Annotated in this window: 55 protein-coding genes, 1 tRNA gene and 1 pseudogene (1 of these 57 running past the window's edge); 26 read left to right on the plus strand and 31 right to left on the minus strand. The window is 68.5% G+C overall.

The features are described 5' to 3' along the window. Positions 1–266: 266 nt before the first annotated feature. On the plus strand, positions 267–656 hold the full coding sequence (locus AB0M24_RS16070) for a MerR family transcriptional regulator (RefSeq protein ID WP_355570187.1): 390 nt from the start codon (positions 267–269) through the stop codon (positions 654–656). Positions 657–666: 10 nt separating this feature from the next. Then, positions 667–1,380 carry an MOSC domain-containing protein gene (locus AB0M24_RS16075; RefSeq protein ID WP_363767149.1) on the plus strand — a complete coding sequence of 238 codons (714 nt, stop codon included), beginning with the start codon at positions 667–669 and terminating at the stop codon, positions 1,378–1,380. On the opposite strand, the gene AB0M24_RS16080 is transcribed toward AB0M24_RS16075, so the two are convergent. Further along, complete coding sequence (locus AB0M24_RS16080) at positions 1,377–1,775, minus strand: protein-tyrosine phosphatase family protein (protein WP_363768253.1); 399 nt, start codon at positions 1,773–1,775, stop codon at positions 1,377–1,379. The two genes, AB0M24_RS16075 and AB0M24_RS16080, sit on opposite strands and share 4 nt — an antisense overlap. A gap of 132 nt (positions 1,776–1,907) precedes the next feature. Here AB0M24_RS16080 and AB0M24_RS16085 point away from each other — a divergent pair, with 132 nt between their 5' ends. From AB0M24_RS16085 to AB0M24_RS16095, 3 genes are read left to right on the plus strand one after another with little or no spacing between them, the layout of a single operon-like run. Further along, on the plus strand, positions 1,908–2,117 hold the full coding sequence (locus AB0M24_RS16085; RefSeq protein WP_363767152.1) for a hypothetical protein: 210 nt from the start codon (positions 1,908–1,910) through the stop codon (positions 2,115–2,117). A 6-nt stretch (positions 2,118–2,123) separates the two neighbouring features. Next, positions 2,124–4,667 carry a histidine kinase gene (locus tag AB0M24_RS16090; protein WP_363767155.1) on the plus strand — a complete coding sequence of 848 codons (2,544 nt, stop codon included), beginning with the start codon at positions 2,124–2,126 and terminating at the stop codon, positions 4,665–4,667. After that, positions 4,664–5,317, plus strand: coding sequence for a response regulator transcription factor (locus tag AB0M24_RS16095; RefSeq protein WP_363767158.1), 654 nt, complete (start codon positions 4,664–4,666; stop codon positions 5,315–5,317). Before AB0M24_RS16090 ends, AB0M24_RS16095 begins: the two co-directional genes overlap by 4 nt. Here the strand turns inward: AB0M24_RS16095 and AB0M24_RS16100 are convergent. Next, positions 5,314–5,703 (minus strand): DUF1304 domain-containing protein, encoded by a 390-nt coding sequence (locus AB0M24_RS16100; RefSeq protein WP_363767161.1) that lies wholly within the window; start codon positions 5,701–5,703, stop codon positions 5,314–5,316. The genes AB0M24_RS16095 and AB0M24_RS16100 overlap by 4 nt on opposite strands. Beyond that, entirely contained in the window at positions 5,700–6,089 is a 390-nt protein-coding gene (locus tag AB0M24_RS16105; protein WP_363767164.1) for a cupin domain-containing protein, read from the minus strand. The genes AB0M24_RS16100 and AB0M24_RS16105 overlap by 4 nt, the downstream gene beginning before the upstream one ends. 89 nt (positions 6,090–6,178) lie before the next feature. Between AB0M24_RS16105 and AB0M24_RS16110 the strand changes: the two genes are divergently transcribed. Then, positions 6,179–7,165 carry a helix-turn-helix transcriptional regulator gene (locus tag AB0M24_RS16110; RefSeq protein WP_363767167.1) on the plus strand — a complete coding sequence of 329 codons (987 nt, stop codon included), beginning with the start codon at positions 6,179–6,181 and terminating at the stop codon, positions 7,163–7,165. A 53-nt stretch (positions 7,166–7,218) separates the two neighbouring features. Then, positions 7,219–8,547, plus strand: coding sequence for an FAD-dependent oxidoreductase (locus tag AB0M24_RS16115; RefSeq protein ID WP_363767170.1), 1,329 nt, complete (start codon positions 7,219–7,221; stop codon positions 8,545–8,547). Here the strand turns inward: AB0M24_RS16115 and AB0M24_RS16120 are convergent. The 5 genes from AB0M24_RS16120 to AB0M24_RS16140 all read right to left on the minus strand — a co-directional run bounded on the left by AB0M24_RS16120 (position 8,513) and on the right by AB0M24_RS16140 (position 11,810). After that, on the minus strand, positions 8,513–8,983 hold the full coding sequence (locus tag AB0M24_RS16120) for a hypothetical protein (RefSeq protein WP_363767173.1): 471 nt from the start codon (positions 8,981–8,983) through the stop codon (positions 8,513–8,515). The two genes, AB0M24_RS16115 and AB0M24_RS16120, sit on opposite strands and share 35 nt — an antisense overlap. A 2-nt stretch (positions 8,984–8,985) precedes the next feature. Beyond that, positions 8,986–10,197, minus strand: coding sequence for a carboxyl transferase domain-containing protein (locus AB0M24_RS16125; RefSeq protein ID WP_363767176.1), 1,212 nt, complete (start codon positions 10,195–10,197; stop codon positions 8,986–8,988). A gap of 1 nt (position 10,198) precedes the next feature. Continuing rightward, complete coding sequence (locus AB0M24_RS16130) at positions 10,199–10,753, minus strand: sigma-70 family RNA polymerase sigma factor (RefSeq protein WP_363767179.1); 555 nt, start codon at positions 10,751–10,753, stop codon at positions 10,199–10,201. 161 nt (positions 10,754–10,914) lie between these two features. Continuing rightward, complete coding sequence (locus AB0M24_RS16135; protein ID WP_363767182.1) at positions 10,915–11,283, minus strand: response regulator; 369 nt, start codon at positions 11,281–11,283, stop codon at positions 10,915–10,917. Between the two features lie 113 nt (positions 11,284–11,396). Further along, positions 11,397–11,810, minus strand: coding sequence for a VOC family protein (locus AB0M24_RS16140; protein WP_363767185.1), 414 nt, complete (start codon positions 11,808–11,810; stop codon positions 11,397–11,399). A gap of 105 nt (positions 11,811–11,915) precedes the next feature. On the opposite strand from AB0M24_RS16140, the gene AB0M24_RS16145 reads away from it, so the two are divergent. Beyond that, positions 11,916–12,884 carry a WYL domain-containing protein gene (locus AB0M24_RS16145; RefSeq protein ID WP_363767188.1) on the plus strand — a complete coding sequence of 323 codons (969 nt, stop codon included), beginning with the start codon at positions 11,916–11,918 and terminating at the stop codon, positions 12,882–12,884. Here AB0M24_RS16145 and AB0M24_RS16150 read toward each other — a convergent pair. Further along, a complete protein-coding gene (locus AB0M24_RS16150; protein WP_363767191.1) occupies positions 12,838–13,488 on the minus strand; it encodes a Clp protease N-terminal domain-containing protein in 651 nt (216 codons plus the stop codon). The two genes, AB0M24_RS16145 and AB0M24_RS16150, sit on opposite strands and share 47 nt — an antisense overlap. A 66-nt stretch (positions 13,489–13,554) precedes the next feature. On the opposite strand from AB0M24_RS16150, the gene AB0M24_RS16155 reads away from it, so the two are divergent. The 3 genes from AB0M24_RS16155 (at position 13,555) to AB0M24_RS16165 (ending at position 17,444) form a co-directional block, all read left to right on the plus strand. Next, the gene (locus AB0M24_RS16155) at positions 13,555–15,252 is read left to right on the plus strand and encodes a serine/threonine-protein kinase (protein ID WP_363767199.1); all 1,698 of its coding nucleotides are present in this window, start codon (positions 13,555–13,557) and stop codon (positions 15,250–15,252) included. 16 nt (positions 15,253–15,268) lie between these two features. Beyond that, entirely contained in the window at positions 15,269–15,994 is a 726-nt protein-coding gene (locus AB0M24_RS16160; RefSeq protein ID WP_363767201.1) for an SDR family oxidoreductase, read from the plus strand. 118 nt (positions 15,995–16,112) lie between these two features. Next, positions 16,113–17,444, plus strand: a complete 1,332-nt coding sequence (locus tag AB0M24_RS16165) for a glycosyl hydrolase family 18 protein (RefSeq protein ID WP_363767204.1) — start codon at positions 16,113–16,115, stop codon at positions 17,442–17,444. Here AB0M24_RS16165 and AB0M24_RS16170 read toward each other — a convergent pair. Beyond that, the gene (locus tag AB0M24_RS16170; RefSeq protein WP_363767207.1) at positions 17,340–17,747 is read right to left on the minus strand and encodes an SMR family transporter; all 408 of its coding nucleotides are present in this window, start codon (positions 17,745–17,747) and stop codon (positions 17,340–17,342) included. The two genes, AB0M24_RS16165 and AB0M24_RS16170, sit on opposite strands and share 105 nt — an antisense overlap. Then, on the minus strand, positions 17,748–18,062 hold the full coding sequence (locus tag AB0M24_RS16175; RefSeq protein WP_363767210.1) for a multidrug efflux SMR transporter: 315 nt from the start codon (positions 18,060–18,062) through the stop codon (positions 17,748–17,750). Between the two features lie 42 nt (positions 18,063–18,104). Between AB0M24_RS16175 and AB0M24_RS16180 the strand changes: the two genes are divergently transcribed. Next, a complete protein-coding gene (locus tag AB0M24_RS16180; protein WP_363767213.1) occupies positions 18,105–18,995 on the plus strand; it encodes a 5'-nucleotidase in 891 nt (296 codons plus the stop codon). Here AB0M24_RS16180 and AB0M24_RS16185 read toward each other — a convergent pair. From AB0M24_RS16185 to AB0M24_RS16215, 7 genes and pseudogenes are all read right to left on the minus strand, one after another. Continuing rightward, positions 18,964–19,434, minus strand: a complete 471-nt coding sequence (locus AB0M24_RS16185; RefSeq protein WP_363767216.1) for a hypothetical protein — start codon at positions 19,432–19,434, stop codon at positions 18,964–18,966. The two genes, AB0M24_RS16180 and AB0M24_RS16185, sit on opposite strands and share 32 nt — an antisense overlap. A gap of 2 nt (positions 19,435–19,436) precedes the next feature. Continuing rightward, positions 19,437–20,147 (minus strand): DUF2625 family protein, encoded by a 711-nt coding sequence (locus AB0M24_RS16190; protein WP_363768256.1) that lies wholly within the window; start codon positions 20,145–20,147, stop codon positions 19,437–19,439. Beyond that, complete coding sequence (locus tag AB0M24_RS16195) at positions 20,147–20,872, minus strand: hypothetical protein (protein ID WP_363767219.1); 726 nt, start codon at positions 20,870–20,872, stop codon at positions 20,147–20,149. The genes AB0M24_RS16190 and AB0M24_RS16195 overlap by 1 nt, the downstream gene beginning before the upstream one ends. Before the next feature lie 61 nt (positions 20,873–20,933). After that, positions 20,934–26,402: a carboxyl transferase domain-containing protein gene (locus AB0M24_RS16200; RefSeq protein ID WP_363767222.1), complete on the minus strand. Its 5,469-nt coding sequence runs from the start codon at positions 26,400–26,402 to the stop codon at positions 20,934–20,936. Positions 26,403–26,584: 182 nt separating this feature from the next. Further along, positions 26,585–27,733 (minus strand): annotated as a pseudogene (locus tag AB0M24_RS16205) (MFS transporter); the annotation flags it as partial. A 37-nt stretch (positions 27,734–27,770) separates the two neighbouring features. Continuing rightward, positions 27,771–28,262: a Gmad2 immunoglobulin-like domain-containing protein gene (locus AB0M24_RS16210; RefSeq protein ID WP_363767225.1), complete on the minus strand. Its 492-nt coding sequence runs from the start codon at positions 28,260–28,262 to the stop codon at positions 27,771–27,773. 81 nt (positions 28,263–28,343) lie between these two features. After that, positions 28,344–28,423: transfer RNA gene (locus tag AB0M24_RS16215), tRNA-Tyr, on the minus strand. 131 nt (positions 28,424–28,554) lie between these two features. Between AB0M24_RS16215 and AB0M24_RS16220 the strand changes: the two genes are divergently transcribed. Both AB0M24_RS16220 and AB0M24_RS16225 read left to right on the plus strand, forming a co-directional pair. After that, positions 28,555–31,119, plus strand: a complete 2,565-nt coding sequence (locus AB0M24_RS16220) for an AAA family ATPase (protein WP_363767228.1) — start codon at positions 28,555–28,557, stop codon at positions 31,117–31,119. A gap of 51 nt (positions 31,120–31,170) precedes the next feature. Continuing rightward, complete coding sequence (locus AB0M24_RS16225) at positions 31,171–31,446, plus strand: hypothetical protein (RefSeq protein WP_363767231.1); 276 nt, start codon at positions 31,171–31,173, stop codon at positions 31,444–31,446. Here the strand turns inward: AB0M24_RS16225 and AB0M24_RS16230 are convergent. The 5 genes from AB0M24_RS16230 to lnt form a co-directional block, all read right to left on the minus strand. After that, a complete protein-coding gene (locus AB0M24_RS16230) occupies positions 31,439–31,915 on the minus strand; it encodes a TspO/MBR family protein (RefSeq protein WP_363767234.1) in 477 nt (158 codons plus the stop codon). The genes AB0M24_RS16225 and AB0M24_RS16230 overlap by 8 nt on opposite strands. Beyond that, positions 31,912–32,208 carry a hypothetical protein gene (locus AB0M24_RS16235; protein WP_363767236.1) on the minus strand — a complete coding sequence of 99 codons (297 nt, stop codon included), beginning with the start codon at positions 32,206–32,208 and terminating at the stop codon, positions 31,912–31,914. Before AB0M24_RS16235 ends, AB0M24_RS16230 begins: the two co-directional genes overlap by 4 nt. A gap of 10 nt (positions 32,209–32,218) precedes the next feature. After that, the gene (locus AB0M24_RS16240; protein WP_363767239.1) at positions 32,219–33,007 is read right to left on the minus strand and encodes a MerR family transcriptional regulator; all 789 of its coding nucleotides are present in this window, start codon (positions 33,005–33,007) and stop codon (positions 32,219–32,221) included. A 241-nt stretch (positions 33,008–33,248) separates the two neighbouring features. Further along, positions 33,249–34,013: a polyprenol monophosphomannose synthase gene (locus tag AB0M24_RS16245; protein ID WP_363767242.1), complete on the minus strand. Its 765-nt coding sequence runs from the start codon at positions 34,011–34,013 to the stop codon at positions 33,249–33,251. Then, positions 33,997–35,544: an apolipoprotein N-acyltransferase gene (gene lnt, locus AB0M24_RS16250; protein ID WP_363767245.1), complete on the minus strand. Its 1,548-nt coding sequence runs from the start codon at positions 35,542–35,544 to the stop codon at positions 33,997–33,999. Before lnt ends, AB0M24_RS16245 begins: the two co-directional genes overlap by 17 nt. 115 nt (positions 35,545–35,659) lie before the next feature. Between lnt and AB0M24_RS16255 the strand changes: the two genes are divergently transcribed. The 3 genes from AB0M24_RS16255 to AB0M24_RS16265 all read left to right on the plus strand — a co-directional run bounded on the left by AB0M24_RS16255 (position 35,660) and on the right by AB0M24_RS16265 (position 38,918). Next, entirely contained in the window at positions 35,660–36,868 is a 1,209-nt protein-coding gene (locus AB0M24_RS16255; RefSeq protein ID WP_363767248.1) for a transposase, read from the plus strand. 67 nt (positions 36,869–36,935) lie between these two features. After that, positions 36,936–38,285, plus strand: coding sequence for an AMP-binding protein (locus tag AB0M24_RS16260; RefSeq protein WP_363767251.1), 1,350 nt, complete (start codon positions 36,936–36,938; stop codon positions 38,283–38,285). A 27-nt stretch (positions 38,286–38,312) separates the two neighbouring features. Continuing rightward, on the plus strand, positions 38,313–38,918 hold the full coding sequence (locus tag AB0M24_RS16265) for a TetR/AcrR family transcriptional regulator (RefSeq protein ID WP_363767254.1): 606 nt from the start codon (positions 38,313–38,315) through the stop codon (positions 38,916–38,918). Here AB0M24_RS16265 and AB0M24_RS16270 read toward each other — a convergent pair. After that, on the minus strand, positions 38,822–40,084 hold the full coding sequence (locus AB0M24_RS16270) for a hypothetical protein (RefSeq protein WP_363767257.1): 1,263 nt from the start codon (positions 40,082–40,084) through the stop codon (positions 38,822–38,824). The two genes, AB0M24_RS16265 and AB0M24_RS16270, sit on opposite strands and share 97 nt — an antisense overlap. A 134-nt stretch (positions 40,085–40,218) precedes the next feature. Between AB0M24_RS16270 and AB0M24_RS16275 the strand changes: the two genes are divergently transcribed. Together AB0M24_RS16275 and AB0M24_RS16280 are read left to right on the plus strand one after the other, a co-directional pair. Continuing rightward, positions 40,219–40,413, plus strand: coding sequence for a PspC domain-containing protein (locus AB0M24_RS16275; RefSeq protein WP_045313734.1), 195 nt, complete (start codon positions 40,219–40,221; stop codon positions 40,411–40,413). Positions 40,414–40,425: 12 nt separating this feature from the next. Next, a complete protein-coding gene (locus tag AB0M24_RS16280; protein ID WP_363767261.1) occupies positions 40,426–40,680 on the plus strand; it encodes a Smr/MutS family protein in 255 nt (84 codons plus the stop codon). A gap of 1 nt (position 40,681) precedes the next feature. Here the strand turns inward: AB0M24_RS16280 and AB0M24_RS16285 are convergent, their stop codons facing one another. The 6 genes from AB0M24_RS16285 to AB0M24_RS16310 form a co-directional block, all read right to left on the minus strand. After that, the gene (locus AB0M24_RS16285) at positions 40,682–40,837 is read right to left on the minus strand and encodes a DUF397 domain-containing protein (RefSeq protein WP_363767263.1); all 156 of its coding nucleotides are present in this window, start codon (positions 40,835–40,837) and stop codon (positions 40,682–40,684) included. A 13-nt stretch (positions 40,838–40,850) separates the two neighbouring features. Further along, a complete protein-coding gene (locus AB0M24_RS16290; RefSeq protein ID WP_363767266.1) occupies positions 40,851–41,669 on the minus strand; it encodes a helix-turn-helix transcriptional regulator in 819 nt (272 codons plus the stop codon). A gap of 91 nt (positions 41,670–41,760) precedes the next feature. Then, positions 41,761–42,963, minus strand: a complete 1,203-nt coding sequence (locus tag AB0M24_RS16295) for a VWA-like domain-containing protein (protein ID WP_363767269.1) — start codon at positions 42,961–42,963, stop codon at positions 41,761–41,763. Then, entirely contained in the window at positions 42,963–44,132 is a 1,170-nt protein-coding gene (locus AB0M24_RS16300) for a MoxR family ATPase (RefSeq protein ID WP_363767272.1), read from the minus strand. Before AB0M24_RS16300 ends, AB0M24_RS16295 begins: the two co-directional genes overlap by 1 nt. Before the next feature lie 14 nt (positions 44,133–44,146). Next, positions 44,147–45,259: a hypothetical protein gene (locus AB0M24_RS16305; protein WP_363767275.1), complete on the minus strand. Its 1,113-nt coding sequence runs from the start codon at positions 45,257–45,259 to the stop codon at positions 44,147–44,149. A gap of 86 nt (positions 45,260–45,345) precedes the next feature. Then, positions 45,346–46,134 carry a hypothetical protein gene (locus AB0M24_RS16310; protein WP_363767278.1) on the minus strand — a complete coding sequence of 263 codons (789 nt, stop codon included), beginning with the start codon at positions 46,132–46,134 and terminating at the stop codon, positions 45,346–45,348. A gap of 258 nt (positions 46,135–46,392) precedes the next feature. Here AB0M24_RS16310 and AB0M24_RS16315 point away from each other — a divergent pair, with 258 nt between their 5' ends. The 5 genes from AB0M24_RS16315 to AB0M24_RS16335 all read left to right on the plus strand — a co-directional run bounded on the left by AB0M24_RS16315 (position 46,393) and on the right by AB0M24_RS16335 (position 52,802). Next, complete coding sequence (locus AB0M24_RS16315) at positions 46,393–48,447, plus strand: hypothetical protein (RefSeq protein ID WP_363767281.1); 2,055 nt, start codon at positions 46,393–46,395, stop codon at positions 48,445–48,447. Positions 48,448–48,522: 75 nt separating this feature from the next. Beyond that, the gene (locus AB0M24_RS16320) at positions 48,523–49,077 is read left to right on the plus strand and encodes an EF-hand domain-containing protein (protein WP_363767284.1); all 555 of its coding nucleotides are present in this window, start codon (positions 48,523–48,525) and stop codon (positions 49,075–49,077) included. A gap of 1 nt (position 49,078) precedes the next feature. Then, positions 49,079–49,795 (plus strand): GNAT family N-acetyltransferase, encoded by a 717-nt coding sequence (locus AB0M24_RS16325; protein ID WP_363767287.1) that lies wholly within the window; start codon positions 49,079–49,081, stop codon positions 49,793–49,795. 52 nt (positions 49,796–49,847) lie between these two features. Continuing rightward, entirely contained in the window at positions 49,848–52,226 is a 2,379-nt protein-coding gene (locus AB0M24_RS16330; RefSeq protein WP_363767290.1) for an excinuclease ABC subunit UvrA, read from the plus strand. 18 nt (positions 52,227–52,244) lie between these two features. Then, entirely contained in the window at positions 52,245–52,802 is a 558-nt protein-coding gene (locus AB0M24_RS16335; protein ID WP_363767293.1) for an EF-hand domain-containing protein, read from the plus strand. On the opposite strand, the gene AB0M24_RS16340 is transcribed toward AB0M24_RS16335, so the two are convergent. Next, complete coding sequence (locus AB0M24_RS16340) at positions 52,745–53,344, minus strand: DUF1062 domain-containing protein (RefSeq protein ID WP_363767296.1); 600 nt, start codon at positions 53,342–53,344, stop codon at positions 52,745–52,747. The two genes, AB0M24_RS16335 and AB0M24_RS16340, sit on opposite strands and share 58 nt — an antisense overlap. 384 nt (positions 53,345–53,728) lie before the next feature. Between AB0M24_RS16340 and AB0M24_RS16345 the strand changes: the two genes are divergently transcribed. Both AB0M24_RS16345 and AB0M24_RS16350 read left to right on the plus strand, forming a co-directional pair. Continuing rightward, positions 53,729–54,064 carry an SET domain-containing protein-lysine N-methyltransferase gene (locus tag AB0M24_RS16345; RefSeq protein WP_363767299.1) on the plus strand — a complete coding sequence of 112 codons (336 nt, stop codon included), beginning with the start codon at positions 53,729–53,731 and terminating at the stop codon, positions 54,062–54,064. Continuing rightward, a protein-coding gene (locus AB0M24_RS16350) for an amino acid adenylation domain-containing protein (RefSeq protein ID WP_363767302.1) crosses the window boundary here: on the plus strand, positions 54,061–56,180 show its 5' portion. The gene runs 1,819 nt beyond the window's last position; only the first 2,120 of its 3,939 coding nucleotides appear in the window; it begins with the start codon at positions 54,061–54,063; its stop codon lies off the right edge, out of view. Before AB0M24_RS16345 ends, AB0M24_RS16350 begins: the two co-directional genes overlap by 4 nt.

The following is a 56,180-nucleotide window of genomic DNA, read 5'->3' on the forward strand; positions in this document are numbered from 1 at the left end:
TCCCAAGGGGAAGCACGCAACAGGAACTCTGACTACGCAAGCCGGGAACGGCACGGACTCGCAACAGGAACACGCCCAACGCAACCCGACCACCCGCAAGGCCGCGACTCGCAAGGCGACAGCCGCACGCAACAGGGGAACGGCACGGACAACCAACCGCCAGCCGCCAACGGCACAGGGGGACGACCCACCCAACCGGAGCGCCCGCCGGAACGGCGGCCCCAAGCAGGAACGCCACCCCAACCAGCCGATCTATGCTCGACCCCATGCAGTTGAGCATCGGACAGGTAGCCGAACGCACCGGCCTGAGCGTCCACGCCCTCCGCTTCTACGAAAAGGAAGGCATCCTCGCCCACCAGGTCCACAGAGGACCAGGAGGCCGCCGCGTCTACACCCAGCAGGACGTCGACTGGCTCCGAATGTGCATCATGCTGCGAATGTCCGGAATGCCCGTCCCCGAAATCCGCCGCTACACAGAGCTGGTCCGGCAGGGCGACGGCAACGAGCTGCAACGCCTGGACATCCTCAAGGAACACCAGGAGCGGGTCCGCCAGCAGATGGTCCAACTCCAGGAGTGCATGGACCTGATCACCTACAAGGTCGGCAAGTACGAGGACTACGTAAATTCGATCGCAGCCAAGGCAGTCGGCCAATAACCTCGGCCTCATGCCCGCACCACCCGCGCCCGTACCACCCTCGCCCGCACCACTCTCGCCCGTAGTGCTCTCGCTGAACATCGCCCGGAAGACGGTTCCGGTGGACTACGCCCAGCGGGGCCTCACCGCCATCGACAAGCGGCCTGTCGGCGGACCGCTCAAGGTCAGCCCTCCCGGCCCGAAGGGCGAGGGCGGCAGCGGGATCCAGGGCGACGTGATCGGCGACTGGAACAACCACGGCGGCGACTACCAGGCGGTGTACGGGTACGCCCGCGAGGACCTCGACTGGTGGCAGGGCGAGCTCGGCGTCGACCTGCACGAGGGACAGTTCGGCGAGAACCTGACCACGCGGGGCGTCGACCAGACACAGGCCCGCATCGGCGAACGCTGGCGGGTCGGCACCGCGCTGCTGCAGGTCACGGGGCCGCGCATTCCGTGCCGGACGTTCGCCGGGTTCCTCGGGCAGCGCGGCTGGGTCAAGCGGTTCACGCAAGCCGCGCGGCCAGGGGCGTACTTCAAGGTGGTGGAGGCCGGAGTGATCGCGGGCGGCGACGAGATCACCGTCGTGCACCGGCCGGACCACGACGTCACGGTCGGGATGTGCTTCCGCGCTCTGCTCACGGAGCCCGACCTGCTCCCCCACCTGCTCACGGCGGGCGACGACCTTCCGCCCGAGGAGCGCGACACCGTGCTCCGGCGCGGTGCGATCCAGCTGGACGCCTAGACCGGGAAGCGCCTGACCCACCGCTTCTGCCACGGCGTCTCGACCGCGCGCCGGTGGTAGTTGGCGCGCGTCCACTCCACGGCTTCGTCAGCGGGCACGCCGGCCAGCACGGCCAGACACGAGATCACCGTGCCCGTGCGTCCGACGCCGCCGCTGCACGCCACCTCGACACGTTCTCCGGACAGCGCGCGGGCGTGCAAGGCGCGAATCACCTTGATCGCGGCGTCGTGATCACGCGGAAGACGGAAGTCCGGCCAGTCGATCCAGTCGTGCGGCCATGGCACGTCGACAGGTCGCGGCTGCAGGTACACGCCGTACTGGGGATGCGGCTCCACGATCTTGCCATCGCGCAGGCCACGCCCCGTGACCACGGCTCCGTCGGGCAGCTCGACGATCTTCACGAACAGTTCCCCCAAACAGTCGCATTGCTCGAACAGCATGAAATTCTGTCACGTCTACTTCGCCGGTTTCCGCCGTTGGTACTACGCTCGCCAATTGGTTTTGCCGAGGAAGTGAGGCGGTGACGGGTGCGACGACGCGCCAGGGATGACGGGCGGTTCACCGGGCTGACCATCCTCGCGGCGGCAACCGGGTTCGTGCTCTTCCTACCGCCTCTGCTCACCGTCGCGAACGGCGGGGGCACCATCGCGGGCGTGCCGACGGTCGCGGTCTATCTCTTCGGCGCGTGGCTCGTGGTCATCGCACTGGTGGTCCTCCTCGTCCGACGGTCGGACTGATCTCCGATGCTCCAGACCTGGCTGATCATCGGCGTGTCCGTCGCCTACCTCGGCGTTCTGTTCGCGATCGCGTTCTACGGCGATCGCCGCGCCGACGCCGGCCGCAGCATCGTGGGCCGCGGCACCATCTACGCGCTCTCGCTCGCGGTCTACGCGACGTCGTGGACGTACTACGGCAGCGTCGGCCGCGCGGCCTCCACGGGCGTCGGCTTCCTGTCGATCTACCTCGGCCCGACGATCATGCTCGCGCTCGGCTGGCTGGTGCTGCGCCGGATCATCCACATCAGCCACCGCCACCGCATCACGAGCCTCGCGGACTTCGTGTCCGCCCGCTACGGCAAGAGCGTCCGGCTCGGCGGACTGATCGCGGCGATCGCCGTCGTCGGTGTCGTGCCGTACATCGCCTTGCAGCTCAAGGCGGTCTCCAACACGTTCGAGATCATCCGCCGCGCTCCGGCGATCACGCCGTCGTCCGCGCTCGGCCAGGTACCGGTGCTCGAGGACACCGCGCTGTACGTGGCGTTGCTGCTCGCGGGCTTCACGATCCTGTTCGGCACCAGGCATCTCGACGCCACCGAACGCCACGAGGGCATGGTCACCGCCATCGCGTTCGAGTCGGTCGTGAAGCTCGTGGCGTTCGTCGCGGCCGGCATCACCGTGACCTGGGGCCTCTACAACGGTTTCGGCGACCTGTTCACCCAGGCCCAGAACGCGGGCCACAGCGCGTTGTTCACGCTCGGCGACTCGACCGGCACCTGGGTGTGGCTGAACGTGTTGTCGCTCTTCGCGATCGTCATGCTGCCGCGCCAGTGGCAGGTCGGCGTCGTGGAGAACGTCGACGAACGCCACGTCAAGCAGGCGATGTGGATGACACCGCTGTACATGCTGCTCATCAGCGTGTTCGTGCTGCCGATCGCGGCGGCGGGCCTGCTGCGGTTCGGTTCCAAAGCCGAGGCGGACACGTTCGTGCTCACCGTGCCGATGGCCGCGGGACTGGACGTGCTGGCACTGCTGGTGTTCGTCGGCGGACTGAGCGCGGCCACGGGCATGATCATCGTCGAGACCGTCGCACTCTCCACGATGGTGTCGAACTCGATCGTCGTCCCGATGCTGCTGCGCCGCGGCTACGAAGGCCGCCTGGCCAAGCTGATCCTGCTGACCCGCCGCCTGTCGATCGTGGCGATCATGCTGCTGGGCTACGCGTACTTCCGGCTCGCGGGCGAAAGCGCCGCCCTGGTGTCGATGGGACTGGTGTCGTTCGCGGCCGTCGCGCAGTTCGCGCCCGCGATCATCGGTGGCCTGTTCTGGAAGGGCGGCACCCGCGACGGCGTCATGACCGGTCTCGCCGGCGGCTTCGCGGTGTGGACGTACACGTTGCTGCTGCCCAACTTCGCCGGCATCGGCTGGGTTCCGCGCGGGTTCCTCGACCACGGCCCGTTCGGCATCGAGGCGCTGCGCCCGGAACACCTCCTCGGCATCACCGGCATGGACAACATCAGCCACGGCATGTTCTGGAGCATGCTCGTCAACGTCGGCTGCTACGTCACGGTGTCACTCCTCGGCCGCCCGCAAGCCCGCGAACAAGCCCAGGCCGTCCTCTTCGTCGACGCCCTCGACGACCCGACACGGCCGCGTTTGTGGCGCAACCGCGTCTCGGTGCAGGCATTGCACGAGGTGCTGGTCCGCTCGATGGGCCAACGGGCAGCCGAAAAAGCACTCGAAGGCGTCGACCTGGAGTCCACAAAGGACGCCGACCCGGATCTGGTGCACCACGTGGAAACCGTGCTCGCCGGCGCGGTCGGCGCGGCGTCCGCCCGGATGATGCTCACCTCGGTCGCGGGTGAGGAGCAGCTCGGCGTCGAAGAGGTCATGGAGATGCTCGACGAAGCCTCCCAGGTGGCCGCGCTGGAGGAACGCCACCGCCTCGCCCGCGAGCTGCACGACTCGGTGTCGCAAGCCTTGTTCTCGATGACTCTGCACACCCGAGCCGTCGAACTGGCGCTGCAGAAGCAGGGCGGCGACCCGGACGGCCCGGTCGCGCGCGGCATCACCGAACTCCGCAGCCTCACCCAGGACGCGCTCGCCGAGATGCGCGCCTCGCTCTTCCAGCTGCGCCCCGACGCGTTGCGCGAAGACGGCCTCGCGGAAGCGATCCGCAAGCAGTCCGCCGCCATCGCCTCCCGCGAAGGAGTCGTCATCGCCGTCGAAGCCCCCGGCTACCGGCTCTCCTTGGACGACCGCGCGGAGGAGGAGATGTTCCGCGTCGTGCAGGAGGCCGTGCACAACGCCATCAAGCACGCCGGCCCCAGCCGCATCGACATCACGCTCTTCGAAAACGACGGAGTGATCATCGAAGTAGCCGATGACGGAACAGGATTCGACCCCGCTACGGTCTCCAGCAACGGCATGGGCCTGGTGAGCATGCGGGAGCGGATGAAGCGGATCGGCGGCGACCTCGTCATCCACAGCACCCCGGCCGGCTCGACCACGGTTCGCGCTGCCTTGCCTTCACGGACGGCGCCCTCAGGAACGGCAGGAGACCAGCGATGAGCACGATCCGGGTGTTCCTCGTCGACGACCACGCGGTCGTGCGGCGCGGCATGCGGGCGTTCTTCGAGATGCTCGACGACATCGAGGTCGTCGGCGAGGCGGGCGACGGCCAGGCCGCCCTCGACGAGCTCGCGGTCCGCGCCGCCTCGGACGACCTGCCCGACGTCGTGCTGATGGACCTCCTGATGCCCCGCCTCGACGGCATCGGGGCCACCAAGGCGATCAAGCAGCTCTACCCGCAGGTCGAGGTCGTCGCGCTGACCTCGTTCTCCGAGGCCGAACGCGTCCACGTCGCCCTCGAAGCCGGAGCCGCCGGCTACCTCCTCAAAGACGCCGAGGCCGACCAGGTCGGTGCCGCCGTGCGCGCGGCGATGCGCGGCCAGGTGCACCTCGACCCCGCTGTCGCCCGCACCCTCACCCGTTCTTTGGTGGCACCTCAACGGACCGCGACCGCGCTCACTCCTCGCGAGCGCGAGATCCTGGTGCTGGTGGCACACGGCAAGTCGAACCGGGACATCGCCGACGCGCTGGTGATCTCCGAGCGGACGGCGCGGACGCACGTGTCGAACGTGTTGAACAAGCTCGGGCTGGCGTCGCGGACGCAAGCGGCGTTGTGGGCGGTACGAGAAGGCCTCGTCACCGGTCCCTAGAGGAACAGCAGCACGACCAGCGGCGGGAAACCTTCCGCCGCAACGCCTCCCCACGCCTGGTTGCGCGGCCGGCTCATCGAGAGCTGGTCCGCGACGGCCAGCACGACGCTGCCCAGCACCATGAACGACGACACGTAGATCACCAGCGTGCGCCCGACCAGTTCCCGGCCCGAATGCACGGCGATGAGCCCCGCGATCAGCCCACACGCCAGGAACAGGTTGTAGAACCCCACCCCGAACGCCCACAACCGGATCGCTCGCACGTCCTCCGCGGGCTGCCGGAACACCGAGTAGTGGACTCGGTGGATCAAGAACGCCTCCCACACCCACACGACGACGTGGATCAATGCCGCGACCACAGCGGCGATCTGCGAAACGAGACTCATAGCGTCACCCCGTGGCGTTCCAGGGCTTCCATGCCGTTCGCCGACAGGTCGCGGAAGAACGCGCTCATCACGTCACCCACCGCGAACGCCAGGAACTGCACGGACGGCGTGTGCACGGTGAACGTGTGCGACACGCTGGGCGGGATGACGACGGCGTCGCCCGGCGAGAGGTCGTGCAGCTCGCCGTCGAGGAACACGGCCATGCGTCCGTGCAGCACGTAGTACACCTTGGGCCACGGAGTGCGGTGCGGCGGCGCGGCCTCGCCTCGGGGCGCGTCCACCTCGAACAGCTCGTACGAACCGTCGGTGTGCTTGCCCGAGACCCGGACGGTGATCGTTGCGTCAGGCGCGGTCAGTTCCTCGCCCTCGCCGGGGGAAGTCATCATGACCAGAAGCGTCGCCACGCGACACCAACAGCTGTATCCCGGAAAACTGGGATGCCCGGACAGCCCGCCGCGAGCGCATACTGCCAACCATGTGGGAGGGTCGGGCGCAGGGCGTGCGACGCGACATCACGGCACTCGCCGGTGCCGGCCTGGACGTCGCGGAACTGCACGCGGCCGCCATCGCCCTGGTCGACCGCGTGGTCCCCTGCGAGCTCACCTGCTGGGCGTCGATGGACCCGGACTCCGGCGCGATCAGCTCGATGACCAGCGGCGTCAACCGCATCCCGCAGCAGTACGAGCCGGTGCTCGCGAGCTGCGAATACACCCCGGGCGAGCCCCACACGTTCGCAGCGCTCGCCCAACGCGGCGACACCGTGGCCAAGCTGGAGGACAAGCGGTCGACCCGGCTCAACGAGGTCTGGCGCCCGCTCGGTCTCAGCCACGAGCTCAGAGCGATGTTCCGCGCAGACGACACCTGCTGGGGCGGCGCGGGCATCGTGCGCACGAACGACTTCAGCGACCGCGAACTCGACTTCATGGCGTCGGTCGCACCCTCCATCGGCGCGGCCACCAGGGTCGCGGCCAGGACGGCGGCCCGGCGAACCGGCGCACCCGCCATCGTCGTCGTCACCAAAGACGGCACGATCCGCTCCTCGACCGCCTCAGCAGCACAGTGGCGCGAGGAACTGGAGGAGGTCGCGCCAGGACGCTTCGCCGTGATGCTCCGAGCCGCCGCGTCCGGGGCGCGCGCCGGCACGTTCAAGGCGAGAGTCCGGGACGCGCACGGCGGCTGGATCCTCCTCGAAGCCAGCGAGCTCGTGAGCGATCAGGACTTCGAGGCGGCGGTGACGATCAGCCGAGCGTCCGGGCAGGAACTCGCCGGGTTGCTGTTGAAGGCGTACGGCGTGACCGCGCGCGAACAGGACATCTGCCACGAGGTGCTCGCCGGACAGTCCACAGCGGAGATCGCGGCACGGCTCGACATCTCGCCCTACACCGTGCAGGACCATCTCAAATCGCTTTTCGCGAAGTTCGGCGTGCGAAGTCGAGCGGAGCTGGTCGCCAAGCTGTCTTGACTGGTCAGATAAGGACCTTCGGGGGATCGTTTCGGGATCACTGCTCTGCCAGCATGACCGCCATGTACTCCGACCGCGCCCTGGTCATCGGCGCCGGCTTCGCGGGACTGCTGGCGGCCAGGGTGTTGTCCGAGTCGTACGGCGACGTCGTGCTCGTGGAACGCGACCAGCTCGCTGCGGACACCGAACACCGTTCAGGCATCCCGCAGGCCCACCACCCGCACGCGCTGCTGGCGCGCGGAGCCGAGGTGCTGGAAGCGCTCTTCCCCAAGCTCGGCACGGAACTGAAGGCAGCGGGCGCGATCCAGGCCGACCTCGGCAGCGACTTCATGAGCCGCGCTCCGGCCGGATGGGCACCACGCGATCCCATCGGCCTGAGCGTGCGCTCGATGACCCGCGTGACCATCGAGCGAATCATCCGCCGCCGCGTGCTGAAGCTGCCCAACGTGTCCCTGGTGGACGGCGTCACCATCGACGGCCTCCTGCACGACCGCGGCACGGTCACCGGCGTCCAGGGCACCCGTCAGGGCACGCCCTTCACCGACTACGCGGACCTCGTCGTCGACGCGTCCGGCCGCAACAGCAAGCTCGTCTCGTGGCTCGCGGAGCTCGGCGTGCACTGCCCCGCCCCGATGATCGTGAACGGCCACCTCGCCTACACCTCACGCCTCTACGAGGTGAACCACGACCTGAAGCTCGACTGGAAGACCGCCTACGAGATCACGCACGCACCTGAGACGAAACGCGGCGGCGCGGTGTCCTCAGTGGACGGCGGCCTGTGGTTCGTCACGCTCTTCGGCGCGGGCGGCGACATGGCCCCGACCGACGAGGACGGCTTCCTCTCCTACGCCACCACGCTGCGGTGCCAGGACATCGCCGAGATCATCAAGACCGCCACCCCGGCCTCGAAGATCTACCGCGTCGGCAACCTGCGCAGCCGCTGGAACCGCTTCCACAAGATCCCCAACTGGCCACGCGGCCTGCTCGCACTCGGCGACTCGGTGGTCTCGCTCAACCCCGTCTACGGCCACGGCATGACGCTCGCCGCCCTGAACTGCGCCGCCCTGCGCGAGCTCCTCGCCGAACACGACCTCGCCAAGGAACCGCTGATCTTCCAGCGCGCGGTCGCGAAGACCGCCCAGATCCCGTGGATGTCCGCGACCACCACCGACCTGGGCTGGAGCGAGAAGAAACTCCCTCTCAGCACGCGGTTCATGCAGTGGTACGCCCGCCGCCTGTTCCAGGTCGTCCCCGGCAACCGGCACGTCTACCGCGCCTTCATCCGCGTCTCGCAGATGGTCGACCACCCGGTGTCGCTCTTCCGACCGGCTGTCCTGTGGAAGGTGCTCAGCGGACGGCGCCCTCGGGCCACAGAACAGTGACCGGCACGCCCCGCGACCGCGCATACGCCACGACGTCGGCCGTCCCACCGGGCCCGCGACCGGGCTGACCGTCCCACACCGCCAGCAACGAGTCCGACTCGTCGACCATCCGCTTGCCCGCCTCCATGTAGGCGTGCGGATCCGGCGTCACGAACGGCAGCTGCACCACCTTGCCCGCCCGCGCCAGCAACCGGTCGTAGACGGGCCGGTACACCTCCGGCAACGACGCGCGGTAGTCGATGGCCGGCAGCACGGCGACCAAAGATCCGCCCGCGTCCAGCACGGCCTGCGCGAACACCGCGTCCGCGCCGTCGGCCAGGCACGACACGCCCACCAGCTGATCGCTCCGGACCACCGCGGCGCGGATCATCCGGTCGACCTCCGCCTCCAGCTCGGTGGAGAGGCCGCGGTGTCCCGTGATGGCAAGGTGCGTCATCCCTACAAGATAAGCGGCTGAAGCGGGATCAGGCCGGTGGATCTGCGCACTCGTCCCGATGCCAGGACCTCGACGATTCGCCGCCGCGTGGAACACGGAGAGATCACTTCGTCGGCCCGTTTCCGTGACGAACCGCCGGCCATGTCGGCGTCGGGCCACGCGAGCACGGCGGAGGCGCCCAGCGAGCGGGAGTTCATCACGAAGTACGGGGCGCAGATCCTTCTCGGCACCACCGTCACCCGCGGCACAGAGGTGGAGACCAAGGCGTGCAACAGCTTCGAGGTGCGACCGGACACCTCCGCGGCTTCCGCGACCACGACCAGCGGCACCCGGAGCGCGTCGCACATCCGCACGAACCGGGCGGCTTTCGCGGCAGCCGCACCGTCGAGATGCCCGCTGTCGGTGAGGACGCCGACGGTGTGGCCGCCCATCCGGCCCAGAGCGGTCAGGAGGTGGGGTGCGATGCTGGCTCGGAGTTCCACGGCGGAGGAGGTGGGGGCGGAGGGGTTGTGGGCGGAGGGGTTGGCGACGGCTGGGGCGGCGGCGGGAGTGCTGGCGGCGGGAGTGCCGGCGGCTGAAGTGGCGGCGGCGGGAGTGGCGGCGGCGGGAGTGGCGGCGGCTTGGGCGCTGGCGGCGGTGGGGGTGGCGAGGGCGACTGGGGTGGCGGGGGTCGGGTCGAACATCGCTAGTGCCAAGGCTCGACCACCGGTGGGCAGGGGCGCGTCCGGCACTGCCGAGTAGTGGCCGTGATCGTCGAGCAGCGACGTGACCTGCCGAGCCTTCTCCACGGCCAGCGCGTCGGACGAGCACACGACGTCTCCCCCGAACCCGTCCGGTCCGGCGATCACGACGTCGGAGAACGCGGGCCCGTAGCCGCCGTCGGAACACGAGGGTCCCAGCGCCACACAGATCTGGGGCACCCGGCCGGACGCTCGCACCATCGCGGCGAACACGTGGCCGGCGCCGTCCAAACCGGTGGGCCGCGCGTGCCAGAGGCCCACGACCGGAACGCCTTCACACGCCGCTGTGTCGACGGCCCAGACGATGCGCGAGCACCCGTCGGCGTCGAGAGATCCGCTGAAGGTCGCGTGTGCGATCACCGGGCGGCCGGACACTCGTCCTCGGGCGATCACCACGCCCGCGCTGTCCACATCGGACAAGAGCCGGACAGTCCCGCTGTCGCACAACGCGCCCAGGCTCGCGACCGGGTCCATCTCACGCTGCCAGGCAGAGGTGGGAGCGCAGTGACTGCAGAGCGGAGTGGACGCGGGACTTGACCGTGCCGACCGGGATGCCGAGCACCGCGGAGACCTCGTCGGGGCTGCGGCCGTGCAGGTACATGTGCACGACGACCTCGCGCCGGTTCGGCGTCAGCTTGGCCATCGCGTCGGCCAGCGTGATCGAGTCGACTACCCGCGAGATCTCGCACCGGGCGGTCGGCAGGTGGGCCAGAGCTGCGTCACCGGCCTCCTGCGGGCGGCGGTTGCGGTGGCGGACCCGGTCGACGACGAGGTTGCGCGCGACGGTGACCAGCCACGGCCTGGCTGCCTCGGGCCGGTTCGCCAGCCGCGGCGTGCGCCAGGCGCGGAGGAACGTCTCCTGCAGGATGTCCTCGGCGAGGCCCGCGTCGCCGTTGGTGAGCGTGCGCAGGTACTTGTGCACCGAACGGCCGTGCATGCGGTACATCTCCGCCAGCGCCCGGCTGTCCATTGTGTCGGCGAATGCCCCGGCAGTGTTGCTCAGAGCGCTGATGGTGGCCATGGTGCTCATGTCGCTCGCCTCGCAGTCCGGGCGTCGGGGTCGTGGCACTGGGAACTTTGTGCACTGATAACTGTGCTCCGTGCCACACCCCGCCGGATCGGTCTGCCGACCCGACCTGCCCGCGTAGTTGCGGAACCCCCGACCGGGACCGAAGTCCGGCCACGTCTACGTCATCCGTCCTGCGCCGCGTCCACATCCCGGGCCGCCAGCAGAGCGCTCACCAACAGGTCCGAGTAGCCGTCCTTGGCGAGGAACGTGTACGCGCCGGCCGCGATCGCGCTGTCCGCGCACGCGTTGTTCAGGCTCATCGCCACGACCGGAATCCCGTGCTGCTCGGCGAAGACCTTGAGCAGCGACAGGCCGTCCCGCTCGGTCGGCATCAGCACGTCGACGATGGCGACGCCCGGCTCGGTCTCCACGGCGATCCGCACGGCCGACTCGGTGCTGCCCGCCTCGCCGACGACCTCGAACTCCGGGTGTGCCACCAGAAATGTCCGCATGGCGCTGCGCACCCGCGCGTCGTCGTCGACGATCAGCACGCGAATGGGCCCTCGCCCGCCGGGAACCATCAACGGGCCCTCCCACCAACTACGGCATCCGCAAGAAGTAGACGCCTGCGCGATGCCGTAGTTGGAGTGGCGAATGACTGCTCCTAGCCGAGACGTTTGTCGCGGTTCTGGCCAACCACCGACAGGTAGTGAGTGTTCGTCATGACTCCGAGGATGTTCCCGAACGGATCCACCACGGACGCGGTCACGAACCCCTCGCCGCGCTCCCGGATCTCGTCGTGCACCTTCGCTCCGAGCTCCAGCAACCTGGCCACCGTCGCCTCCAGGTCGTCGACGGCCCAGAACAGGATCGAGCCGCCCGGACCCTCGGAAGGCGTGACCTCGAACTGACGCTGCACCAGCCCGAGCTCGGCCTGGTAGTCCCCGATCCGGAACTCCGCGTACCCCAGCGTGCCGTCGGGCGCGTTCCGCGAGAAGTACGCCTCCACCCCGAGGAACTCGGTGTACCAGGCGCGCGCCTCCGCGACGTCGTCGGCGTAGTAGGTCACGGTCGCCATGCCTCGCAACATCTTGATCTTCCTCCAAATAAATTTCGGTGTCGCGATTTAGGTTCGGCCGTAAAGTGCTCATCTAGTGAGCACTTTTAACAGGAACCTGGAGCCATGCGCGCAGACCGACTCGTCGCCACGCTCCTGCTGATGCAGGCCAGGGGTCGCATCACCGCCTCTGAGCTGGCAAAAGAGCTCGAAGTGTCCCCCGCCACCGCCCGCCGCGACCTCGAAGCGCTGTCCACCGCGGGCGTCCCCGTCTACCCCCAACCGGGCCGCGGCGGCGGCTGGTCGCTGATCGGCGGCGCCCGCACCGACCTCAGCGGGCTGACCTCAGCCGAGGCCCAGGCGCTGTTCCTGATCGCCGGCCCCGCCGCGTCCGTCGCCCCGCAGGTGAAGTCGGCACTCAGAAAACTCGTGCGCGCCCTGCCCCAGACGTTCCGCGCCGAAGCGGAGGCCGCCGCCGACGCGGTCGTGATCGACACCGCGGCCTGGGGCGACGACACGAAGGACCGCCCGATCCTGGTCGAGCTGCTGCAGAAAGCAGTCGTCCAGCAGATCAAGGTCCGCCTGACCTACCAGAAACGAGGAGAGGCGGCGAAAGGCCGCACCGTCGACCCGTGGGGCCTCGTCGACAAGGACGGCATCTGGTACTTCATCGCCGGCACCGCGGACGGCCAACGCACGTTCCGGCTCGACCGGATCCACGGCGTCACGCTGACCGGCAAACCGTCGGCCAAACCACCGGACTTCGTGCTCGCGAAGGCGTGGGACTCGGTCGTCACGGAGGTCGAGCAACTCCGCTCCGAAACCGCCGCGATCATGTTGGTGCCCAACAGGTTCCTGAAGGTCTTCCAGCACATCCACGGCCGCCACTGCACGGTTCTCGACCAGCTCGACGACGAAGCACGCGTCGAACTGACCGCCCCCACACCCCTCGACATCGCCCGCAACGTCGCCGGGTGGGGCAGCCTGCTCACGGTCGAGTCACCCCCGCAAGTACAGGACCACCTCGCCCGCATCGGCGCCGAGCTGGTCAGCCGATACCAGCCTGCTTCTCCAGCCGGTCCAGCCGAGACATGATCATCTGCAGCACGGCGGCCGCGTCCGGTGTGGCCTGCTGCTGCTTCTTGAGGTGCACGATCCCGGCGAGAGCGGTCTGCACTGCCCGACGCGTGCCCTTGAGATCCGCGCCGCGCTCACGCAGCACAGCACCCGCGCTGCCGTCCGGCTCGGCGATGAGACCGAGCAGCAGGTGCTCGCATCCCACGTAGTTGTGCCCGAGCGCCATCGCCTCCACCACCGCGAGCTCCAAAGCGTTGACCGCGTCAGGAGCGAACCCGGAGCCCTCCGCCGACGAGGACGGGAACTGCAGCGTGCGCGGGTCGATGTCGATCGCCCGCAACACGTCCATCGCCAGGTTCGCACCTTCGTCGACGAGCGCCTGCGCCAACGAAGCCGTGGTGACCACCGGCGCCTCCGAAGCCATCCGCAGCACCGTGCGCATCCGTTCGGTGAGCTGAGAGCCGCGTTCACCGTCGAGATCGGCGACTGTGAGCCCGCGCACGGACGTGATCCGCTTGACCGACACCTCCAGCGCCCGCTGACAGATCGCGGAGACCGGAATGTTCAGCTCCTTCACCGTTTCCGCCAGTTCATCGGGCAGGTACACGTTGATTTTCGGCATAACCCCATATCTACCCCCATGTGGGGTTACAGTCAATCCCGAACGCGGCAACCGTCACACTTAAGGGTGATCGAAGGGGACGGGAGCGCGGGCGTGGAGGAGAAGAGCAGGCTCATCGGGAGCCGCTACCGGTTGAAGGAGAAGGTCGGCCAGGGCGCGATGGGCGTCGTGTGGCAGGCCTATGACGAGCAGCTTCACCGGGTGGTGGCGGCGAAGGAACTGCTCGCTCTCGACGGCGTCGACGACGCCAAGATCGACCGGGCCAAGGCCAGAGCCATGCGCGAGGCCCGCCTGGCCGCGCGCCTCGAACACCCCAACGCCATCCGCGTCTACGACGTCGTGGAGCACGACGGTCAGCCCTGGCTGATCATGGAGTACCTCCCCTCCCGCAGCCTCGCCGTCGTGATCACCGAGCAGGGCACGCTGCCGCCGCGCGAGGTCGCCCGCATCGGCTGCTACACCGCCGCCGCACTGGCCGCCGCCCACCGGCACGGCATCCAGCACCGCGACGTGAAGCCCGGCAACGTGCTGATCGGCGACCAGGAAGTCAAGATCACCGACTTCGGCATCTCCAAGGCGATCGACGACGGCACGGCGACCGTGACCGGCACCGTCGGCACGCCCGCGTTCTTCTCCCCCGAGGTCGCGCGCGGCGAGGACGCCGGACTCGCCTCCGACGTGTTCTCGCTCGGCGCCACGCTCTACAACGCCGTCGAGGGCGGTCCGCCGTTCGGCACCGCGGACAACCACATCGCGATGCTGCACCGCGTGGCGAGCGGGTCGATCATGCCGCCCGCGAACGCCGGTCCGCTGCTCGCGCCCGTGCTGTTCCGGTTGCTGGCCAACGAACCCGACCGCCGTCCGTCCATGCAGGAGGCCGTGCACCTGCTCGCCGCGGTGGTCAACGACTCGCCGCAGGTGTCGGAGGCGACCGCGGTCATTCCGGCCACTGTGGAGCTTCCCGTCGAGGCGCTGCCCGAGGAGAAAGCGAAGCAGGAATCGGGTGCGGCTGCTGCCGGGCTGGTCGCGGGAGCGGCTGCCGCCGAAGCCGTCGAACTGACGGCGCCACCCGCGCAGCCAGAGCCGGAACCCGAACCCGAGCCGGAACCGCAGCCGGAACCCGAACCCGTTGTGGCGCAACCAGAACCGACGCCGGTCCTCACTCCGCCCGTTCCCCCGCAGCCGGAACCGGAGAAAGAGCGGCGCAAGTTCCCGCTGGTCCCGATCGCGATCGTGATCCTCGTGCTGGCCGTGGGTGTCGGCTCGTTCCTGTTGTGGCCCAAGGGCCGCAACAACGCCTCGAACAACCCGCCCTCGTCGAGCACGTCGACCCCGGCGGCCACCAGCCAGTCTCAGACGCAACAGCAGACCCAGCAGCAGACGACGACGGAAAACCCGCCGCAGACCAACTCCCAGACAAGCCCGCAGACCCCTCCGAACCAGACGCAACAGCCGCCCGCGGGACCGAAGAACGCGCAGGAGGCGATCACCGCCTACTACGCGTTGATCCCCGGCGACCTGCAGACCGGCTGGTCACTGCTCACCGACCAGTTCAAGACCGGTCGCGGCCTGACCTACGAGGGCTACCAGCGGTTCTGGCGCGACTACACCTCGGTGCAGCTGTCCAACTTCGTGCCGCAGGGCGACAACGCCGTCACCGTGACGCTGCAGTACATGCAGGGCTCGAACGTCGCCATGACCGAGACGCCCACGTTCACGTTCGTTCAGCAGAACGGAAAATGGCTGATCAACAGCCAGGGTTAGGGGTGATGATGGCGGCATGACCCGACGCGCGCTCGTCACCGGAGCTTCCCGCGGCATCGGTGCCGCCATCGCCCACGCCCTCGCCGACACCGGCCACCAGGTCGCCGTCCACTACCGCAGCGGTGCGGACGAGGCCGCGAAAGTCGCGGAAAGCCTTGCCGGCACCGGACATGTGACCGTCCAGGGCGACCTCGGCGCGAACGAGGCCGAGCAGGTCGTCGCGGAGACCGTCGAGAAGCTCGGCGGTCTCGAGGTCCTGGTCAACAACGCCGGCATCTACTTCCTGCACCCGATCGCCACGACCAGCTTCGCGGACTGGCAGGAAGCCTGGCGCCGCACCCTCGAGGTCAACCTGATCGGCCCGGCCGACCTGACCTGGCACGCGGTTCGGCACATGACCCTGGGCGCCCGGATCATCAACATCGGCTCGCGCGGCGCCTACCGCGGCGAGCCCGACGCGCCCGCGTACGGTGCCGCGAAAGCCGGGCTGCACGCGATGACCCAGTCTCTCGCGCAATCCCTCGCACCCCAGGGCATCTCGGTCGCGGGTGTCGCACCGGGCTTCGTCGCCACGGACATGGTCGCGGACCTGGTGACCGACGCGATCCGCGCGCAGAGCCCGTTCGGTCGCGTCGCCGAACCCGAGGAGGTCGCCTCGGCGGTCGCGTGGCTCGCGTCCGAGAAAGCCACGTGGGCCAGCGGCACGATCATCGACGTCAACGGCGCCTCCTATCTCCGTTGAATTCCCTGACCAGCGACCGGAACTGGTTCCGGTCGCTAGTTGATCTTCCACACAACCGGTCTAGACCACTAACGTCCCGGGTGGGCGCAAGACCGAAAGTGGAAGGCAACCCCCTGCAATGCGTTCACTCCGATCCCGCCTCGGCGCCGCCGGCCTCGCGCTGGCCGCCGCCGCGGCGACCATGACGGTCATCGCGCCAGCCGCGCAGGCCGCGTATCCCGCCGGGTTCAAGAGCGTCGGCTACATGCCGTCGTGGTCCGGCAGCGTCAGCGCGATCCAGTACAGCAAGCTGACGCACATCAACTACTCCTTCGTCCTGCCGAACTCCAACGGCACGCTCCAGGGCACGCCCGACCCCGGCAAGCTCCAGCAGCTGGTGAGCCTCGGCCACCAGAACGGCGTCAAGGTCTCGATCGCGGTCGGTGGCTGGAACAACGGCAACGACGACAACTTCGAGATCCTCGCGGCCAGCGCGAACGGCCGCACGACGTTCGTCAACGCGTTGATCAACCTCGTCAACCAGTACAACCTCGACGGTGTCGACATCGACTGGGAGTACCCGGATCCGGGTGCCGAGGGCGACAACTACACCGCTCTGATGCGGCAGCTCGGCGACGCGCTGCACAGCAGGGGCAAGATCCTCACCGCGGCTGTGGTCTCCGAAGGCGGCACGGCGAACGGCGTGCAGCCGGCGGTGTTCGGCATCGTCGACTGGCTGAACATCATGGCGTACGACGGTGGCAGCCCGCACGCGAACTACGACTGGTCGATCAACTCGGTCAACTTCTGGAAGGGCCGCGGGCTTCCCGCCTCCAAGGCCGTTCTGGGTGTGCCGTTCTACAGCCGGCCGACCTACATCGCGTACAAGGACCTGGTCGCGCAGGACCCGGCCAACGCCAACCGCGACTGCTACAACGGCAACTGCTTCAACGGCATCCCCACGATCAAGCGCAAGACGACGTGGGCGGTGGCGAACGCGGGCGGCATCATGAACTGGGAGCTGTCCCAGGACACGACCGGCAGCACCAGCCTGCTCAACGCGATCTGGGAGGCCGCGTCCGGCGGCACCCCTCCGACGCCGGGCGGCACGATCACCGGTTTCGGCGGTAAGTGCGTCGACGTGGCGGGTGCGAACTCGGCCAACGGCACCGCGGTGCAGCTGTGGACCTGCAACGGCACCGGCGCCCAGCAGTGGTCCCGCAACGGCAACACCGTCCGCGCCCTGGGCAAGTGCCTCGACGCGTCCGGTACCGCCAACGGCGCTGTCACCCAGCTCTGGGACTGCAGCGGAGCGGGCAACCAGCAGTGGACGTCCGAGGCGAACGGCCAGCTGCGCAACGTGGCGTCAGGAAGATGTCTCGACGCCACTGGCCCCAGTTCCGCCGACGGCACCAGGCTTCAGCTCTGGGACTGCGCCGGAACCGCCAACCAGCAGTGGCGCTTCAACTGATTTTCCTTCTGACTTGTGGAACTTCAGGCCGATCACGCAGGCGATGATCCCGGTGAGGAACACGATCTTCCACACGGAGACGGTTTCCTCACCGGCGATCATCGCCCACGCGACTGTCAGGGCCGCGCCGATGCCGACCCACACGGCGTACGCGGTGCCGACGGGGATCCGTTTCATACCAACGGAAAGCCCGACCATGCTCAGGGTCGCGGTGATCGCGAAGATGACGTAGTCGCCGTTCGACAGCGCCGTCGCCCACACGGCTTCGAGCACGGCGCTGACCAGCAGAACCGCCCAGTACATCTAGCTCACCGCCTTCAGGCCCGCGACGCAGCCGATCAAGGCCGCGAGGATCAGCGCCTTGGCGACGCCGAGCTTCTCCTCCTTGCGCAGCACCGCGACCAGCACCGTCAGCACGGCTCCGACGCCGACCCACACCGCGTACGCCGTGCCGACCGGGATTCCACTCATGGCGTAGGCGAGGCCGACGACGCTCGCGGTCATCGAGATCGCGAACACCGTTGTCGGCCAGGGTCTGCGGAAACCTTGTGATGCGGAGAGCGCCGTGGCCCAGACGGCCTCCAGCACTCCCGACACGACCAGCACCAACCAGTACATTGGTACGACCGTACCAGAAAAGACCTCCGTACCATCTGTGACATGGCACCCAGCCTGGAGAACGTGCTGGTCGTAGGCGTCGCGTCGAGCGCGCTGTTCGACCTGTCCGCGTCCGACGCCGTGTTCTCGTCCGAGGGCGAGGAGGCTTACCGCGCGTTTCAGTCGTTGCACCTCGACGAGCCGTTCGCGCCCGGCGTCGCGTTCCCGTTCATCCGCCGGCTGCTGGGGCTGAACTCGCTGGGACCGCTGGTCGAGGTGATCGTGCTGTCCCGCAACTCCCCCGACACCGGGCTGCGAATCCTGCGGTCGGCGGCTCATCACTCGCTGCCGATCACGCGAGCGATCTTCACCGAGGGACGCGCGCCGCACGAGTACATGCCCGCGCTGAACATGTCGTTGTTCCTGTCAGCGCACGAAAACGACGTGCGCAAGGCCACGGCCGCCGGACTGCCCGCCGGGCAGGTGATGCAGTCGTCCTTTCAGGACGACGACGATCCGGCGTTGCGGATCGCGTTCGACTTCGACGGGGTGCTGGCGGACGACGCGGCCGAGCGGATCTACCAGTCCGGTGGCCTCGACCAGTTCCAGCGGCACGAGGCTTTGAACGTGGTGACGCCTCTGGATCCCGGGCCGTTGCGGAACTTCCTCGCGGGGATCAACAGGATTCAGCGGGTGGCGGAGGATCAGGTGCGGGTATCGGTGGTGACGGCTCGAAGCGCTCCTGCCCACGAGCGCGCGATCAACAGCATCAAGGCCTGGGGGCTGACGGTGAACGACGCGTTCTTCCTGGGCGGGTTGAAGAAAGCGCCGATCCTCGACGTGTTGAAGCCGCACATCTTCTTCGACGACCAGCGGGGGCACCTGATCCAGACCGTGCCGTGCGTGCACATCCCGTTCGGCGTCACGAACGCAGAAGGTCGATCTCCGCGGTGAGCTCAGACCTCAGGTCGTCGTGCTCAGGCCCGAGCACGGTCTTCGGGTCGGACCAGCGTTCCTGCGGGTAGAGCCACACCGGGCGGCTGACGATCTCCGGCGGTTCCCAGTCGTAGCGCGGCCAGACGTGGGCGTGCAGGTAGGGGTCGGTGTTGCCGAGGATCTCCAGGTTGACCCGCCGGAACCCCTCGTCGCGGCGGGCGCAGACGCGTTCGACCGCCTCGCCGAGGAGTTCCAGGTCTGCCAGGAATTCCAGGCGGCGGCGTTTGGGCAGGTTGGTGAGGCGCTCGACGTTCGGTGTGTCGACCAGCAGGACGCAGTAGCCCGGTAGGAACTGCACGTCACCGATGGCCGCGAAGCCCGCGTTGAGGCGCCGCAGCACGGTGGGGTTCAGGCCGCGCAACGACGACCCGATCCGGTCCTGTTTCCAGTCGTCCACCCTCACACCTTCCCGAGCGGTCCTGGATCGGGCAAACCGAACTGGCCCGCGAAGTCCGCTTGGAAGGCGAGCTGCTCCCGCATCGAGACGGCGCTGCGCGTGGTGCCTGCGACGTCCTCCGCGCCCTCCTTGGAGAACAGCGGCGGGAACATGGTGATCACGTCGCGCAGGCCGAGTTGTGCCACCTCGTCCCGCCAGGTCGGCCAGAACACGGTGGAGTAGTACTCCTCCAGGCCGCCCTCCAGCATCCACATGAGCCACGCGCTGTGCCCGCCGTCGAAGGTCTCCCACTCCAGCGAGTCCGGCGCGAAGTAGACGACCTGGCCCGGCTCACCCGGCCGCCCGTACGACGCGCAGTCCATGCCGTTCAAGGCGAACGCACCGCCGAGCACGTCATGAGCGAGGACCAATCCCGCCTGTGGCGCCCACGACGGGTCGGGATCCGCGGGGAACCCGTTCACCTCGGCCAGGCTCGGCAGGTCGGCACCCGATCCGCCGTAGACGCGCAGCCAGCCGTGGTGCAGCAACAGCCCACCGCTGTTCAGCGTCACGGCGCCCAGCAACGACCGCGCTGTCACCTGCAACTGCAGCAGCGTCGCGCGGCAGGCCTCCGAGTCCGGCGGCAGTGCGGCGTGATCCCCCTCGGCCAGCGCCTCCACCACCACGGGCCAGCCCGGCTCGTCGACGTCGACGAGTTCGGTGAGGTCGCGCATCACCGGCGCCACCACCGCTTGGGCCGCTGTTGGGGCGCCCTCACCGGATCCAGTTCCAACGCGTCCAGCTCGGCGATCGAGTCGGCGTGGGTGGCGACGTTGAGGGCGAGTGTGCCCAGCTGAGGGGCCTCGTCACCGAGCGGCACCTCAGCGAGCAGGACCTCCATCAGCCGCTCCCCCGATGCCGACGGAAGCGGCTCGTCCACGGCCAGGTGCAGCATCAGGTGCTCCGCTCCGGTGTCGCGCCATCGCGCCTGCGACACCCAGACCGCCCGGATCGCCGGGAACTCGGGAAGACGGCGCCCCAGGGCCTCTCGCAGGGCCAGAGCCACCGGGTGGGTGGTCGGGCGCAGCAGGAGCTCCTGTCCCGCGCCCCGCAGGCCTCGCTGACGCAACGTGTGGAGCAGCAGCGGGGTGGGCACGCGCGCCCAGCCGTGATCCGAGTGCAGGGCCAGGCCACCGACGCCCGTCTGCTGCGTGATGTCCACCAGGCGCAGGGCGTCGCAGTGCACGGATCCGGCCGCGTCCGGCAGCTTGTCGGCGCAGCACGCTTCGCTGACGAAGCCGGGCAGGACAGGCTCGTCGTCCGAGCCCTTGAGGAACACCACGGACCCGTTGGCGTGCACGGGAACGAACACCCCGTGGTCGACCAGCGCTCCGAGCAGCTGCTCGGATTCGGACTCGGCTGCTTGGCGGTCGAGTATGTCGGCCAGCGCGTCGTTCACGGTTCCCCCAGGAAGAAGCCCGGCCGCCCCAACGCGGGGCGACCGGGCTCAACCCTAGAGGTTACGAACGGGCGAGGCCGTTCTCGATCGCCGCGATGATCGCCGGCCGCAGCTCGGCAGCCGAGATGATCGCGTCCACCGACCCGACCTCGACCGCGCGCTGCACGCTGTGGACGCGGTCGAACTCCGCGGCCATCTCGTTCAGCTTCTCGGTCCGCACGGCCTGACGCGTCGAGGCGAGCTCGGCGGTGAGCGCCGCGCGTTCGGCACCAAGAGCCTCGGACACCGAGGTCTCCAGCTTCTTCACGCGCGGGTCGTTGGCCGTGCGGCCGTCGACCTCGCGGGCGAACACCACGGCCGCGGCGGGGGCGCCGCCGATGACCGAGGCGAAGGAGCCTTCGACGGCCAGCACGGTCATGGACGGGTTCAGGGCCTTCGAGAAGACCACGAACGCGCCGCCGTGGTAGCGCGAGATCACGGTGAACACGATCGGGCCGGAGAAGTTGACGATCGCGCGGCCGATCTCCGCGCCGTACTCCAGCTGGAGCTCGCGCATCGACTCGGGCGAGCCGTCGAAGCCCGACAGGTTCGCCAGGACGACGAGTGGCCGGTTGCCCGAGGCCGCGTTGATCGCGCGGGCCGCCTTCTTCGACGACTTCGGGAACAGCGTGCCGGCGGTGTAGGTGTCCGGGCCGTCGGTGGGCGGGAAGCCGGTGCGGGAGACGCCGCGCGACTCGATGCCCAGCAACGTCACCGGGATGCCGCCGAGGTGCACGTCCTGGACGACCGCGGTGTCGGCGTCGGCCATGCCCGCCCAGCGCTCCAGGACGTCGTGGTCCTGGTCGGACAGCGCGCGCATCACCGTGCGGATGTCGAACGGCTTCTTGCGGTCCGGGTTCGACTCGATCGAGAAGATCTCGCCGACCGTCATGAACGGGCTGTCGCCGACGACGTGCGGGTACGACGAGACATCGCGAGACGACGGGTCCGAAGTGGACACCCGACGCGGGCCGGGCTCACCGGGCGCGATGTAGCTGTGCTCGTAGTGAGCCAGCAAAACATCAAAAGCAGACCGCAGGTTGGGTGCCCAGTACTGCGCCTGGCCGTTCGGGCCCATGACGCGGTCGTAGCCACCGATGCCGTAGTTGTCCTCGGCGGAGACACCGCCGGAGAAGTCCAGCGCCTGCTTGCCGGTCAGCACCATCGCCGAGTCCGGCGTCATGACCAGGATGCCCTTGCAGTGCATCAGCATCGTGGCTTCGGCGTTCCAGTACGGCTGGGCGCCGACGTTGATGCCGTTGACCACGATGTTGATCTCGCCACCGGCCTGGGTGAACTCGACGACCCGCTTCAGCGCCGCCGCGACCCAGTCCATGTTCTCGACACCGGAGCTCATCGAGATCTTCGCGCCGGACGAGAGCGAGAACCATTCCAGCGGAACGGAAAGCTCCGATGCGAGGTCCAGAGCGTGGATCACTCGAGAGCACTCGGGCTCGGCCAGAGCACCGAGAGACTTCGTCGGGTCGCCCAGCAGCACGACGCGCTTCATGCCCTCGGGGTACGCCGGGGTGGGCGTCGTCACGACACCGACGACGATGCCCGCCTTGTTGCCACCACGCGGACGGTCGACCGGCACCAGCGCGCCGTCGACCAGGTCGTGCTCCACGAAGGACCCGCCGTCGCCGACGAGCATGTCGACCAGCTCGTACGGGTAGATCGTGCCCCGCGACTGGGCGCGCAGGACGTTCTGGCGGTAGTCGTCGAGCGGCTGGATCGGCTCGGTCGGCGGCTGCACGAACGAGAACGAGACGCCGGCGCCCGCGTCGTTCGCGATGCGCACACCGATGTCGGTGAGCTCACCGGAGACGGGGTCCTTGCGCCGCGCCAGGAACAGGACCTCTTCCAGGTCCAGGCCGGTGGTCGTGGGCAGCACACGGGAACCGACCGCGTCGAGGTCCTTCGACCCCAGCTCGGTGGGCGGCCACGCGTACAGCACGACCCGGTTGGTGGCCAGGCGCGTCCGGCCACCGGCCTGCGCACGTGCCCGGCGAATACCGTCCAGACAGGTCGCCAGCACGTCCTCGGCGGCAGGCAGGGCGACGATCCTGCCGTCGTCGTCGCGCAACGGCGTCAGGTCGCGAACCTGGCCGAGAGCGACCAAACGCTCGTCGGACTTGTTCGCCTTGGCGACCGCGCGGAACAGGTAGACGTCTTCGTCCACAGAGGGCAGACGCGTGAGGTCGAACTCCCGCAACCGCTCCAGCTGCATGCGTTCGGCGATGCGCGGGTGCAGCCCGCGCACCAGCCTCTCCTCGGCGAACCCGTTGGACGACGGGCGGAACGTGAAGTGGTGGTGCATCGACTCGCCGCGACGGCCCGCCACCGTGGTGGTGATGCGGGTGATCGTCGGCGGCAGCTGGTGCGCGGCCAGGGCGGCGCCCAGACCGGCGGCCATCTCGTCCTGGTCGGACGGGCCGTCGACCCAGTTGACGTAGAGGTCCGCGACGACCGCGTTTCCGTTGGCGTACGAGACGATCTCGCCGACGGCGCCCGGCAGCGAAGGGAACTCCACCGCGGTCGACACGAGACGCGTCTTCTCCGGCGCGTTCTCCGCGACGAAGAACGCACCCTTGACGCGCGGGTTCTCCAGCGCCTTCTTGGTGTAGTAGCGGCGGGCCAGCACCTCCAGCAACGGGGTGTTGTCCGCGCCGGGCTTGCCGATCCGCTGTCCGAGCAGACGCACCAGCGGTTCCGCGGACGCCACCATCGCCGCGATCCGCTCCTCGCGGTCAGCGGCCTGGGGCTGCGCGTCCAGGTGGATCAGGTGCTTGCGGACCTCGCTGTGCACGCGGGCGCGGTTGCGGCGCACCAACGGCTGCGCGAACCACGTGAACACGACGCTGCGAGCCAGGTCGGCGACCGCCGGGTAGCGGACCTGCGTCGCGGCGACGATGTGCTCCAGCACCAGGCCGACCTGTACCTGCTCGGACTCGACCGGCGGCGCCTCCTGCACCCACTGGCGCAGCAGGGTCGTCGCGACGGCCGCGTCGAACACGCCGCGGCGCAGCGCCACGAAGATCCGGAAGACGGCCTGCTCCAGCTCCGGCGTCCGGTCGAGCTCGGTGATGCCGTAGTGGCCGATCACGTTCTGCAGACGGGCCCGGAAGCCCTCCGGCAGCGCCGCGCGGTCCGCGTCCAGCGTCTTCAGATAGGTGTGGAAGTGCTCGCGCGGAGAGTGGATGTGGTTCTCCGGCTTGGTTTCCTCACCGGCCGGACGGTTGCGCGACAGGTCGCACAGGTCGGCGAAGATCGCGAGCAAGCGAGCCTCGGCGACGAGGGGCCGCTCCAGCAGGTCGTGCCGCGCACCCATGTAGTTCGACAGCACGCGCTCGGTGTCGGCGGCCGTGGTGTCGAAGCCCAGCAACAGGTTCCGCAGGTCGTCGAGACCCCGCGTGACGAGCTCCTCGGGCAGCACGTCGGTGCGCGGCGCGGGCAGTTCGAGCTCCACAGTGGACTCGGACTTCTGCTCCTCGACGGCGCCGTCGGCGTCCTCGATCTCCTCCAGCTTCAGCAACGCGCCACCGGCGGGCACCTGGGTGCCGACGACGACGTTGAGCTCCTTCAGCCGAGCGCGGAACGGCGCGCGCAGCACCGTCTCCATCTTCATCGCCTCGAGCACCAGCACCGGAGCGCCGGCCTCGACCTCGGCGCCGACCTCCAGCGGAGTCGCGACGACCAGCGCGGGCATCGGCGAGCGCAGGACACCGCCCTCGTCACGGGTGACGCGGTGGGTGACGCCGTCGACCTCGACCTGGTGGACCGGGCCGGACGTGCCGGTGACGACGCGGAACCGCGTGCCGTTGACCGTGATCGTGCCGACGTGGTGGTCGAACCGCTCGACGTCGACGTCACCGGTCAGCACCACGTCGGAGTCGGCAGCCGACACACCGACGCGGTACTTCGCGGAACCGACGCGGGCCACGTTGACGATGTACGGCTGGCCGCGCAGCACGAACTCCAGCTTGACCGCGCCCTCGTGGTTCGTGCGCGGCTGGCCACCACGGGAGGACGCCAGCAGCTCGGTGCGGTTGATCTGCTCCTCGTCCTCGTACACCTCGATACCGGCGGCGGCGAGGGCGATCGCGGAGTGGCGGTGCGAGATCAGGCCACCGTCGGCGCGGACGCGGTCGATCCACGACGTGTCGGCCGAGCCGTCGATGACAGCGGGCTCGTCCAGCAGATCGAGGACGAAGCTCTTGTTCGTCGTGCCGCCCTCGATGATCACGGTCGTCTCGGCCATGGCACGGCGCAGCTTGCCGAGCGCCTCGTCGCGGTCGCGGCCGTACGCGATGATCTTCGCGATCATCGAGTCGAAGTCGGACGGGATCTGCGAGCCCTCGGCCACACCGGTGTCGACGCGGATACCGGGACCGGCGGGCAACTCCAGCCGAACGATCGTGCCGGGGCACGGCGCGAAGTCGCGGTCAGGGTCCTCGGCGTTCAGGCGGGCCTCGACGGCGTGGCCCTGCTCGACCGGCTTCGCGCCTTCCAGCTTGCCGCCACCCGCGACGTGCAGCTGTGCCTTGACCAGGTCGAAGCCCGTGGTGATCTCGGTGATCGGGTGCTCGACCTGCAGGCGGGTGTTGACCTCCAGGAACGCGAAGAGCTTCTCACCGGGGTGGTAGAGGAACTCGACGGTGCACGCGCCGCGGTAGCCGACGGCGTTCGCGAGCCGCTCGGCCGACGCCTTGAGGTCGTCGACCTGCGACGGCTCCAGCACGCAGGACGCCGACTCCTCGATGATCTTCTGGTTGCGCCGCTGCACCGAGCAGTCGCGGACGCCGAGCGCCCACGCCGTGCCCTGGCCGTCGGCGATGACCTGCACCTCGACGTGCCGGGCGCCGGTGACCAGGCGCTCCAGGAACATCACGCCGGAGCCGAACGCGCGCGCGGCCTCCTGGCTGGTGCGGTCGAAGTTCTCTTCCATCTCCTCGGGAGAGGTGATCTTGCGGATGCCGCGGCCACCACCACCGGCGGTCGCCTTCAGCATCAACGGGTAGGTGACCTCCTCGGCCACCTTCAACGCGTGCTCGAGGTTCTCGACGGCACCGCGCGACCACGGCGCGACGGGAACGCCGACCTCCTCGGCGATCAGCTTCGAGCCGATCTTGTCACCGAGCTTGCGCATGGCCTCGGCGGACGGGCCGACGAACGTGACGCCGACCTTCTCGCACAGCTCGGCGAACTCGGGGATCTCGGCGACGAAGCCCCAGCCGACCCACGCGGCGTCGGCCTTCGTGTCGACGAGGGCCTGCTCCAGCACCTTCAGGTTGAGGTACGGACGGTCAGCCGCCAGGCCGAGGTTGTAGGCGAGGTCGGCTTCCCTCACGAAGGGCGCCGACTTGTCCACATCGGTGTACAGGGCGACGGTCTCGATCCGTTCCCCTGACTCGGCGGCGAGCTCACGGACGGCGTGGATCAGCCGCATTGCGGCTTCCCCGCGGTTGACGATCGCTACACGACTGAACAACGACTTGACTCCTCGCGGACGCACAAACCTCAGCGGCAGTCGCCGCTCAATCGATGTACACACTCTCGTCTACTACCCGGTAGGAAAACCGCTAGATCGAAGCGAGTTGAGCAGCGTGCTTTGTATGAAACCAACAAGCAACCAGGTCCTCGGCACAGGATCACTTGAGCCCGTGGCCCAACTCACGGCTTCACCCGCGACCACCCGAACAACGCGGCGAACACGAGCGGTAGCGCTGTGATGACCAAAGCGGCCCGCACCGACAGCGCGTCGGCCAGAACTCCCCCGGCCAGCGCCCCCGTGGGCTGCCCGATTCCGAAGGTCACCATGCGTCCGGCCAGGTTGACCCTCCCCTGTAGCCGGTCGGGCGTCGCGAGCTGACGCACGGTGAGCCCGTTGACGATCACGATCGTCGAGGTCAGGCCCCACAGCGCGGTGCAGGCCACGGCGAGCCACCACAGGTCCACTCCGGCCAGCAGCGCGAGCACACCGACCCCTGCGGACAGTCCTGATGTCGTCACTCGACGGGGCGGGCACGCTTCGCTGATCTTGGGCATCAGGACGGTCGCGGCGAACGACCCGGCGGCCAGCGCGCTGAACAGCACTCCGACCTGTTCCGGGGCGGCGAAGACGCGGAAGGCGTAGACGACGATCAGACCGGACACCGCGCCGCCCGCGATCGCCTGACCGACCCCCAAGGCGGTGAAGAGCCGGACTGTGGGTTCCCTCCAGAGGAACTCCAGTCCCTCCCGGATGTCCGCTTTGAGGGAGATTCGCGGTTCCGGGGCCTGGTTCAGCGGCCTCAGGATCATTCGGACGAGCACGGCGGAAACAGCGAAACTGAGCGCGTCGAGAGCCATCGTCCCGGCCGGGCCGATGGCCGCGATGAGGACTCCGGCCGCGGACGGGGCCGCGATGTGCACGGCGGTGGAGGCGCTCCAGATCGCGCTGTTCGCCTTGATGAGGTTCTCGCAGCCGACGAGCGCGGGCACGGCGCCGAAGTTGGCCGCGTCGAACCACACGTTCACGCTCGCCACTCCCCCGGCGACGAGCAGCAGGTGCAGTGGCTTGAGTGCGTCGGCGGCCGCCGCCACGGGCACGCTCGCGAGGAGCCCGGCGCTGACGAGGTCCGTGACGACCATGACCGTGCGCCGGTGCATGCGATCCACGAGCGCGCCCGCGAGCAGCCCGAACACGAGGTACGGCGCGGCGGTCAGTGCCGCGAGTGCTGCCGTGTGCACGGCGCTGCCGGTGAGCGAGTACATGAGGACGGGCAGCGCGACGCCCGACACCGCGGACCCGGCGGTCGAGATCACCCTGGCGAGCCAGAGCTTCCCGAACTCGCGGTCGGCCCAGAGCGTCTGTTGATCAGGATTGCGGAACTCGGATCACATCCCCGGGGTGGATCACGTTGGGGTTCGTGATGATGTGCGGGTTCGCGCGGACCAACCGGGTGTAGAGGTTGCCGTTGCCGTAGAACTGCTGGGCGATCCCCCAGAGCGTGTCGCCGGCCTTGACCGTGTACTCCTGGTAGACGCGGTAGCCGGGCACGATCCGCGGCCCGTACACCACCGGCACGATGATCTTGTCGAGCTCGGCGCCGTCCTTGGGCGACACCCAGAACACCTCGACGTAGAGCCGGTCGAGCGCGAACGACGCACCGGACACGTCGACGCTCACCTGGAACTGGCCGTGGCCACCCGTGCCGTCGCCGGCCATGAACCCGCCGGTGACCTCGTCGTGCCCTTCGTGGATGCGGTAGTTGAACTGCGCCTCGAACGCTCGGCCCGCGGTGCCGCCGATCAGGACGTGGCTGCCGACGAGGCCGAGCGAGCGCGGTTGCTGAACATCGATGGACATGTAGTCCCCCTTCCACCCCTGTATGTCGTGGGGCGGAACGGGGGCGTTGCCCCGGGTCACCCCGGTGGCGCAACGTCCAAGTGGTGGAGGACGGAGTCGAACCGCCTTTGCCGGAGCTCCCGTTTTACAGACGGGCGGGGCTCCACAGCCCCATCTCCACCATTGTGCAAATGCATTTTCTACCGCTCTGAGCTGCGGTGATGTGACTATCTTGAGGGTTCTGACGGGTTTGGCTCAACCGATTATTCGAAACGTGTTCCGGGGTGCGGGCGATATCCGGGACGTGAAGGTGGTGGGGCGGAGTCGCGAGCTCGCGATGGCGCGGTCGTGGCTGGCGGCGGAGAGCGGCGGGCTGGTGCTGTGCGGCGGTGAGCCCGGCATCGGCAAGACGAGGCTCGCCCAGGAGCTGGCCGGGCATGCGCTCGCGCTGGGTCGTGAGGTCGTGTGGGGGCACTGCGTCGAAACGTCTGGCGCGCCGGCGTTCTGGCCGTGGCGGCAGGTCCTGAAGGCGGTCGGCGCTGACCCCGACGTGGTGCTGGCACACGACGCCGAGGTGCCGCAGGACAGATTCCGGGTGTTCGACGCGGTCGCTTCCGCGCTGGACCGTCCCGGCCTGGTGATCGTGCTCGAGGACGTGCACTGGGCCGACCAGGCGTCGTTGCTCGTGCTCTCCCACCTCGCCACCCAGTTGCGGCCGGTGCTGATCTTCGCGACGTTCCGCGACCCGTGCCCGGCGGTCGCTGATCTCATGCGCTCGGCGGTGCTGCGCATCGACCTGCACGGCCTGTCCCACGACGAGGTCGCCGAGCTGGTCGGCCTTGAGCGTGCTGCCGCGGTCATGTCGTTGACCAGCGGAAACCCCTTGTTCGTCACGGAGATCGCACGTGCGGTGGACGACGGGACTTGGCGCCCGGACCAGCCGCCGCGCAGCGTCCGGGACATCGTGACCGGGCGTCTCGCGCGGCTGTCGTCCGATGCGCGGGAGCTGGTGCGCACAGCCGCGTTGATCGGTCGCGACTTCGACGTTGACCTCGCCGCCAGCGCTTCCGGGCTGCCGATCTCCGCGTTGGACGAGGCCACGCCGTTGATCGACGCGACCGGGCACCGGTTCACGCACGCGCTGACCCGCGATGCCGTCGAGGCCTCGCTCACCACCGCCGAACGCCGGGCGATCCACCGCCGGATCGCGTCGGCGATGACCGACAGCACGCGCTATGCCGACGTTGCCCGGCACTGGAGTGCTTGCGGGGAAGCAGAACTGGCGCGTGCGTGGACGATCCGCGCGGCCGAGGACGCGGTGCGGCGGCTGGCCTACGAGGAAGGCGTGCGGCTCTACCGGGCTGCGGCGTCCATTCAGGACAGCTGCGAGGTGCAGGTTGCCTTGGGCCGCGCGGCTTACTTCTCGGGTGATCTCGCGGGATGTGTCGAAGCCGCTCAGCGCGCCGCCGAGCTGGCCTCGACGCCGGAACAGCTCGCCGAGGCCGCGCTGGTGCTCGAAGCCGCACCGGGCGCCGGGGTGAACGCGGTCGCGACCCCGTTGTGCGACAACGCACTCCGGCAGCCGGTCAGTCCCGCGACCCGCGCGCGGCTGCTCGCCCAGCGCAGCCATCTCGCGTTCTACCGCGGCGAACAGCACCGCCTCGACTCGGTGAGCAGCGAAGCCCTGGTGCTGGCGCGGCAGAGCGGCGACGACCGCGCGCTCGCCGAAGCCCTGCACGCCCGGCAGGAGGCGTGCCCCGGCCCGTCCGGTCGTGCGGAACGGCTCGGGCTCGCCACCGAGATGATCGACCTCGCGCACCGCACGAGGAGTCCCCGCGGTGCCATGTGGGGCTCGATGTGGCGGATCCACGCGTTGATCGAGAGCGGCTCACTCGCTGCCGCACAGGAAGAACTGCCCGCTTTGAAGCTCGCTTGCGACCGGGTCGGCGGCGCGGTTCCGTTGTGGCACCTGGAGATCGTGACGGCCTGCCTGGCTCAGGCGCAGGGACGGTTCGATGAGGCGCGTTCGGTCGGCCGGCACGCCTACGACCGCATGCGGGTGATCGAACGCGAACCGGCTTCCGGCGCGTACTTCGCGTTGCAGTGCGGTCTGGCGTGTCATCTGAGCCCGACCGAGGACGGTTTGGAGCTGGCCCGCCACTTCCACGACCCGCCGCCGCGGTTCCGGCTGATGTCGAAGCTGACGCGGGCGTTCCTGTTGCTGCGCGCGGGTTTCCGCGACGAGGCACTGGAGTGGTACCGCCGCAGCGGCCCGATCGCCGACTGGGACCTGCCCGCGTTCTTCGTGGTGCCGGGCCTGGTCGACGCCGTGCTCGTCACATCAGGGCTGGGCCTGCTCGACGACCTCGCCGAGATCCTGCCGCGCCTGGAGGCGTTCCGCGGCGAGCACGCGGCCGGCAACGGCGTCGCGTACATGGGGCCTGCGTCGCTGGCCTTGGGCCGCGGGCGCCTGGCTTTGGGTGAGTACGAGGACGCTGTCGTGGACCTGACCGCCGCCAAGGACGAGGCGTCTCAGGCGGGCGCGGCTGCGTTCGCGGCCGAGGCTCGCTGGCATCTCGCGGCCGCGTTGCGCGCGTTGGGCCGTGACGCCGACACCGTGCAACGCGCCGCCGACCGCGCCATCCGCACGTTGGGCATGACCGCGTTCACCGTGGCCGAGCTGAGCAGCCGCGAGCACGAGGTGGCCCGGCTGGTCACCGACGGCCTGACCAACCGCCAGATCGCCACGCGGCTGGTGATCTCCGAACGCACCGCGCAGAACCACGTCCAGCACATCCTGACCAAGCTCGGCTTCAGCACCCGCACCCAGATCGCGGCGTGGATGAGTACCCGTCCGAGTACTCCGGCGGATGGCTGACCAGCTCGTTCTTCCTAGGTTTGGAGCCACACCGCACCGAGGAGGAACACCATGTGGCTCACCATCGCGACCCCGCCCACCCAGTCCCTGGACAAGCTCGACCAGATGATGGGCGCACTCGTCCCGGACGGCCTGCGCGCCCGCTACGCCTGCCAGGCCGACGGCAAGTTCCAGATCATCGCCGTGTGGGAGACGAAGGACCACGCCGACCGCTTCTTCCGCGAGACCCTCGGCCCCGTGCTGGCTCGTGTGCTGGGCCCGGAACCGGCCGGCGCCCCCGCGGTCACCGGCTACGAGGTGCTGCGGGAGTTCGTGCCCGTCAGTTGAGGACGGCGATCGACACGTTGAGGGCCGCCGCGAAGCTCACCCACGCCAGGTAGGGCGCGAGGAGCAGCGCGGCGGCCCTGCTGCGCCACCAGAACACGACCACCACCGCGACGATCGCGAGCCACAGCAGCACGATCTCGGCGAACGCGACCCCGTACCAGCCGAGCCCGAAGAACAACGGCGTCCACGCCGCGTTCAGCACCAGCTGCACCCCGAACACGGTCAGCTCGGCCCGCGACGCGCCGTTCCGCCACGCCAGCCACCCGGACGCCGCGATCATCGCGTACAGCACCGTCCACACAAGACCGAACAGCCACGCGGGAGGTGCCCAGCCCGGACGGCGCAGCGCGAGGTACTCGTCGCCGGCCGAGATCGAGAACAGCGATCCGACCACGGCGGTCACGACGACAGCCACGATGAACACGAACAGCACCCGGACGGGGTGGTGCCGCAGCGGCAACGTCGTCATGAGGAACTCCCGAATGGCAGAGCGCGGATGATGGCGAGCACCGTCGCGCGACTCGGGGCCGCGCGTTCGGCGTCGTCGAGCAGGGAGATCTCGTCCGCCAGCACTGCCTGACGGATCTGGTCGGCGACGCCGGGAAGCTCCCACCGCAACGCCTCGACCAGCCTGCCCCTCAAGGCACGCCCCGCCGGGTCGTCGGACGGCAGCACCTTCCAGTGCGCGCGCAGGACGCGCTCGGCCACCTCCTCGCCCCCGACCGCCCACAGCAGGCGGATCATCCGGTCGGCGAGGCCCATGCCCCGAAGTCTAGATTCGATTCAAAATCGTTTCAACCGCAGCGGCGAGCGTGCCCACGCGCTGGACGTCTCCTGAAAGCGGCACGTCCTCCCAACCTGGGCCCGCCACCAGCACGTGAGTCCCGGCCAGCTCCGCCAACGGCACCTGATCCGCGTGCACCCGATCGTGTGCCCACACGAACACCACCTCCGGCGCCAGCCGCTTCACGGCACTGACCAGCGCGGTGGCAGGCACCCGAGCGCCGAGGTTCCGCGACGCTTGGCCCCGCTCGGCAAGGGCAGCAGCGAGCACGTCCAACGGCAGACTGTGCTGCTCCTCCGGCGCACACGCCAGCAGCACCGACGGCACCCCGGCCGCCGCCCCCGACACCCTCATCGCGTCGGAGATGCTGAGGCTCGCGACGTGCTCGACCTCGACCCCGGAGGCCGTCGCCGACACCCGTTCACCCAGCTCGACCAGGAACGGCATCAGCACCGCGTCCCACGTGTGCACGACGCCGTGGCGAGCGATCAGCCCCACGGCCACCCGGCGCATTCGTGCCGCGTCGAGCTCGTCGGCCGCAGCCCAGAAGTCGGGGTCACCGGACGACGTCAGCGAGGCGGCGGCCGACGCGGGCGCGACACCCGACGCGGTGAGCTCGACCATGCGCTTGAGGCGCACGACGTCGTCATCGTTGTACCGCCGGTGCTTGCCCTCGTGGCGCGTGCTGGGCCCTAGGCCGTAGCGGCGGTCCCAGGTGCGCAGGGTTGTCGGCGAGATGCCGAGCATCCGCGCGACCGCTCCGGCACTCCACTCCACCGCTCACCTCCGCTGCAACGATTTTGAATCGTAATGCGACGGCGCGGGTAACGTGCGGATCGACCCGAACGAGCTTCAGATATGACAGAGCGGGAGGACGGCAGCCCTCACCCCGGTGACGGCTCCGTGTATGAAGAACCCGAAGGAATCGACTACGCCGAGTCCGACGTCGTTGCCTGCGACGAGACCTGAGCCGAACACCTCGGACCGTCCTGATCAGACGGTCCGAGGTGGATGAACCCTACTTCTTGCCGGTGAACAGCGCCTTCACCTGGTTGCCGCGCCTGCGCAGCCCCCACTTCGTCACCCGGATCAGCGCCTCGCGGACGATGTTGCCGCTCATCTTCGACTCGCCGAACTCGCGCTCCAGGAACGTGATCGGCACCTCGCGCACCCGGAAACCGAGCTCCAGCGTCCGCCACAGCAGGTCGATCTGGAAGCAGTAGCCGGCGGAGGCGACCGAGACGAGGTTCAGCTTGCGCAGGGTGTCCGCGCGGAACGCCCGGTAGCCGCCCGTCATGTCCCTGATCGACGCGCCCAGGGCGAGTCGCGAGTAGAGCGAGCCGCCGAGCGAGAGGAACTTGCGCTTCGCCGGCCAGTTCACGACCTCGCCGCCGGGCACCCAGCGCGAGCCGAGCACGAGGTCCGCGGAAGGCAGCGCGTCCAGCAGGCGGTGCAGCTGCTCCGGCGCGTGCGAGCCGTCGGCGTCCATCTCGCAGATGACGCCGTAGTCGCGGTCGAGCGCCCACTGGAAGCCCGCGACGTACGCGGCGCCCAGGCCGGCCTTCTCGGTGCGGTGCATCACGTGGACGCGGTCGTCGGCGGCGGCCATCTCGTCGGCCAGCTGGCCGGTGCCATCGGGGCTGCCGTCGTCGACCACCAGCACGTGCACGTCGGGCAGTGCCGTGTGCAGTCTCTTGACGATCTTTCCGATGTTGTCCCGCTCGTTGTAGGTCGGGATCACCACCAGCACCTGCCCGAGTTCCTGGTCAGGCTGCTGCGCCATTCGAGTCCTTCCGTCGTCGTGTGAAGCCCAGCGCCAACGCCACAAGGCCCGCAGCGGTCAGCACCCACTCGGGCCAGGCTCCTAGCCAAGTCGCCAGCGTAGTCTGTGACCTGAGCGGCAGTGTCGCGACCAGGGCATCGGGCACGAACAGGCCAGTCTTTTGAGTGACGGAACCGTCGGGCTGGACGATCGCACTGACCCCTGAGGTGGCCGCCACGACCACCGCCCGGCCGTGCTCCACGGCACGTACCCGTGACATGGAAAGCTGCTGGTAGGTCATCTCCGTGTAGCCGAACGTGGCGTTGTTCGTCGGGATCGCGATGATCGTCGCGCCGGCCTTCACGGAGTCGCGGACGACTGAGTCGAACGCCACTTCGTAACATGTGTCAAGTGCGACCTTCGCGGGCCCCATGACGAAACCGTCCGGGTCCGAACCGGGCTGGAACACACCGGCACGGTCCACGGTGGACGAGAACAGCCGGAAGAACGAGCGCATCGGCATCGTCTCGCCGAACGGCTGCAGCTTCCGCTTGGTGTAGGTGTCGGTCGGCCCCTTCTCCGGGTCCCACAGCACCACCTGGTTGCGCGGCAGCCCGTCGCCGCGATCGACCACCACGGCACCCACCGCGATCGGCGCCTTGATCGCCTTCGCGGCCGCGTCGATCACCGCGGCGGCGTCGACGTTGCGGAACGGGTCGATGTCCGACGAGTTCTCCGGCCAGATCACGACGTCCGGCTGCTTCACCTTGCCCGCTGCCACATCGGCGGCGAGCTCCATGGTCTTTCGAGCGTGGTTGTCGAGCACCGCGCGACGCTGCGAGTTGAAGTCGAGCCCGGCGCGCGGCACGTTGCCCTGGATCGCCGCGACCGTCACCGTCCCGGCCGAGGCGTCCACCCCGACCGGCACCGCGAACCCCGCGAGCAACGGCACCACGACCAGCGGCGCCCCGAGCTTCCAGTTCTTGAGCACCCAGAACAGCCCGAACCCGGTCAGCGCCACCGCGAACGACACCAGCGGCGCCCCGCCGAGCGACGCCAGCGGCAGGAACCACCCCTCCGGCTGCCCGAACGCGATCTTGCCCCAGGTGAAGCCACCGAACGGGAACACCCCGCGCAACGCCTCGTCCGCCACCCACAGGCACGCCGCCCACAACGGCCAGCCCGGCACGCGGGAGATCGCCGCCATCGCCGTGGTGCCGATCGAGATCATCAGCGCGCACGCCAAAGCCAGCGGCAGCCACGCGATCAGACCGACGAACTCACCCGTCCACCGCAGCAGCGGCACCATGAACCCGAGCCCGAACAGCACGCCGTACCCGAACCCGGCCCGTGCTCTGCGCTCGTAAATCGTCCAGGCCAGCAGCGCGAACCCGACCGGAGCCAGGAACCACAGCGGACGCGGCGGGAAGCTGAGGTAGATCAGCACACCGCCACCGACGGCGAGTGCCATGCGCAACAGCACCGGAGGGCTCAACCGGCGCCTGCGGACGGGCATTTCCGGCGATTCCGGCGCGATGGGGGGTGCGACCACCCGATCAGCCTACGAGGCCAGGGAGTACACAGGAGATATGGCCTCCGGCTTTCCCGTTGCACGCGGGATCCGACCCGCGAAGAGGGGACGGCCTGGACCCAATACGATCATCGTTGTGCGAGCCAGGTATCGCTATCGGATCGAGCCGACCGACGCGCAGCGGGCCATGCTGGCACGCACGTTCGGGTGTGTCCGTGTCGTGTTCAACGACGCGATCCGGTACCGAGACGAAGCATTCCGAGCCGGCGAGAAGCCATCACCGACGGATGTGCAGCGGCGCGTGATCACCGAAGCGAAGAACAGCCACGACAGGTCCTGGCTGACCGAGGTCGCGTCGGTCGCGCTGGTGCAGTCCGTGCGGGACGCACACCGCGCTTACACGAACTTCTTCGACTCGATGAAGGGCAAGCGCCGGGGACGCAAGATCGGCAGGCCGAGATTCAAGTCCCGCAAGGCCACACGGCAGTCGTTCCGCCTCACGCGCAACGGCTTCAGCATCAGGCCCGACGGTCGGCTGTACATAGCCAAAGTGGGAGACATACGGGTTCGGTGGTCGCGCGATCTGCCCTCAGTCCCCAGCTCGGTGACGATCATTCGGGAACCAGATGGCCACTTCTACGCCAGCTTCGTGGTCGAGATCGAGCAAACCCCACTGCCGCTGACAGAACAGGAAGCAGGTATCGACCTCGGCATTGCCGTTCTTGCGACCGTGGTGAATACCAACGCACAGCACACCGAAATCCCGAACCCAAGACATATTTCAGGCAAACAACGCAAGCTGACCCGCCTGGAACGACAAAAAGCCCGCTGCGCCAAGGGCAGCGCCAACCGTGCGAAGTCCTGCCGCAGGATTGCGAGACAGCACGGCAGGGTGGCTCGTTGCAGGCGCGACCTTCACCACAAACTGGCCTTCCGCCTGATCCGCGAGAACCAAGCGGTCTACGTGGAAGATCTGAACATAGCGGGAATGCTGGGCAATCATCGGATGGCGCGAGCAATCTCGGACGCCGGGTGGGCGCAGTTCGTCCGATTGCTGGAAGAGAAAGCGGAGAAGTACGGCCGGACGGTGCACAAAGTGTCGCGATGGCGACCGAGTTCGAAGATGTGCTCCGGTTGTGGGCAAATCACGGACACGATGACGCTGCACGTCAGGACATGGACCTGCCCCATGTGCAAGTCAAGGCATCACCGAGACCGCAACGCGGCTCAAAACATCCTCGCCGCCGGACGGGCGGAGAGGCGAAACGCCTGTGGAGCCTCGGTAAGTCCTCCCTTAAGGAAGGCGGTGGGCGATGAATCAGGAAGCACCCCGGGAGCGGTATGACCGCACGGGAAACCCTGGTCCTCGGGCCAAGGCGCACGTCAACTATGTCGATCTCGTGGTGCAACGCTTGTCGACGGACGGACACCGCGAGGCAATCGTCGGCGGCGACACCCGGCTGACCCGCTCACAGGCCCGCGACCTGCTGTTTCGACTCGCCGACGGACTCGTCCAACGCGGCATCAAACCTGGCGACGGTGTGGGTGTGTACGTCGGCAACACCCCCGAGGCGGTCCTGCTGAACCTGGCGGTCCACCTCCTAGGCGGCCGGCTGGTCTACATCCCTCCGGAGCCCGGCCCAGCAGAGCTCAAGGCGCTCGTCGAACGCGCCGAGGTCGCGGGCGTCGTGGTCGACCCGGAGTTCGGCACTCAGATCGACGGCTGGCACCTCCAGGACCTCCCGGGCGAGCCGGAAGAACGCACCCCCGCGCCCGAGTTCTCGACCGTCTCCTACACCGGCGGCACGACCGGGCTGCCGAAGCTCGCGGTGCACCGGCCCAACCGCGACATCGCTTCGGATCCGCGCGCGTCCATGCCTCCGATGAACTTGCTGTGCAACACCCTCATCACCCACGGCAGTGGCGCCTCCACGGCGAAGGCCGCACTGCTCAGCGGGTCGAAGCTCGTGCTGGGCCCGTCGAAGTTCGACGCGGACACGTTCATCAGGCTGGCTCGCGACGAGCAGGTCACCATGACCGTCTTCGTGCCGCCGATGATGTACGAGGTCCTCGACCACCCCGACTGCCCGGGCCCGCAGTTCAGCGTGATGGTCGGGGGGTCGGCTCTCGCCCCGCGACGGCTGCGGCAGGCGATCGAGAGGTGGGGCCCGGTCGTCAACCAGGGCTACGGCCTGACCGAGGCGCTGGGCATCACGATGATGCCCGCCACCGAGATCGACCTCGACCGGCCGGACACCTTGCGCACGGTCGGCAAACCGCACCCGCTCATGGAGGTCGAGACCCGCGACGGCGACGTGTGGGTGCGCGGACCGTTCGTGATGGAGGGCTATTGGGGCGAACCTCCGTTGAGCGAAACGGCCGACGGCTGGTTCAACACCGGCGACATGGGCTACTTCGACGACGACGGCCACCTCTACCTGAACGACCGCAGCAAGGACGTGATCGTCACCGGCCGGACGTCGGACAACGTCTACTCACGGTTGCTTGACGACTTCCTCGTCACGCTTCCCGGTATCCGGCAGGCGGCGGCGGTCGCGCAGCCGGACGAGGCGCTCGGCGAAGCGGTGCACCTGTTCCTGGTCACCGACGGCTCGGATGTCGATGTCGACAGAATCCGTGATTCGGTCGTCGCCGAACTGGGTGAGCTTTACCAGCCCAGAGGGGTCACGATCGTTGACCGATTGCCCCTCACCAACGTGGGAAAGGTCGACAAGCGCAAGCTTCGTGCCCTGTTTCGGTAAGGTTCGGAGTAAATCAGGAGGTGACGGATGCCCCGTCCAAGCGTGGAAGCCGAACGCAAGGCGCAGATCCTCGCGTCCACCTGCAAGGTGATCGCGGCAGAGGGTTTCCGCCACCTCCGGGTGTCCGACGTGGCGAAGGACGCCGGCGTGTCCGGCGGAACGGTCCACTACTACTTCGAGACCAAGCGCGAGCTGACCGACGCCGCGTTCGAGCACTGCTTCGAACTGTCGGTGACGCGCCGCCGCTGGATCCTCGAGTCGGACGAGCCGCCGCTGTCCCGGTTGCGCATGGTCGTCGAGTCGTACCTGCCCGAGGGCGCGGAGACCGTCGAGGCGTGGAAGGTCTGGGCCGAACTGTGGGTCGAGGCGATCCGCAACCCCGAGCTGCAGGAGCTCAACGAGCGCTTCTACGGCGAGTGGCGCGACATCGTGGCGAGCATCTTCCGCGACGGCCAGGCGTCCGGTGACATCCACGCGCCCGGCGACCCGGTGGAGCTGGCGAACATGATGGTGAGCATGCTGGACGGCCTCGCGCTTCAGGTGCTGGCGGGCTCGAAGGCCATGACGGTCGACGCCATGCGCACCACCTGCCTGAGGTTCGTCGACCAGCTCTCCACGGCGTCCGTCGGATAGCTCAGCCCGCCGACGGCGAGGCACAGGGTCAGCAGCAGCGCGACCGGCGTGCGCGTGAAACCGAGGAACAGCAACCCCTTCGGCACCGGCACGGTCTCCGCGAACCGCTGCGCCTCGCTCAGCAGCAGCCCGGCGAACATCAGGAACACCACCACGAGCGGCAACGTGCGTCCCATCGCACCGACCGCGACGAGTGAACCGCTGGTGATGACGACGATCGCCGCCGTGAACCACCAGTGATGCGGCGAGTGCCAGGGCCCCTTGGCACTGCGGGCCATCAGCCAGTTGCCGAACAGCACCGCGACCGCGGTCAGCACCAGCACCCGCATCGCCGTCGGCACGCCCTGCCCGTCCGGCTCGTAAGCCATGGGTACGTAAGCGATCCCGAGCGCGACGAGCGGCAGCACGGCGAAGGTTCGCGCGACCCGCATGGCCGCGACCCGGTGTTCCTGGTTCGGCCTGTTCGCCGCCTTGACCCGCGCCTCGTTCGCCTCACCGAGCTTGCTGCGCGCGGCTTCGGCGTCCCCTTGCTCCCAGACGACCCACACCAACCCGAGGAACACCACGACGCCGAGCACCACCGCGTACCCGGTCAGTTGCCGCGGCCCGTAGACCCAGCCGACAGCCCCGACCAGAACGCACAAACCCAGCCGTATCAACGATCCCAGCTCCGGCCGGGCACTGCGCCACGTCTTCTGCGGCCACGACGTCAGCACCAGCCGCCGCGTCACGAACCACACACTGGCCCCGAGCGCCACGGCCGCGATCCACATAGCGAGCCCGACCCCGGGCTGCCGCAATGACCTCGTGTCGCCGAACAACAGCAGCGCCACCACGACAGCTGTGACCGCCGCCGGAACCCTGAGGCGCCCCAACGCCCACAGGTGCGCCCGCACCCACCGGTCGCGGTTGCGCCACGCCGACTCACCGGCCACCAGCCCCAGCAACCCGAGCGCGCCGTAGCCGACGGGATTGCCACCGAGGTGCGCTATGGCGAGCACGCCGATCGGCACCGCCCGCGGAATGGGACTCTCCGCGAGAGTGACGCTGCGCAACGGCGACGGTTGCGCATTCAGTTCCTTTGTCCGAAGCCACTGCCAAGCGCGCCACAGCAGTGGGACGTACACCGCGATGAAGACCGCGTCGACGAGGAGTGCAATGCTCATCTCGGCCTCCCAAGGTTCGGGACAACCGTGGAGTCGCAGGTCACAGCCTCGGGGTTACCTGCTTTAGCTCGTCCGGGTGAAATCAGGGTTCATCCCCGATGCAACAGGTGGACTAGTTGCCGCATTGTGGGTATATGACCACGACAGTTGCATTGAGCAGGCCCAGGACCAACCGGATGATCGCGGGTGTGTGCGCGGGGCTCGCCCAGCGCTGGGGCATGAAGGCGGGCACAGTGCGCCTTCTGTTCCTGCTGTCCTGCCTTCTGCCGGGACCGCAGTTCGTCGTCTACCTCGTGCTGTGGGTGATCATGCCCGACCGCGGCTACTGATTCACTGGCCGGGTGCCAGAAAAACTGACCGTCGACCTGCACCCGATCTACCGCAGCGACCGCGACATCGCCGCCGCGGTGCGCACCGTGCTCTTCCGGGCCGCCGGGGAGAAGGTGCCGCTGGTGGAGATCATCGTGGGCAAGGGTTCGGGGAAGCTGCGGGGCCGGGTGCTCGCGATGCTGAAGCAGCCTCACGTGAAGAAGCTGTACCGGCGCGTCGAGGTGGCGCCGGGCAACGACGGAATGGTGCTCGTGCACCTGAAGTAGGTCAGGCGCCGACCAGCCGCAGGAACGCCTCCCACGCTGCCGGGCTCACCGGCACGTGGGCGGCGGGCGCTTTGGAGTCCCGGATACCGATGCCGCGACCGATCTCGACGCAGTCCGAGCTGGTAGCGCTGTAGCTGCTCTTCCGCCACTCCGCCATCCGAGTCGCCTCCTCAGGACACGATGCTGGTGATCAACTCCCTCGATTCTTCCTTACCGAGGGCGACGCGGTCCATCATCTTCAGCGCGTCCTGGTAGAGGCTGACCGATGCCTTGTCGTCGAGGAACAACGCCGAGTTCAGCCCGCCTTCGAAGACGACCGGCTCGTACTTCTCGAACTTCAGCAGGGTGAAGTCACTGGTCAAAGCGCGACCCGCGGGAAGCACTCGCAAGGTGATGTACGGCCGCACCAACATGCGGAGCAGTTCGTGGAGTTGCGCCCTCAACACTGCGTCGCTACCCACCGGCGAGTGCAGCACCGGTTCGTACAGATAGAAAACGAACTTCTTGTGCCCCGCGACGATTCCTCGGCGTTCGGTCCGAGCCGCGACCCATTCCCAGATGTTCTCGTCCTCGACGAACGGCGAGTCCTCGGCCAAGGCGCGCGCGTACGGCTCGATCTGCAGCAGTCCGGAGATGAACAGCGAACTCCAGTGCACGATCTCCTTGGCGAGCCGTTCGTGCAGGATCAGCGTCCGGACGTGGGGCGGCAGCACTGACTCGTAGACCTGCAGCCACCCCTTCTCCCGCGACTCCAGGAACAGACCCTTCAGATACTGGAACTCGTCCGGCTTGACGCCACACACTCCGAGCAGGAAGGCGAACTCTTCGAGCGACGTGCCACCCTTGCCGTTGACGAGATCCGACAACTTGGCGTGCTCCCAGCCGAGCCGCCGGGCGAGCTCAGCCTCCTTCATGCCGGTTCGTGCGATCATCTCGCGGAGGCGCTCACCGAACTCTCGTCCCAGCACTGTGGACACTCGCTTTGGCATGGCTCGAAATTAGCGCCGTGACGCTTCCGTCCACTATCGTTTCGGGCCCAAAATGACCTGAAAGAAGCAGATGTAGAAGGGTTCTACGGATTCAGCCGATCGTCACCACCCGAGCCCAGTCGGGTGGCAGGCGTGGGCGGTAGTCGGGGTCGTACTCGCGCACCCGACGCTCCCGCTCGAACAACCCCACCACCGTCCGACAGGCGGGTTTCGCGTCGGGCCACGGCGTGTGGCCGTCGGTCAGAGCGACGACCACATCGGGGCGTGTGCGCAGCGCACGAGTGAAGCCCTCGCGCAGATCCGTGCCACCACCACCGATCAACGGGATCCCTTCCGCAGCACACAACGGCCCGGTGATGTGGGCGGCGGCATCGCAGGACATGACCGAGACGAGGTCACGCCGTCCACCCACCGCCCGGACGATCGCGGCGATCTCCAGAAGCGCGCTCCCGAGTTCGGTGTCGCTCACCGAACCGGACGTGTCGACGATTACGACGACCCGCGGCGGACGGCGGCGCAGGCTCGGGAGCACGACTCCGGGCACGCTGGCTGACCGGCGTGCGGGGCGGCCGTAGGTGTAGTCCTCCCCCACTCCGGGGCCGGACACCGCTGAACGCACGGCCGCGCCCAGCAGGTCGCGCCACGGCTGCGGCGGGTGGAACGCCTCCTCCGCCCACCGCTGCCAGCCGGCAGGAACTGAGCCCGGCGAAGCGTTGATGCCTTGTGCCACGCGGAATCTGACGGCGTCGCGCTCCTGGACGCTGAGCCCGTGCGCGCCATCGGGTCCCAGGTCCCATGCCCGGTCCAGGCCGTCCGCGCCGCTGCCGCAGTCGAGCCACGCGAACGCGTTGGTCAGCCGCCCGAGCCGGAACTGGCGCAGGTAGTCCTCCATCAGCTCCCCCGGAGACAACCGCAACGTCTCCGGCTGGACCGCGCCCTCGGCGCATTCCAGGCCGTCGCCGAACACGTCGTCGTTGATCTCGCAGTCCGCGGCGATGTTCATCCGCAACCGCTCTCCCGGCCCGGCCAGTTCGTTAGCGATCGCGTATCGGTCGCCGCGCCCGTGGTGGTCGCGGAGCAGGTGCGAGACCTCGTGCACCCACACGCCGGCCAGCTCCTCCAACGGCGTCCGGGAGACGAACGCCGGTGAGACGTAGCAGCGCCAGTGACGGTCCACGGCCATCGTCGGCACCTGCCGCGACTCCACTACGTGCAGGGCGAACAAAGCCGTTGCCAGGTAAGGACGGCACCGGACCGCGTACAACCGCGCGGCGAACAGCTTCTCGGTGTCCATCAGCGCGCACCCACGAGGTCGGCTCGGGCCGACAACGACACCGCCCCGGCCAGCTTCTCGATCTCCGCCGGAACCTGCCAGTCGTCCTGCCGCAGCGATGCCAACGTGGCCGCGGGCACGACCACCAGGTCAGGTGCCCCGGTTTCCAGTGCCAGCACCAAAAGCGCCCACGCCGCGTTCCAGCGGGACTCCTCCGGACGCTTGCGCACCGCCGCGACCACACCGTCGAGCACCACCTGACGCAGATCGCCGCGCTCGGGCAGAACCGCAGACGCCGGATCTGCCAACAACGTCTCGGGGTCGGGCAGGTCCATCCGGTCCAGGCTCGCGAGGAGCTCCAGACCGGGGCCGTCCCCCACCGCGCCCCGCACCAGCGTCGACAGCACCTCGCGAGAAGTGCTTGCGGCGGTGGCGAAAGCGATCAGCCGCAACGCCATCTCCCAGCTGCGAGGCGATGGCCACGCTCCGCCACGGCGTGCTTCGTTCTTCGGGAGCTGATGCACGAGGTTCGGCCGCACCGCGAGAAGTTCGCACACGGCCCGCCGAGCGAAGGCGACCGACTCGGTCAGTCGCGAGGAATCCAGCTGTGGCAACGATGCCTGAGGCCACGTGCCACCCAGGCCTCGCACCACGACGTCGTGGTCGTACGTCCACTGCAGATGGACGAACCTGTTGGCCAGCGGCGGACTCAGCTCCCAGCCGTCGGCGGCGGACGATCGCGGGTTCGCGGCGGCCACGATCCGGATGCCAGGAGGAAGCTTCAACGCGCCGACCCGGCGTTCGAGCACAACCCGCAACAACGCGGCCTGGACTGCAGGAGGGGCAGTGGACAACTCGTCCAGGAACAGGAGCCCGTGGCCATCACGGACCAGCCGCACCGCCCAGTCCGGCGGCGCCATCGGCACGCCCTGAGTGGCGGGATCGTCGCCCACCACGGGCAGGCCGGAGAAGTCGGACGGCTCGTGCACGCTGGCGATCACCGTCGTCAACGGGAGTCCGAGCTCGTCGGCGAGCTGGGTGAGGGCCGCGGTCTTGCCGATTCCCGGCTCGCCCCACAGCAGTACGGGCAGGTCGGCCGAGACCGCGAGCATCAACGCCTCCAGCTGGAGGTCGGTGCGTGGCTCGGTGGTCGTGTCGTTCAGGAGTGCGAGCAGAGCAGCAGCAGTCATGATCACCTTCGAGGTCAGCAGAAAGCGGCGAGACCGGCGCGGTAGAGGCCGTGCAGCACCTTGCGGCGCGCGGCCGTCTCCAGTTCGTCGCGCAGTTCGCCGTCGCGCAGGAGCGCGTCGGGTCCGAGGAGGTCTTCGACCACGGCGAGAGCACCGGCGGTGTCGCCGTGGTCCAGGCGGGCGCGCACGTCCACGAGGCTGGCCGGATGCCGGTGTGCCGCGTCGATCGCTTGCAGGCACGGCACACCGTTGCCTCCCAACGCGACCAGCAGCTCTTCGCGGCGGATCTCATCAGGCGAGTGGTCCAACGGCACGAGCACGCCGTCCACGACGCCGATGCGGTGCGTGGAGCCACGGCACTGGACGAGACGTGAATCCCTTGGCGTGCCAGGACTTCGTGCCACAGCGGACGTGCCGAGAAGCGCGGACGCGACCAGCGGGTGCAACCGATCGGCGTCGATCAGCCCGGCGCGCAACAGTTCCACGTCGGGAGGCACCCAGATCGAGGCGTCGGGCAGCTGGAACGGCTTGCCCGGAGCGTCCGGGTTCAGCACGATTCGACGCCGGTGACCCAGCCGCACGACGACGGGTCTGTCCGCACCGCCCAGCAACGCGGCCTCGCCCTGCCACCGCTCGGGCGGGTCGCCGCACGACCGTTCTCGCAGCTCAGAGGCCCTACGTGCGTCCCAGAGGTGGCGGTGCTGGTCGAGGCGGAAACGCCGATCGGGCCGAGGCGAGTCCAGCAACGCGAGGCTGATCCGTTGGCCGGCGCTCGCCCACGCCGGCGGCGTCCGCGCGACCAGGTGCAGCTCGCCGTAACGAGCCAGGGAAACGGTGAGCCCCGGCCGCAGCAGACCGTCGGGACTGATTCGAGGAAAGTGCCATCGCAGCAGGTCAGGAGCCAGGTGACGCAGATCAGCGCGGATGGTGGACGCGACGTGGCTGCCGTGAACACGGCTCACAGCACGAAGGTTCAGATCCACGTCGACCCGCGCGGCAGCACAGGCAGCCGACCAGTCACCCGCAAGGCGGCGGGCGGTCGCGGACTCGATCATCGATGCCGGCACGGCGAACTCGCGCACGTGCGACCAGAAAGCGAGGCGGGAGTCGTTCGCGGTCAAGTGCATCAGCACTCACCTTGAGCGAACGAAACCCCCGATCTGTTCGAGGTGGTGATCATCGCCGCAACCGTAGCAGGGCGCGCAAGGGACTTTCACCGGTCCGAGTCCACCGGGATGCCCTCAAGCTCCTCCGTGACGCTCGTGAACGCCTCCGGCTGCACCCGCAACACCCCGCTGAACGGATGCGTCATGCCAAGGCACAACGCACACACGAACGCGAGCACCGCAGCGGTGACGGACATCTGCACGACGTGCCGCGCCCGAGCCGTGAACCCGATGAGCAACGGGAACACGATCATGCCGATGGCACCGACGATGGTGCCGATGAGCATGAACTTCCCGGTGTTGTCGAGCCCGCCGGCCTGGTCCAGCCGGTCACGCCGCAGGTCCGTGATCTCCCGGATCCGCTCCAGCACCCGCTCCCGCGCGCTCTTCACCTGGTCCGGAGTGGACGGCAGCGTCAGCACCTCGGTGTGCAGCGAGTTCAACGTCGACGTGGTGCTGTCGTCGGCCGAACCGTCGGCCAGCGCGGGCCATTCCTTGTCCGCCACCAGTTTCGGGTACTCGACCAGCAGCGAGCGGATGCGATCACGTTGCGGTTGCGGCATCACACCGGTCTGCCAGTACGCATCTGCGATGGCGGCGGCCTCACGGGCCGCGTTGTCCTCGGCAGCGCCGTTCTCCTCCCACACGATCACCATGTAGAACGCCAGCGCCACGATGAACAGGCCGGAGACCACCGCGCCCAGGAATCCGCGGGAGTCGGCGTCGCGGTCGTCTGCCTGTTCGTGTGCGCGGGAGCGGCCGAACAGGAGACAGGCGGCGATGGTCACGACCACCGACGCGACGACGATGACGAGCGCGGTCCACATGGCCTCCATCTCCCCACACCCCACCGCCGTTTGACCACCAACACCACGCTTCTCGGCGGTCTTCCCCGCCCATCAAGAGCAATGCGGCGTTGATCAAGCACACAGCAAGTCCACATCGGATGACACACGCAGAAGCCGTTGACACGAATAGGAGAACCGAACCACGAGCGTCCTCGACGGAGAGTGAGCACGCCGTGATCAACCGCCGGTGACAACGACCGGAATGCGTGCCAACCTGTGCGCCGAAGCCGACCGGGAAGGCGTCGCATGCGCGTACCGATCCTCATCGCCGTCGTCCTGCTGGTTCCGCTGCTCACCCCCGGCCCACCGGTGGCCGCCGCCGAGGTGTGGCACACCCAGTTCAACGACGCGGTGCGCGGAGACGTCGCGGTCGTCGGCAACAGCGTCGTCACCTGTCCGACGCCCGAACAGGCGGGGCCAAACCCCAAGTACCCACCGCAGTCCTGTGTGGACGCGATGAACCGCAAGGGTCACGGCCCGTCCGCGCAGAACAACGGCCATCGCATGTCGTGGACCGACAACGACAACGACGCCAGAACGTTCAACTCGTCCAGCGCACAGCTCACTCTCCCATCCGGGGCGAGCATCGCCTACGCCAAGCTCGGCTGGGCGGGCACCGCGACCTGCCACGGCTCCACGGAACTGCCACCGGGCAGCCCACGCGACCCGGTCCTGCTCAACGGCACGAGCATTACCCCAGGCCAGTTCGTCATCGACTCCCCCGACGACCTCGCGAACACCGACAACGCCTTCTACAGCGCCGAAGCCGACGTCACGAAAACGATCAGGCCCGGCACTGTCACGGTCGGCAACGTCTGGACGCCCCAAGGGTTCGACTGCTTCGGCGGCTGGTCCCTGACCGTCGTGTGGAAGTCCGAAACAGCAGCACAGCGCCACATCTCGGTGCACGGCGGGCACATCCGCCTCCCCACCAAACGCCCGGTCCTGAGCACCCCGATCGCCCCGACGCACGCAGCGGGCGGCGCGACCCGCCTGAGCTTCACGGCCTACGAGGGCGACTGGGCCACCGACGGCGACCAGCTGCTGGTCAACGACTCCTCGGTCGCGGGCCGCAACGCATTCCTCTCGCAGGCCCAAGGCGCTCCCGCCCTCAACAACATGAGCGTCGACGCCCGCACGGTCACCCTGACCGAAGACCTGCCCAAACCGGGCACGAAGAGCGCCGACCTGACGTTCCGCAGAGCCGAGGACGCCTTCCTCGTCCAAAGTGTCGCGTGGTCGTTCCCACTGCCCGAACTGGCGCTCAACGTCACGCCGGAACAACCAGCCGCTCATCCCAAGGACAACGTCACGCAAACCGCGACCGTCACCAACACCGGCGACGCTCCCGCGGCGGACGTGACGGTGTGCGGGCAGAAAATCGGCACAATTGCCCCACACGCCAAATCCACCCGCACGTGCACGTCGCAAGCTCAAGAAGACGACTACCAGACCACTGTCACCGCAAACGGCAGCAGCCTCGCCGGCGACCCGCTAACCGCGCAGAAGTCGGCAAAGGTCGACGTACTGCATCCGGCATTGCGCGCAACCACGACAACCGAACCAATGACCGCATTGCCGGGACAGATGGTCAAATTCTCAACAACTGTCACGAACACCGGCGACACCCCGTTGTTCGACCTCAACGCGCGCACGGCCACCAACGGCTGCAACCCCATGCAAGGTCAGCTCGACCCCGGCGCCACCACCACCGTCGACTGCACGGCGAAAGCAGGCGATGAGACGGGCACGCTCACGTCCACCGTCAGCGCCACCGACAAGATCGGCAAGAAGGTCGACGCCAGCGCATCGGTGCAGGTCAGGGTGATCTACCCGAGGCTGACGATCACCGCGCTGTGGTCGAAGGACAGGGCAGAGGACGGCGAGCTCGTCACGGTCACGGTGACCGTCGGCAACCCGTCGGACTTCCCGATCAAGGACGTGAAAGTCGAAGGCGAGCCCGCCGCGTGCCACCGCACGTTCCCGGAACTGCAGCCGAACCAACGCCTCACCTACACCTGCCAGGTCGCCGCGCCGGTTAATTCTCGGTTGACGGTGTCGGGCGCCGGAGCGGGTGCGGCCATCAGTGAAAGTGCCGTCGTGCGGATCGAATCGCTAAACGCGCCACTGCCTCCCGAGCCGCGACAGCCACAGCCGCAACCTGACGAACCGGCACCTCCACGGCCGGTCGCGCACGTTCAGCAGCTGTCGAAACCGGCCGTCGGTGGTGTGGCCGCGGTAATCGGCGTGATCGGCATGGTGATCGTCGCGAGCGCGTTTTCCGGCCTGGGAAAGCGGTAAAAGTCTGAAAACGTTTGCAATTCCAGAGTGAACACATCCGTGTTCCTGCGGCCCGCAATGCGGTAGAAGAGGCTCATGGAGATCACCGCCTTCCTGGACCGCAAGCTGGCCCGCCGGTTCCGGACCTACGACTCCGACGGCGACGGGTTCATCGGGCGGGACGACTTCACACAGGCGGGCGAGCGCACCACCAAGGCGTTCGGGCTGCCCGACGACGACCCGAAGGCGGTCCGGTTCCACGCCATGCTGGCCGGGCTGTGGGACCAGCTCCACTCGGTGACGGATCAGGACCACAACGGGCGGATCAGCCTGGAGGAGTACAAGAAGGCGTTCGCGAACGGGCTGCTGGAGACGCCGGAGTCGTTCGACGAGGGGTACGCGCCGTTCCTGGACGCGATCATGGCGATCGCGGACGAGGACGGCGACGGCAAGCTCACGATCGAGGAGCACATCGCGTGGACCGGCGCGCTGATGAACCTCTCGGAGGCCGACGCGCGCGGGATCCACGACCTGCTGTCGGACGAGGACGGGTTGCTGTCCACCAGGGCACTGCTGGAGGCGATCCGCGAGTTCTACTTCTCGGAGGATCCCGCGGAGGCCGGCAACTGGCTGCTCGGCTCGCTGGACTGACGTGCTGCTGAAGACGCTGCAGGAGTACGCGGCGCGCGCCCAGCCGGCGGCGCACGTCGAAGAAGCGGGTGGCTGGTGGCTGCGGCACTCCCCCGGCGACGCCTGGTGGGTGAGCGCGGTGTTACCCCACGATCGCGAGGACCGGGTCGAACGCGCCGAAGAGTTCTGCGCGGAGCACGGGTCCGGGGCGCGGTTCCAGATCACGCCGGGCGTGTGCGCGGACGACCTCGACGTGCGGCTCGACGGCCGCGGCTACGAGCGCGGTCACGACATGTCGTTGCAGATCGCCTCGACCGCGGAGGTCATCAGGCACGCCCGCGCGGACGCCGGAGAGGTGAGCACGCGGCCGACCGACGAGTGGCTGGCGGCGTGGCAGGCGGTGACCACACGCGATGTGAGCGCCGAACGCGACCTGCTCAGCCGGGTGGAGCACCCGAGCGCCTACGCGTACACCGAGGTGGACGGGCAGGTCGTGGCGGTGGGACGCGCGGTGGCCGAGCAGGGTTGGGCGGGCGTGTTCGGAATGGCGACGTTGCCGCACGCACGGGGTCAGGGCGCCGCACGGTCCGTGCTTGCCGCCTTAGCTTCATGGGCGGCCGCGCGCGAGGCCAACCACCTCTACCTGCAGATGGAGAAGGCGAACACCGCGGCGTTCCGGCTGTACGAACGCACTGGGTTCCGCGAGGTCTGCACCTATCACTACCGGATCCGCGCGTAACCAATCACGAATCGAGAAGCACGGGCCGCGTCGCGGAGTTAGGTTCTGCGGCATGACGCATGAGGCCGACACCCACGATCTGATCCGCGTGCAGGGCGCGCGCGTGAACAACCTGAAAGACGTCGACGTCGAGATCCCGAAGCGCCGCCTGACGGTGTTCACCGGCGTCTCCGGCTCCGGCAAGAGCTCGCTGGTGTTCGGCACGATCGCCGCCGAGTCACAGCGGCTGATCAACGAGACCTACAGCGCGTTCATCCAGGGCTTCATGCCGACGCTGCCGCGGCCCGAGGTGTACCTGCTGGAGGGCATCACCACGGCGATCCTGGTCGACCAGCAGCGGATGGGCGCCGACCCGCGCTCGACGGTCGGCACCGCGACTGACGTGAACGCGATGCTGCGGATCCTGTTCAGCAGACTCGGCGCGCCGCACATCGGCGGCCCGCAGGCGTTCTCGTTCAACGTCGCCTCGATCTCCGGCGCGGGTGCCGTGGTGATCGAGAAGGCCGGGCAGAAGGTCAAGGAGCGGCGCGAGTTCTCCATCACCGGCGGCATGTGCCCGAAGTGCGAGGGCCGCGGGCAGGTCTCGGACATCGACATGACCGAGGTGTACGACGAGTCGAAGTCGATCCTCGAGGGCGCGATCAAGGTGCCCGGCTACAACGTCGACAACCAGTGGACCGTGCAGACGTTCGCGCAGTCCGGTTTCCTCGACCCGGCCAAGCCGATCCGCAAGTACACCAAGAAGGAACTGTTCGACTTCCTGTACAAGGACCCGGTCAAGATCAAGGTCAACGGCATCAACCTGACCTACGAAGGCCTGATCCCCAAGCTGCAGAAGTCGATGCTGTCGAAGGACCGCGAGGCGCTGCAGCCGCACATCCGCGCGTTCGTGGACCGCGCGGCGACGTTCGGGACGTGTCCTGAGTGCGGCGGCACGCGGCTCACCGAGGCCGCCAGGTCGTCCAAGATCAAGGGTGTGTCGATCGCGGACCTGTGCGACATGCAGATCAGCGATCTCGCCGACTGGATGCGCGGCCTGAAGGACAAGTCCGTCGCGCCGCTGGTCGACAAGCTCGTGCACACGCTGGACTCGTTCGTCGAGATCGGTCTCGGTTACCTGTCGCTGAACCGTCCTGCCGGGACGTTGTCCGGTGGTGAGGCGCAGCGGGTGAAGATGATCCGGCACCTCGGCTCGGCGCTGACCGACGTGACGTACGTGTTCGACGAGCCCACGATCGGGCTGCACCCGCACGACATCGAGCGCATGAACAACCTGCTGCTCCGCTTGCGGGACAAGGGGAACACCGTGCTCGTGGTCGAGCACAAGCCGGAGACGATCGCGATCGCGGACCACATCGTCGACCTCGGGCCCGGCGCCGGGCGCAACGGCGGCACGATCTGCTTCGAGGGATCGCTGGCCGGGTTGCGCAAGAGCGACACGGTGACCGGACGACACCTGGACGACCGCGCCAAGCTGAAGTCGGACGTGCGCTCGAAGACCGGTGTCCTGGAGATTCGCGGCGCTTCCAAGAACAACCTGCGCGACGTCGACGTCGACATCCCGCTGGGCGTGCTGACCGTGGTCACGGGTGTGGCGGGCTCGGGCAAGTCGTCGCTGATCCACCAGTCGATGCCGAAGGACTCCGGCGCGATCGTCGTCGACCAGACGCCGATCAAGGGCTCGCGGCGGTCCAACCCCGCGACCTACACCGGGCTGCTGGAGCCGATTCGCAAGGCGTTCGCCAAGGCCAACGGCGTGAAGCCCGCCCTGTTCAGCGCGAACTCCGAGGGTGCGTGCCCGAACTGCAACGGCGCCGGCGTGGTGTTCACCGACCTCGGCATCATGGCCACGATCGAGTCGCCGTGCGACGTGTGTGAGGGCAAGCGGTTCGACCAGGCGGTGCTGGAGTTCAAGTTCGGCGGCAAGGACATCTCCGAGGTGCTGGAGATGCCGGTGTCCGAGGCGGTCGAGTTCTTCGGCTCCGGTGACGCGAAAACCCCTGCGGCGCACGCGATTCTGGCGCGGCTGGCCGACGTCGGTCTGGGCTATCTCTCGTTGGGGCAGCCGCTGACCACGCTGTCCGGCGGTGAGCGGCAGCGGTTGAAGCTCGCCACGCACATGGCGGACAAGGGCGGCGTCTACGTCCTCGACGAGCCGACCACGGGTCTGCACCTGGCGGACGTCGAGCAGCTGCTCGGGTTGCTGGACCGGCTGGTCGACTCGGGCAAGTCCGTGATCGTGATCGAGCACCACCAGGCCGTGATGGCGCACGCCGACTGGATCATCGACCTCGGTCCCGGCGCCGGGCACGACGGCGGCAAGATCGTGTTCGAGGGCACGCCGGCCGACCTGGTGGCCGACCGGTCGACGTTGACCGGCGAGCACCTGGCGGACTACGTGGGCGCCCCGGCTCGTCGGAAGAAGCGCTGATCGGGTACCAAGTACGGCATGGAGATCACGGCGTTCCTGGATCGCAGGCTCACCCGCAGGTTCGAGACCTACGACAGCGACCAGGACGGGTACATCCAGCGCTCGGACTTCGAGCAGGCCGGATCGCGGACCATCGCGGCGTTCGGCCTGCGCGAGGAGGACCTGCGGGCGAAGCGGCTGCACGAGCACCTGCTGGGCGTCTGGGACCACCTCTCCGCCGTGACGGACACGAACGACGACGGCCGGATCAGCCTCGCCGAGTACAAGCAGGCGTTCGCGCTGAGGCTGATCGGTCGGCCGGAGTCGTTCGACGACAGCTACCTGCCGTTCCTGGACTCGTTGATGGCCGTCGCCGACTCGGACGGCGACGGCCACCTCGGCGTGGACGAGTACGTGCGGTGGAGCGGGGCGCTGGTGAACCTGCCCGCGTCCCACGCCCGTACCGCCCACGCGAGGATCGACCGCGACGGTGACGGCCTGGTCAGCCACGACGAGCTGCTGGCCGCCATCCGCGGTTTCTACTTCTCCGAGGACCCGAACGGGCCGGGCGCCTGGTTGTTCGGTCCCCTGGACTGAAACGAGAAGTCGCCGCGCACCCGTGCGTCCACTTTGGTCGGCAGGGTGATCCGGCCTGCGTCGACCAGGCGTTTCAGCACCGGTCGGCTCAGGCCGAACCCTCGGGTGAGCAGCTTTTCGAGGCGGATCGGCACCGGTAGTTCGAACCGGACGAACACCTCCAGTTCCGCGGCGTTGTCGATGTCGTAGAACGGCAGGTCCGTCTCCAGCTCCCACGTGCCGGTCCAGTCGAGCTTTCGCTGGGCGTGGACCAGTTCGCGCACGATCGCCGCGTCGTTGTCCTCGAACCGCACGAGTCGTGCGTGGTTGAGCGCGGAGACGTGAACCCGTTCGTGCACAGGGATTTTCGACGTGCGGTCGCACCGCTCGCAGCCGATCAGCAGCCAGACGTCGAGCTGCTTCCCGTTGGCGTTGACGCGAACCTTGCCCGTCGCGTGATGGCGGGTGTGCCCGCAGTCCACGCAGGTCTTGACGATGGCGGGCAGTCCGAGCTCGCGGACGACCCAGAGCGACTTGTTTTCGGCATGGCGAAGAGAACTCATGTGATTCGGTGATTCCCCAGGAGTCAGTGGCGTGCGGAAGAAACCCGGACCCTCTGCACGGGTGCGGGTTGGCTGCTCACTGGGTCAGGACCACATGGGCGTCACGATGGCCGACCGGGCCGCCGCCGCGCAACGCATTTTCCCCGTATAGAACGCGGTGAACCCCGTCACCGCTCGCGCCGTACTACCTACCTAGAGCCCAGTCGGAAAGCGACGATCGGGGAGTTCACGTGATTGTTGAAGATCGTGTCAGTGTCCTCAGCGCGGTGGCTGTCGTCCGGGCGGACGGTGAGTATCGCCTGGTGGCGAACCGCCCGATTCGGTCAGGCGAGCTGCTGTTCACCATCGAGGGCGAGCTGACCACGGCCCCCGACCAGGTACACCGTGCAGGTCGGCCGCGAGACACACGTCGACGTACCGCGCGAATACGACTTCGAGGCAATCCTCGACCGTTTCTACTGGCGCTTCATGAACCACAGCTGCGATCCGACCGTTTTCGTCCGGCAGCATGCGGTGATGGCCCTCAAACCAGTCGATATCGGACAGGACATCACCTTCAATTACAACACCACGGAATTCGACATGGCGGAGCCGTTCGCCTGCAGGTGCGGCAGCGGCCGGTGCACCGGCCGCGTCCAGGGCTTCCGGCACCTGCCCGGTGAGGAGCGCCGGCGGCTGAAGCCGTGGCTGGCGGCCCACCTGGCGACGGCCGCGCGGTGACCGCCACCGTCCGGTCCCCCGCTGTCTCGCTCGTCGACTTCTTCGACAGTGCGGCTCAGCAATGGCCGGACGCCGTCGCCGTGGACGTCCCTCCTGCCGATGGCCGTCCACAGCGCAGCTCGGTCACGTATTCGGAGCTGCTGCACAAGTCGAGTGCCGTGGCTCGTGCACTGGACATGATGGTCGGGCCCGGGCACGTCGTCTCGATCATGCTGCCCCGCACGTCCGTCGCTTTGTACGTGTCGCAGCTGGCGGTTCTGCGGGCCAGGTCCGCACATGTGTGCCTGGATCCCGGGTTCCCGGACGACCAGGTCGAGTTCATCCTGGCCGACTCCGGTGCTCCGGTGCTGATCACCGACGCGGACGGCGCCGAGCGGGTGGCCAGGATCGGCTACGACGGCGCCGTGGTGCGGATCGACGGTCCGACCGCGGCGGTACCCGTCGACGACGCCCCGGCCGCACCAGAGGGTCTGGCCTACCTGATCTACACCTCTGGCACCACCGGCAAGCCGAAAGGCGTGATGGTCGGGCACGGCGGCATCGCCAACCTGATCAGCTCCGACCTGATGGAGTTCGGCCTCGGGCCCGGTGACCGGATCGCGCAGGGCTCCTCAGCCGCGTACGACTCGTCGATCGAGGAGACGTGGATGGCGCTGGCGTCCGGCGCGACCGTGGTGGTGATGGACGACGAGACGGTGCGGCTCGGCCCGGACGTGGTGGCGTGGCTGCGTGACGAGCGGGTCACCGTGTTCTGCCCGCCGCCGACGTTGTTGCGCGCGGCGGCGTGTGTCGATCCGCAGACCGAACTGCCCGACCTGCGGCTGCTGTACGTGGGCGGTGAGGCGTTGCCTGACGACGTTGCCGAGCTGTGGTCACGCGGGCGGCGGATGGTCAACGGCTACGGCCCGACCGAGTGCACCGTCACCTGCCTGCGCCACGACATCGTTGCGGGGCAACCGATCGCCATCGGCAGACCGGTGCCGGGCGCGCAGGCGTGGGTGCTCGACGACCAGCTCAAGCCCGTTTCTCCGGGGGAGCAGGGCGAACTGTGCATGTCCGGCAGCGGGCTCGCGATCGGCTATCTCAACCAGCCGGAGCTGACCGCGTCGAAGTTCCCCGACCACCCGCTGGCGGGCCGGATCTACCGGACCGGCGACCTCGTGCACGCCGAGCCGGACGGGACTTTGTTCTACCACGGGCGAATCGACTCGCAGGTCAAGGTGCGCGGGTACCGGATCGAGCTGGAGGCGATCGAGACGTGCCTGGCGCGCTGTGACGGCGTGCGCGAGGCGGCCTGCCGCGTCCAGGGTGAAGGTGCGGCCCAGGCGATCGCGGCCCATCTCGTCGTGGAGGATCCTTCGCGCCCGCCTCAGGTGGAGGCTCTTCGCAGCCGGCTGCGGGCGGAGCTTCCGTCCTACATGGTGCCCGCGCTGTTCGGCCTGATCGACGATCTGCCGCGCAGTGCGGGCGGCAAACTGCGCCGTGCCGACCTGCCGGCGCTCACGCTGCCCCGTTCTCGTGCTGCCGCAACGAAGATGGATCCCGTCGAGACCGTGATCGCACTCGCGGTCGGTGAGGTCTTCAGCCTGCCCGGAGTGGCTCTGCAGGACGACTTCTTCGACGACCTCGGTGGCACGTCGTTGCAGGCGGCGATTCTCATCTCCAAGCTCCGCGCGAACGCCGTCACCGCGGCCATCACCGTCCGGGACGTCTACGAGGCGCGCACCGTCACCGGGTTGGCGCGGCGGGTGAATCCTCTGGCGGCACAGCAGTCCGCGCCCACGCCCGAGGTGGCTTCTTCCCGGGACGCGGCCGCGGTGACGTTGGAGCAGTCCTGGTGGTTGTTGCTGGAAGTGCTGCTGCTCGCACCGCTGGCTTACCTGGTCGCGTTCCGGTTGCTGCCGTGGCTCGCCGGGCTGGTCAGCCTGCCGGGCCTGGTGCTGATGCTGCCTTTGGTTCTCGTGCTGCTGCGCCTCGGCTGGATGCCGCTCTCCGTCGCGATCGCCGTGCGGGTGAAGAAGGTCGTGATCGGCCGCTACCAGCCCGGGCAGGTGTCGGCGTGGGGTGATCTACGCGTGCGCATGTGGATCGTGCAGCACGTCGTGCGGTTGGTTCC

The organism is Lentzea sp. NPDC051838, from assembly GCF_040681245.1.
In the GTDB taxonomy this organism is placed as follows: domain Bacteria; phylum Actinomycetota; class Actinomycetes; order Mycobacteriales; family Pseudonocardiaceae; genus Lentzea.

What these genes read in the sequence shown, in the direction of transcription:
- AB0M24_RS16070 (WP_355570187.1), top strand. Translation starts at nt 267, where the DNA reads ATGCAGTTGAGCATCGGACAGGTAGCCGAACGCACCGGCCTGAGCGTC.
- AB0M24_RS16075 (WP_363767149.1), top strand. Translation starts at nt 667, where the DNA reads ATGCCCGCACCACCCGCGCCCGTACCACCCTCGCCCGCACCACTCTCG.
- AB0M24_RS16090 (WP_363767155.1), top strand. Translation starts at nt 2,124, where the DNA reads ATGCTCCAGACCTGGCTGATCATCGGCGTGTCCGTCGCCTACCTCGGC.
- AB0M24_RS16095 (WP_363767158.1), top strand. Translation starts at nt 4,664, where the DNA reads ATGAGCACGATCCGGGTGTTCCTCGTCGACGACCACGCGGTCGTGCGG.
- AB0M24_RS16100 (WP_363767161.1), bottom strand. Translation starts at nt 5,703, where the DNA reads ATGAGTCTCGTTTCGCAGATCGCCGCTGTGGTCGCGGCATTGATCCAC.
- AB0M24_RS16105 (WP_363767164.1), bottom strand. Translation starts at nt 6,089, where the DNA reads ATGATGACTTCCCCCGGCGAGGGCGAGGAACTGACCGCGCCTGACGCA.
- AB0M24_RS16110 (WP_363767167.1), top strand. Translation starts at nt 6,179, where the DNA reads ATGTGGGAGGGTCGGGCGCAGGGCGTGCGACGCGACATCACGGCACTC.
- AB0M24_RS16115 (WP_363767170.1), top strand. Translation starts at nt 7,219, where the DNA reads ATGACCGCCATGTACTCCGACCGCGCCCTGGTCATCGGCGCCGGCTTC.
- AB0M24_RS16120 (WP_363767173.1), bottom strand. Translation starts at nt 8,983, where the DNA reads ATGACGCACCTTGCCATCACGGGACACCGCGGCCTCTCCACCGAGCTG.
- AB0M24_RS16125 (WP_363767176.1), bottom strand. Translation starts at nt 10,197, where the DNA reads ATGGACCCGGTCGCGAGCCTGGGCGCGTTGTGCGACAGCGGGACTGTC.
- AB0M24_RS16130 (WP_363767179.1), bottom strand. Translation starts at nt 10,753, where the DNA reads ATGAGCACCATGGCCACCATCAGCGCTCTGAGCAACACTGCCGGGGCA.
- AB0M24_RS16140 (WP_363767185.1), bottom strand. Translation starts at nt 11,810, where the DNA reads ATGGCGACCGTGACCTACTACGCCGACGACGTCGCGGAGGCGCGCGCC.
- AB0M24_RS16145 (WP_363767188.1), top strand. Translation starts at nt 11,916, where the DNA reads ATGCGCGCAGACCGACTCGTCGCCACGCTCCTGCTGATGCAGGCCAGG.
- AB0M24_RS16150 (WP_363767191.1), bottom strand. Translation starts at nt 13,488, where the DNA reads ATGCCGAAAATCAACGTGTACCTGCCCGATGAACTGGCGGAAACGGTG.
- AB0M24_RS16160 (WP_363767201.1), top strand. Translation starts at nt 15,269, where the DNA reads ATGACCCGACGCGCGCTCGTCACCGGAGCTTCCCGCGGCATCGGTGCC.
- AB0M24_RS16165 (WP_363767204.1), top strand. Translation starts at nt 16,113, where the DNA reads ATGCGTTCACTCCGATCCCGCCTCGGCGCCGCCGGCCTCGCGCTGGCC.
- AB0M24_RS16170 (WP_363767207.1), bottom strand. Translation starts at nt 17,747, where the DNA reads ATGTACTGGGCGGTTCTGCTGGTCAGCGCCGTGCTCGAAGCCGTGTGG.
- AB0M24_RS16175 (WP_363767210.1), bottom strand. Translation starts at nt 18,062, where the DNA reads ATGTACTGGTTGGTGCTGGTCGTGTCGGGAGTGCTGGAGGCCGTCTGG.
- AB0M24_RS16180 (WP_363767213.1), top strand. Translation starts at nt 18,105, where the DNA reads ATGGCACCCAGCCTGGAGAACGTGCTGGTCGTAGGCGTCGCGTCGAGC.
- AB0M24_RS16190 (WP_363768256.1), bottom strand. Translation starts at nt 20,147, where the DNA reads ATGCGCGACCTCACCGAACTCGTCGACGTCGACGAGCCGGGCTGGCCC.
- AB0M24_RS16210 (WP_363767225.1), bottom strand. Translation starts at nt 28,262, where the DNA reads ATGTCCATCGATGTTCAGCAACCGCGCTCGCTCGGCCTCGTCGGCAGC.
- AB0M24_RS16225 (WP_363767231.1), top strand. Translation starts at nt 31,171, where the DNA reads ATGTGGCTCACCATCGCGACCCCGCCCACCCAGTCCCTGGACAAGCTC.
- AB0M24_RS16230 (WP_363767234.1), bottom strand. Translation starts at nt 31,915, where the DNA reads ATGACGACGTTGCCGCTGCGGCACCACCCCGTCCGGGTGCTGTTCGTG.
- AB0M24_RS16235 (WP_363767236.1), bottom strand. Translation starts at nt 32,208, where the DNA reads ATGGGCCTCGCCGACCGGATGATCCGCCTGCTGTGGGCGGTCGGGGGC.
- AB0M24_RS16245 (WP_363767242.1), bottom strand. Translation starts at nt 34,013, where the DNA reads ATGGCGCAGCAGCCTGACCAGGAACTCGGGCAGGTGCTGGTGGTGATC.
- AB0M24_RS16265 (WP_363767254.1), top strand. Translation starts at nt 38,313, where the DNA reads ATGCCCCGTCCAAGCGTGGAAGCCGAACGCAAGGCGCAGATCCTCGCG.
- AB0M24_RS16270 (WP_363767257.1), bottom strand. Translation starts at nt 40,084, where the DNA reads ATGAGCATTGCACTCCTCGTCGACGCGGTCTTCATCGCGGTGTACGTC.
- AB0M24_RS16275 (WP_045313734.1), top strand. Translation starts at nt 40,219, where the DNA reads ATGACCACGACAGTTGCATTGAGCAGGCCCAGGACCAACCGGATGATC.
- AB0M24_RS16285 (WP_363767263.1), bottom strand. Translation starts at nt 40,837, where the DNA reads ATGGCGGAGTGGCGGAAGAGCAGCTACAGCGCTACCAGCTCGGACTGC.
- AB0M24_RS16290 (WP_363767266.1), bottom strand. Translation starts at nt 41,669, where the DNA reads ATGCCAAAGCGAGTGTCCACAGTGCTGGGACGAGAGTTCGGTGAGCGC.
- AB0M24_RS16295 (WP_363767269.1), bottom strand. Translation starts at nt 42,963, where the DNA reads ATGGACACCGAGAAGCTGTTCGCCGCGCGGTTGTACGCGGTCCGGTGC.
- AB0M24_RS16300 (WP_363767272.1), bottom strand. Translation starts at nt 44,132, where the DNA reads ATGACTGCTGCTGCTCTGCTCGCACTCCTGAACGACACGACCACCGAG.
- AB0M24_RS16305 (WP_363767275.1), bottom strand. Translation starts at nt 45,259, where the DNA reads ATGCACTTGACCGCGAACGACTCCCGCCTCGCTTTCTGGTCGCACGTG.
- AB0M24_RS16310 (WP_363767278.1), bottom strand. Translation starts at nt 46,134, where the DNA reads ATGGAGGCCATGTGGACCGCGCTCGTCATCGTCGTCGCGTCGGTGGTC.
- AB0M24_RS16315 (WP_363767281.1), top strand. Translation starts at nt 46,393, where the DNA reads ATGCGCGTACCGATCCTCATCGCCGTCGTCCTGCTGGTTCCGCTGCTC.
- AB0M24_RS16320 (WP_363767284.1), top strand. Translation starts at nt 48,523, where the DNA reads ATGGAGATCACCGCCTTCCTGGACCGCAAGCTGGCCCGCCGGTTCCGG.
- AB0M24_RS16330 (WP_363767290.1), top strand. Translation starts at nt 49,848, where the DNA reads ATGACGCATGAGGCCGACACCCACGATCTGATCCGCGTGCAGGGCGCG.
- AB0M24_RS16335 (WP_363767293.1), top strand. Translation starts at nt 52,245, where the DNA reads ATGGAGATCACGGCGTTCCTGGATCGCAGGCTCACCCGCAGGTTCGAG.
- AB0M24_RS16340 (WP_363767296.1), bottom strand. Translation starts at nt 53,344, where the DNA reads ATGAGTTCTCTTCGCCATGCCGAAAACAAGTCGCTCTGGGTCGTCCGC.